The organism is Cupriavidus basilensis OR16 (assembly GCF_000243095.1).
In the GTDB taxonomy this organism is placed as follows: domain Bacteria; phylum Pseudomonadota; class Gammaproteobacteria; order Burkholderiales; family Burkholderiaceae; genus Cupriavidus; species Cupriavidus basilensis_D.
The window spans coordinates 1-56300 of record NZ_AHJE01000102.1 but is presented as its reverse complement, the minus strand read 5'-3'; the positions used below and the strand labels follow the sequence as shown (position 1 = coordinate 56300).

Here is a 56300-nt window from a genome sequence, read left to right as displayed (position 1 = left end):
CGAGACACGCATTTTCCGCGTCACTACCCAGTACCCAGTACTCACGACTTACCGCTTACTACCTACCACCCACCACCTACCACTTACCCATCACCTCACATTTTTCAAACAAAGGATGCAAACCATGACTTCGACCAACGCCAATGCACACCCGGCCCTTCCCCTGATCGGCCGCATTCTCATCGCCGCCATCTTCCTCGTCAGCGCTATTGGCAAATTGATGGCACCTGCCGCTACCATCGGCTATATCGGCTCGCTCGGTCTGCCTGTGCCGGCGCTGGGCTACTTCGGCGCACTGGTGCTCGAACTCGCCGGCAGCGTGCTGCTCATCGCCGGCTACCGGACGCGACTGGTGGCCACGCTGCTTGCGGTCTACGCCGTGTTGACCGCGCTGATCTTCCACCATGCGCTGGGCGACCAGAACCAGATGTTCCACTTCCTCAAGAACCTGGCCATGGCAGGCGGCCTGGTGCAGGTGATGTACTACGGCGCCGGCGCGTTCAGCTTCGATGGCCGCCGCACGCAAGTGACGCGGGCTGTAGCGGCGCAGTAACGACAAGGTCCTGCAACCCGGGATAGCCGAGGCACCGCCTCGCTACCCGGGTTTCGGCGTTTCCACGCTCGTGGCGCCGCATCGGAAGCTGGAAAATCCTGGCGCATGACTTCGTGAACGCGCCGTGGATTCATGGCACCTCCTGGATAGCATCCGGACATCTCCGCGCAATTAGCGCTGCCATCGTAGCGCCGTCGATCGCATTGTCTCTGACGTGCCGATAGCGCAAGCCCGGATGCCCCTCCCTTCCCACAAATACCAATCCCCCACCTTGGCGGTGGTGCTTTCCGCTGACGGTAGTGGACCGTGCCGGCCGCTATCCGCTGTACTACCAATCCGGGAACATCCGGAGCAACGACGGGCGGCACGAGTGGATGCCTACGGCACAACCGCCGGCTGCCACGCTGAGGCGCAGCAGCGGCGGATGGATGCGTTCCGGCGCTGCCATCACGTGCGGAGGCCGCACGAAGCGTTGCGCCAGAGCACCCCCTGGGAGCTGCTATTCGGAGTCAGTGCGCGCCTATCCGAGTCGGTTGCCGAAGATGGAGTCCGCGCGCCACGTCGAGCCTCACCAGGTGACCAGCAGCGGCTTGATCCACAGGGCCGGGAAGATCATCTACGTGGGACTTGCGCCACGGCGTAACCGTTGGACTGGACGCGATTGGAGAGGGATTGGAGAGGGATGGTGGCGTGTCGATATGGCGCGTCGACTTTTCCGGCCCGATGGCATTGGGCCAGATCGACGAACGCCAGACCAGAATGGCTATCTGAGCCTCAGGGTGTTACCCATGTGATTGACTCGTACCTGCTTGCAGGAGGCTGGCGTGGTGGGGTCGCTTAGCCCGGTGGTCCCGTCGTCAGGCCTCGGGTTCATCAACGCGGCGCCACCGCGCCCACGGCGAAAGCGGGACGCAACCGACATGCAGCGTGCCGGCGTGTCTGACAACGGGTCCTCCGCCCAGCCTACTCAAGCGTCGCACGCGCCAGGAATGGCGCCAGCTGTGCGCGGGCCATCTCCGGCGTCACGACGTCTGCCGGCGCCAGCTTTTGGTAGCTGTAGCTCTCCGGGTCATCGTAGATCCGCTCCGCGATCAGCCTGGGCCTGGCCTCGCTGGTATAGGTAAAGATCTGGAACAGGTGATGTGTCATGAGGTAGTGCGCCGCGGGATCCGCGTCGATATCATGGTCCCCGAGCATCGCGCCGGGAACGACGTGCGTCCAGACGGCCTCGGTGGTAACGCCATAGTCTTCGACGCCCATATTCATGGTCCGCGCGCCCATGACGTTGGTCCGGGTTTCAAACGCTTCGCGATAGAAGCCTTCGACGGCGGCCTTGCCCGTGAAGACCCGCATCTCCCGCCGGTCTCCCACGCGATACATGGGCTCTTCCACGGTGAGTTCGGGCACGATGATCTGGTTCCAATGGCCGGAGACTTCCAGCAGGAGGTGGCGCAGGTAGTTCTTGAGGATTGCCCGGTGCAGAGGATTCTCCGTGTCGTGCAGGAACCTCTCCACCTGCCTGGGCCATTGCGTGACGTCGAACTTCGGCGAGACATTCATCAGGGTCAGGGCGTCTGCCGTGCGCAGGTCGGTGCGGCCCTTGATCAGGGTGGTATGTTGCATCGTTTGGTCTCCAGGTAGCTTAGAGGCCGGGCGGCAGGCGCCCGTGCTGACAGCCGCGGCGCGAGGCAGGGCGCTTGCGCCGCGAGCGCCTCAGGGAATGAGCTCAGGGAATGAGAATGGCTGTGCCGGCGCGGCGGCGTTCGGCGATGTCCTCATGCGCGCGCGACGCGTCGGCGAGGGGGTAGCGCGCAAGCTCGGTCTCGCCGAAGACACCCGTACGCAGCGCTTCGAACACCGCGGCGACGGCTTCGTCGCGCGCCTGGCCTTGCAGGTGTTGGGCCATCGGCCCTCCGGCGACGCGCACTTGCCGAGCCGCGAGGGCGGCCTGGTCGATCTCGGGCGCGCCCGAGGCGGCACCGATGTTCACGATCGTTCCGCCATCCCGCACCGCCGCCACCGAAGCCGCGAAGGTGGCCTGGCCCACGAATTCATAGACGACGTCCACGCCGGCAGGGGCGATATCGCGGATCTGCGCACCGAGATCCGGATCATCCGAGGCCAGTGCATGATCGACATCCGCGCGCAGCGTGTCTTGCTTGGCAACGCCGCCGGTGCCGATCACCGTGGCGCCGAGCGCGCGTGCCCAGCGCGAGAGGAGCCGGCCCACCGCGCTGGTCGCGCCCTGGACAAGGATGGTCTCGCCACGCTTGATCTGATGGAACCCGTGAAGGGCGGACCATGCCGTCAGGCCTTTGGTCAGGACTGCCGCCGCCTGCTCGGCCGACACATCCCGTGGCAGCTGGACGAGGGCTTGGGCGTCGATGGTCCGCTCTTGTGCATAGCTTCCCGGGGACAGGAAGTAGGCGACGCGATCGCCCACGGCGAAACCGCGTACGCCTTCGCCCAGGGCCTCGACAACGCCAGCGCCTTCGACGCCTGGGATGGAAGGCAACGGCACCGGGAAGATGCCCTTGCGGAAGATAGTGTCGATGAAGTTCACGCCAATGGCCTCGTGGCGCAGGCGAACCTCGCCGTGGCCGGGTTGCGCAATGGTTTGCTGTTCCACCTCGAGGACCTCGGGGCCGCCGTGGGCGTGGAATCGGATGACGGTGCTCATGTCTTGTACTCCTGTGAATGGGTTGTAGTGCTGGTCTTCAGATTACGGCCAGCAGTCCGCCGTCGACGAGCAAGGCGGTGCCGGTCACATAACTGGACAGATCGGAGCCCAGCCACGCCACCGCGTCACCGATCTCCGAGGGCTTGCCGAGCCGGCGCAACGGAGTGCGCCGGCGAAAACCCTCTGCCGCCTCGGCGATACCGGGGCTTGTGCGCAGCAGGTGTGTATCGATGGTCCCTGGGGCAACGGCGTTGACGCGAATGCCGTCCGGCCCCAGGGCATCGGCCAGGGACTTGGCCATCAGCACGACCCCGCCCTTGCTGGTGGAGTAGCCCACCGTGATGCCTGCGCCGGCGATCCCGCCCATGCTGGCCATGAGCACGATGCTTCCTGCCCTGCCGCTCGCCTTCATCCGCCGGGCGGCGGCCTGCGCGCTGAAGAGCGTGCCGTCCAGGTTCACCCGCATCAGGCGATGGAAGTCCTCCTCGGTGACGTCGAATCCGTCGGCTTTTGCCGTGATGCCGGCGTTGGCCACCATCACGTCGATGCCGCCAAATGCTTCTGCCGCCTCGACCAGCGCGTCGACGTCGGCGCGCTGGCTGACGTCAGCCCGATGGAACCGTGCGGGCACGCCAATATCCGAGATCTCGGCGAGGGTGGAGCGCCCGCCCTCGCGCGGCTCGGCGTTCAGGTCCGAGACAATGATCGCCTTGGCGCCATGGCGGGCAGCCTGGACGGCAACCGCCTTGCCGATGCCACTGGCCGCGCCGGTCACAACCACGACCTTGCCAGCGAGGATGTTGGTGTTCATGCGGGCTCTCCAGAGCCGACGGGCCATGCGCCCAGTTGCTGAAGCACCGAGAACAGATTGGCGACACCCCAATGCTCGGTGATCTTGCCGTCTTGCACCCGCATGGCGTCGACCGTCTCGAACCGCACCGCGCGGTTCGTCGGCGCAATACCCAGGAAGTCGCCCTTGTGCGTGCCATGGTAGGTCTTGTAGGTGGTGACCACATCGCCGACCGCGCGCTGCCAGTGGATTTCGGCGTGGAAGTCGGGGAATGCCTCCCGCAGCTTGCGATACAGGCCCAACGCGCCGGCCTTGTCCGGGGTGCAATTCGGTTGCGGGGTGTGGTCCAGGAAGTCGTCCGAGAACAGGGCGTCGAACAGGGCCCAGTCACCGCCACCCTGGACTTCCGTGGTATTGCGACGCACTACGGCCTTGGCGATCTCGCCGATGTCTTGTTGTTGCATGATTTGCTCCGTTCGAAGGGGGGGCTCTGCTGCGGGCGGTGTGCCGTATTCAGGCGCGAAGCTTGGCCGCCGTCTTCGCGACCAGTTCTCCCTGGTGGCGGGCGCCAGCGAGGTCGATCTCGCTCGGCTGGCGCGAGCCGTCGCCACCGGCGACGGTGGTCGCGCCATACGGGGCACCGCCGACAATCTCGGACATGCTCATCTGGCCCTGATGGCTATACGGCAATCCCACGATCGTCATGCCGAAGTGCAGCAGGTTGGTGATGATGGAGAAAAGCGTGGTTTCCTGGCCGCCGTGCTGTGTCGCACTCGACGAAAAGGCCGCGCCGACTTTGCCGTTGAGCGCGCCGCGTACCCAGAGGCCACCAGCTTGATCAAGGAACGACGCCATCTGCGAGGACATGCGGCCGAAGCGCGTGCCGGTGCCGACGACGATCGCATCGTAGTGCTCGAGTTCTGCAACCGTGGCGACCGCGGCGGATTGATCAAGCTTGAAGTAAGCGCTTTTTGCGATGTCTTCCGGCACGGTCTCGGGCACGCGCTTGACGTCGACGAGAGCGCCCGCTGCGCGCGCGCCTTCGGCAATGGCATTCGCCATTCTTTCGATGTGGCCGTACGACGAGTAATACAGAACAAGAACCTTGGTCATTTGAACTCTCCTGGTGGCGCGGCTCAGCGAGCCGTATGAGCTGAATCGTAGCTGCCACCCATCCATCTCGGTAGCCTATTAATTTCGATAATATCTATCTAATAAGTAGATGGTTCCATGCCTGCCGCGATGTGCCGTCGGCGTTCGATTGCGGCGGCGGCGCTGAAGGCAAGCCGCGAAATGAGAACGCGGCTGATCGCTTCGAGGAACTGTGGGAACTGGGGGAATTGGCGCGCACTCACTGCGCCAAAACCTCCTCCATCGCCTTCCTGAACAGCTCCGGCTTCCCGAAATACCGCCCCGTACGCAGCCTAGAGATCTTGCCGCCCTGCTCGATCGCCAGCGCCGGGTAGCCATGGCCGCCGATCTCCTCGAGTAGCGCCTGCGTCTGCGCGAAATGGTCAGGCAGCGTCGCGCTCGCCTGATCAAGGGCGTTTGCGAACGAAGCTGCATCGAGCCCCAGTTCCTCTGCGATCTGGATCAGTTCGCTGCGCTCGGCGATCGGGCGGCCTTCGCGGTAGTACGCAACCTGAAGACGTTCGAGCATCTTCAACCCGGCACCGCCGACGGATTCGGCGGCCAGCATCGCCGCGGTGGGCGGGCCGGAATCCAGCCTGACGTCATAGTCGAACTGCGTGCCCTGCTGGTAGGTCTCGCTGAATGGTTGCCCGCTCAGGGCGGTGATGCGCTCCTCGTGAGGGCGAACGAAATCCCGCCATTCGGCGGACATGTTCTGCGCTCGTTCTCCTGCCAGCATGCCGCCGCTGTGCGGCACCACCCTCAGGCCGGCCTCGTCGGCGGCCAACACGAGCGGTGCAAGACCGTAGCACCATCCGCAAAACGGGTCATACACGTAATGCAGGGTCGCTTGCTTGTCCATTTTTGTGTTCTCCAGGTTCTTTGCGGCAGCCGCCCGTTGGGGCGTGCTGCGCGCTCGTGATCAGATGGCCTCGCCCACTGCCGCCTGCAACGCCTTTTCCATGATCGAAGGCGGCTGCGCCCCGGCGATGGCGGCGCTGCCGATCCGGATCGTCGGCACGGAGCGGACGCCCTCGCGCTGCGCCTTCGCCTGCGCCGCCACGACCTCCGCTTCGCCGTCGGTGCCCGACAGGTGGTTCCGCACGGCCTGTGCATCGAATCCAGCCGATACGGCCAGCGGCACGAGTACATCGATCAGGCCGATGTGCTCCCCGCGGGAAAAGTACGCAGCGAATATGGCCTCGAACAACGCCTCCACCATGGCTGTGTCGCCGATCTGTTGGGCGAAAGCCATCAGCCGGTGCGCAAGCCGGGTATTGGGCGTGACCGTGATCAGGTCATAGTTGAAATCCAGCCCGGCGCGCCTCCCCATCATCGCCACCTCTGCGTCCATGGCCTGCGAACGCGCCCAGTTGCCGAACTTCGCGGTACGGTAGGCCTTGCGGTCGGCGCCTTCCACCGGCATGTCCGGGTTGAGTTCGTAGGGCACATAAGACATCGCGGGGGCGACCTCGGCCGGCACGCGCTCGATGGCGGCCTTCAGGTTGCGATGGCCGATCCAGCACCACGGGCAAATAAAGTCATAGGTGATCTGGGTGTCGACGGGTTTCATGACGGCTCCTTGCGTGAGTGATGCAGCGAGCGTAGACGGCGGGCCGCATCAGCGGAATGGCATGCCAGCACAAACCTGCGTTGCCGGCGGCGCAACGCCAGGTTCGCGGGCGAGTGCGCCCACTCCGTTGCCGCCCACGCAAAACTGCTTTGCCCCCGCCATGCATTCTCCGCGGGCCCCGACGCTTCTACGATGCAGTCCATCCACTCGCACTCTGGAGCGACACATGAGCACCAACGAGGCATCCTCCGTCGGCCCGCGCAAGGCCCTGGTCATCGGCGGTTCGCTGGGCGGCCTGTTCACGGCCACCGCGCTGCGCGCCGTGGGCTGGCAGGTCGACGTGTTCGAACGTTCGGCATCGGAGCTCGACAGCCGTGGTGGCGGCATTGTGTTGCAGCCGGAGGTGCTGCGGGCGTTCTCGTTCGCCGGCATCGCCGCGCACGGAGCGCTGGGTGTGCGCTCGCACGACCGGCTGTTCCTGGACCACGGCGGCGACGTGCTCCACCGCCAGCGCATGCCGCAGACACAGACCTCATGGAGCACGCTGTATGCCACCCTGCTCGATCATTTCCCGGCAGCGCACTATCACCGCGGCGCAGCGCTCACCGCGATCGCGCAGGACGAGCACGGCGTTCGCGCCACCTTCGCCGATGGACGCCAGGCGTGCGGTGCATTGCTGGTCGGTGCCGACGGCGCTGGCTCCACGGTGCGCAGTATCGTGCTGCCCGGTGTCGCCCCCAGCTATGCGGGCTATGTCGTCTGGCGTGGACTTGTCGACGAAGACCGTCTGCCCGAAGCGGCCAGGCCGCTGCTGCACGAGAACTTCGTGTTCCAGCAAGACAGCGACTCGATGATGCTGCAGTACATGGTGCCCGGTGCCGACGGTGCGACGGCGCCCGGACGGCGCCGCTTCAACTGGCTGTGGTACCTGAAGGCCGACCCCGGCGTGGCGCTCGATGCCGTGCTCACCGATCGCAACGGAAAACGCCGCAGCCATTCGATCCCGCCGGGCATGTTGTCGGCCGAGCAGGAGAGCTGGTTTCGCCAGACCGCAACCGCGCGCGCCAACCCCGCGTTCCGCGCGCTGATCGACAACACCGATCAGATCTTCGTCCAGGCCATCCAGGACCTGCAGGTGCCGCGCATGGTGTTCGGCCGCGTACTGCTGACCGGCGATGCCGCCTTCATTCCCCGTCCCCATACCGCCGGCAGCACCGCCAAGGCTGCGGCCAATGCGGTGGCGCTGGCCACGGCGCTCGACGGCACGGCCGACCCGGATCAGGCGCTACAGATCTGGCAGCAGGGCGAACACGCGCAAGGCGAGAAGATGACCCAGTGGGGTATCCGCATGGGTAACCGCATCATGGGGATCGCGCAGCACTAAGGCCGGGAGCCGCCCTGCACAGAAGTGGCGCAGCCGGTACACGCCGCGCCGATCAGGGTAAGTCCCCCCCTTGCCCGCTCTTGGCCATTCCACTCAGCCGCCCTACAATTTATCAAACGATCACTAATCGATCGATCAATAGCAGAGGCAACCATGACCATCCGCAAGCTCGCGCACTTCTCGATCCGCACCACGGACCTCGAGCAATCCTGCGCCTTCTACGAACGCATTCTCGGCTTCAAGCGAGGCTACCGCCCTCCTTTTGATTTCCCCGGCGCATGGCTGTACATGGGCGGGGACGAAGGCGACTTCGGCACGGTCCACATCATCGGTGTCGACCCCGACAACCCCGGCGGGTTGTCCGCTTACCTTGGCGACCGCGCCCCCGCGGCGACGGGCACCGGCACCCTCGACCACATCGCGTTCCTGGCCACCGGCGTGGCGCAGATGTGGGCAAAGCTGGGCGCCGAGGGCATCCCGTGGCGCGACCGCACCGTCCCCAGCCTGGGCTTGCACCAGGTGTTCATCGAGGATCCTTCCGGCGTCACCATCGAACTGAACTACCCCGCCGCCGAGGTCGCGGGCCTTGAAATCCCGGGCAACGGCGCGCGCGCCCCCCTCCCGGCAGTGGCAGGAGACTGATCATGACAACCCTTTCGACACGGCCAAAGGCCATCATCGTGGGCGGCTCGCTGGGGGGGCTGTTCGCTGCCAACCTGCTCGCCCGCGGCGGGTGGGAGGTGGAGGTATGCGAGCGTGTTCCCGAAGCCCTTGCCGGGCGCGGCGCGGGCATCGTCACGCATCCGGAATTGTTCGAGGCCCTGGCCGCCGCCGGGGTCGAGGTGGACGACGCCATCGGCGTGCAGGTGAAGTCCCGGCTGACGCTGGGCCAGGACGGCAGCGTCCTGTCGCAGCGAGAGCTGCCGCAAACGCTGACGGCATGGGGCAAGATGTACCACGTGCTGCGGTCCGCCTTCACCGGGGGCACCTACCGCACGGGCGCCAATGTGGTATCGGTGCGCAGCGAGCCCGGCCACGCCGAGGTAACGCTGGACGACGGCTCGATCCATCACGCCGATCTTGTCATCGCCGCGGACGGCTTCCGCTCCGCGTTGCGCGAGCGCCTGTTGCCCGAGGCCCGGCTCCAGTACGCAGGGTACATCGCCTGGCGCGGCCTGGTGGACGAAGCGAACCTGAGCGAAGCCACGCGCGACATGCTGTTCGAGAAATTCGCCTTCTGCCTGCCGCCGCGCGAGCAGATCCTCGGCTACCCGGTGGCGGGCCAGGGCAACAGTACCCGGGCCGGCGAGCGCCGCTACAACTTCGTGTGGTACCGCGCCACCAGCGAGGACGTGGACCTGCCCGACCTGCTGACCGACGCCAGCGGCAAGCGCTGGTCCGGCGGCATCCCGCCGGGGCTGATCCGCCCCGACGTGCTGGCGAGTATGGAGAATGCCGCGCTGGCCAACCTTGCGCCCCAGTTTGCCGAGGTCGTCACCAAGGCCGCGCAACCGCTGTTCCAGCCCATCTTCGACCTCGAGGTGCCCCGCATGGCCTTCGGCCGGGTGGCGCTGCTCGGCGACGCTGCCTTCGTGGCGCGCCCGCATTGCGGCATGGGCGTGACCAAGGCCAGCGGGCGACCCCATACGCGCGGTCAAGGCCCTGCAAGCGCATGACGGCGTCAGTGCCGCCCTGGAGAGCTACAGCGCCGAGCGCGTGCAGGTGGGCGCCGCCATCGTCGAGCATGCGCGACACCTCGGCGCCTATATGCAAGCGCAACTCAAGAACGAGACCGACCGCCAGATGGCCGAACGTTATCGCACGCCGGAAGCCGTGATGCGCGAGACGGCGGTGTCGACGCGCTTCTGAGCGCGCCGCAGCCCCCCGCCCCGCGCAAAACCAATCGCCCCCAACGGAGACAATCTTGGAACATACCGCCCCCACCTTTGCCGCAGCCGCCGCGAAAGCGCCGCGCCCGCTGCGCCACCACCGAATCCCTTGCTCGCCAATCCGGCATTCCAGTCCCTGGTGCGCGCGCGGCGCAGGTTCGCGTGGGCCCTGACCGCCATCATGCTGGCGGTGTACTTCGGCTACATCCTCACGCTCGCCTTCCGGCCTGCGCTGCTGGGCCGCCAACTGACACTGGGCCAGCCCATGAGCGTGGGCATTCCCGTGGGCTTCGGCATGTTCGCGGTGACCTTCCTGCTGGTGGCGGTGTACGTGCATCGCACCAACACCGTGTACGACCAGCGCATCAGCGACCTCAAGCAAGGGGCAGAAAAATGAAGCAACCCGCCATTGCCGCCATTGCCGCCATTGCCGCAGCCCTGCTGCTTACCGCTCTGCCCGCGTTCGCGGCGCCGAGTTCGGTAGGCCAGGGCATCAATGTCATCGCCATCGCCATGTTTCTGGTGTTCGTCGCCGCCACGCTCGTGGTCACGCGCTGGGCTGCCAAGAGCAATCACAGCGTGGCCGACCACTATGCCGCTGGCGGCAAGATCACCGCTTTGCAGAACGGCTGGGCCATTGCCGGCGACTACATGTCGGCGGCCTCCCTGCTGGGCATCTCCGCGCTGGTCTTCACCAGCGGCTACGACGGCCTGATCTACTCCATCGGCTTCCTGGCCAGTTGGCCGATCATCCTGTTCCTGATCGCCGAGCCGCTGCGCAACCTCGGCCGCTTCACGCTGGCGGACGTGGTCTCCTACCGGCTGCAGCAGCGCCCCATCCGCGCGTTCTCCGCGTCCAGTTCCATCGTCATCGTGCTGCTGTACCTGGTGTCGCAGATGGTGGGGGCCGGCAAGCTGGTGGAGCTGCTGTTTGGCTTCAGCTACACGGCGGCGGTCGTGCTGGTCGGCGTGCTGATGGTGGTCTATGTGTTCTTCGGCGGCATGCTGGCCACCACCTGGATCCAGATCATCAAGGCGGTGCTGCTGCTCGCCGGTGCTGCCTTCATGGCGTTCATGGTCATGAGCCGCTTCGGCTTCAGCCTGAACGCGCTGTTCGCGCAGGCCATCGAGGCCCACGGCAAGCACGCGGCCATCATGAGCCCGGGCGGCCTGGTCTCCGATCCCGTCTCGGCGGTATCGCTCGGCCTGGCGCTGATCTTCGGTACCGCCGGCCTGCCGCATATCCTGATGCGCTTCTTCACCGTCGGCGACGTCAAGGCGGCACGCAAGAGCATCCTCTATGCCACTGGCATCGTCGGCATCGGCTACGCGCTGATCATCGTCATCGGCTTTGGCACCATCGCGCTGGTGGCCAGCGAGCCGGCCTACCACACGCCTGCCGGCGCGGTGATCGGCGGCGTCAACATGGTGGCCGTGCACCTGGCCCATGCCGTCGGCGGCAACGTCTTCCTCGGCTTCATCTGCGCGGTGGCGTTCTCGACCATCCTGGCCGTGGTGGCGGGGCTCACGCTGGCCGGTTCCTCGGCCATCTCGCACGATCTCTATGCCAAGGTCCTGCGCCAGGGCAACGCCACCGACAAGGAGGAGATGCGTGTCTCCCGGATGACCACGCTCGTGCTGGGCGTACTGTCCATCCTGTTGGGCATCCTGTTCGAGAAGCAGACCATTGCCTTTATCGTCAGCCTGACCTTTTCCATTGCCGCCAGCTCGAATTTCCCGGTGTTGCTGCTGTCGATCTACTGGCGCGGGCTGACTACGCGGGGCGCCGTGGCCGGCGGCTCGCTTGGGCTGCTGACCGCGGTGGTGCTGACGGTGCTCAGCCCGACCGTGTGGGTGCAGGTGCTCGGCCATGCGAGTGCCATCTACCCGTACGAGTATCCAGCGCTGTTCTCCATGCTGGTGGCCTTTGCCGGCATCTACGTGTTCTCGGTCACCGACCGGTCGGCGCGCGGTGCGCGCGAACGCGGCGCCTTCAACAATCAGCTGGTCGATTGCGAGCTCGGGCTGGTCAAGCCGCAGTAGTACCCGTGCCCGGTGCTGCCGGCCGCACTGCCGGCAGCCCTGCCGCGCGTCACAATTTATCACCCGATTGGTACAATGCCGCAAACGCCCCGCACGGGGCGTGCCTGCCACAGGTGAACGAATGAAACGAGACGCAACGCCGCCCGGGAACGATGCACCGGCCAAGACCGGAAAACGGCTGCTCCCCGAAGAGCGGGAGCAGCAGATCGTGCAGAAGGCCATCGAACACTTCACGCGTAACGGCTTCTCCGGCAGCACCCGCGATCTCGCCAAGCAGATCGGCGTCACCCAACCCTTGCTGTACCGCTACTTCGCCAGCAAGGAGGCGCTGATCGATCGCGTCTACAGCGAAGTGTTCCAGTGGCGGCCCGACTGGGAGCGCCAGATCGCCGATCGTGCCACGCCGCTGACCGAACGGCTGTATGCGTTCTACCTCGACTACGCCTCGGTGATCCTGCGCGAGGAATGGATCCGGGTCTTCATCTTTGCCGGCCTCACGCGCGAAGGCATCAACAACAAGTACCTCAACAAGCTGCGCAGCAACGTCTTCCTGCCCGTGCTGGCCGAGGTGCGTGCTGAGTACGGCATCCCGGAGCCGCGCAACGCCGCGGAGCTGGAGGCCGAGGTCGAGATGATCTGGGGCCTGCACGCGGCCATCTTCTATCTCGGCGTGCGCAAATGGGTCTACGGCCTCAAGGTGCCCTCGGACGTCAGCGCCGTGATCCGCCGCAAGGTAGACATGTTTCTCCACGGCGCGCCTGCCGTCATGCGTTCCCTGCGCGCGCCCGACAAGCCGGCAACGGAGTCCCTGCGAGGATAAACGCCGCCCTTACCGCTGGAGTCTTACCCATGGACAAGCTGCTGGCTTTGAAGCTGTTCGTCGAGACGGTCGACGCCAAGGGGTTCTCCTCGGCTGCGCGCCGGGTCAACCTGGCCACGTCATCCGTGACCCGCATGATGGACGGCCTGGAGGAGGAGCTGGGCACCGTGCTGCTGAACCGGTCGACCCGGCAGGTGACGGTGTCCGAAGCCGGCGCTGCCTACTACCAGCGGGCGCGCAAGATCCTCGATGCGGTGGCGGAAGCTGACGCGCTGATCGCCGACCGCGGCGATACGCCGGTGGGCCAGCTGCGCGTGTCGCTGCCGGTGGCGTTCGGGCGCCGCTGCATCGCGCCGTTCCTCGGCAGCCTGATTGCGCAGTACCCGAAGCTGGAACTGGAGGTAACGCTGACCGACGAGATTGTCGACCTGCTCGGCGAACGCATCGATCTATCCGTGCGCCTGGGCAGTGCCGCGTCGCTCGACGAAGTGGTGGCGCGTCGGATCGGTACGTTCCGGCGCAGGGTGGTGGCAAGCCCGGGCTATCTGCAGCAGCGCGGCATCCCCACCGCGCCAGCAGAGCTGGCCGGGCACGCGTGCCTGCGCTTCACCTACGGCGCGGGCCAGCAGTTGTGGACCTTGCGGCGCGGCACCGAGGAAATCCAGGTGCCCGTTCCGGGCACCTTCAAGAGCAACAACGCCGAAGTGCTGCGCGAACTGGCGCTGGCCGACGCCGGCATCGCCCTGCTGCCCGATTGGCTGGTCGACGAGGATATACAGAGCGGGCGCCTGACCGCCATCCTGGACGACTGGACCGTCAACCCCAACCGCGCCAGCTCGGCCATCACCGCGCTCTACCTGCCCAACCAGCGCGGCTCGCGGCGCATCGCCGCCTTCCTCGAGTTTCTCTCGCGGATTCCTGGTCCGACCGGCGGGGGCGAAGCGGGCGGCTGACGCCCCGTCCCCCGTCCAGTCCCCGCCCCCCGCCCCTTGCCGCCAGCGCAACGCAACGTTGCGCGGCGACCCGATTCTCCACCGATGGGTTGGCGTCTACTCTTCAGGTCATCTCTTCCCGAGACAGCCAGCGCGGCGCAAAGGCAAGCCTGCTGCCGCCGACCGACCCATCGCACCTGACGGAGAACCACCGTGACCCACCATCTCTTCACCCCCATTCGCCTCGGCAACCATACCCTGGCGCATCGCGTTGCGATGGCGCCGCTGACGCGCTCGCGTGCTGGCCAGCCCGGCAACGTGCCCACCGACTTGAATGTCGAGTACTACCGGCAGCGTGCCGGCGCGGCGCTGATCATCAGCGAAGCCACGCAGATCTCGCAGCAGGGCCAGGGCTACGCCTGGACGCCGGGCATCCATAGTCCAGCGCAAATCCAGGGATGGCAGGCCGTCAGCGACGCCGTGCATGACCAGGGCGGCATCATCTTCCTGCAGCTGTGGCACGTCGGCCGCGTTTCGCACCCGGTGTTCCAGCCCGGCGGCGCGCTGCCGGTGGCGCCCAGCGCCCTGCCCGTCCCCGGCAAGACCTTCATCATCGACGCGCAGGGCAACGGCGCCTGGGGCGACGTACCCGTGCCCCAGGCGCTGACCCTCGACGGCATCCGCGCCATCGTGTCCGACTACCGGGATGCCGCCCGCAACGCCATGGCCGCGGGCATGGACGGCGTGGAGATCCACGCCGGCAACGGCTACCTGCTCGACCAGTTCATCAACTCCAACAGCAACCAGCGCGACGACGCCTACGGCGGCAGCATCGAGAACCGGGCACGGCTGCTGCTTGAGGTGGTGGACGCGATCGCGGCGGAGGTCGGGCCCGCGCGCGTTGCCGTGCGGCTGACGCCCATGGGGCGCTTCATGGGCATGGGGGATGCATCGCCTGAAGAGACCTTCGGCTACATCGGTGCGCCAGCTCGATACCCGGGGCCTGGCCTACCTGCACCTGGTCGAGCCGGCCATGGTCGGCACCGTCAAGGAGGAGCACGCCGATCCCCGCTGGGACGCGATCATCCAGCAACTGCGCGCGGCCTTCCACGGCGTGCTGATGCTGGCGGGCGGCTACGGGCGCGACAGCGCCGAGCACGCGCTCGCCAGCGGCCGCGCCGACATCATCGCCTTCGGCCGCCCGTTCATCTTCGGCCGCCCGTTCATCGCCAATCCCGATCTGCCCGCCCGGCTGCGCGGCGGCCTGCCGTTGAACACGCCCGATGCCTCGTCCTTCTTCGGCGGCGGTGCCGGGGGCTACACCGACTATCCGGTGGCGGCGTGAATGCGGGTGGACGGCAGGCGGCCGGCGTGCTCGGCCAGGCCGGCCGCCTGCCGCTGCGCGGCGTAGCGCCATCGCGCCACCTGCTCATACTTTGGTCTGAGCGCCGCAGACCACTCGTCTGATTGTTGCCGGCCAGCACGACTCCTACCATGCGAGCTGGGCAGTGCCGTCCCGCCGCTGCCAAGGTCCCGATGCATGGGATGCGAGCCGCGGGCCCCATCGATACAAGGATTCCCGCCATGAACCGGCATTTCCTCCCGGCAGGCCAGGCATGAAACGACGGCCCGTCCTTTTCGCGGCAGCTGGGGCGGCCGCCGTTGCCCTGGTAGCTGCCGCCTGCATCATGTGGGAGCCGGCCATCGCGCCGATCGCCGCGCCGGCGCCCTCGTCCTTCGACCGGGCGCTGACGCTGGAGGGCGCCCGCGTGGTCGCGCTCGGCGACTGCGCGGTATGCCATACGGCCAGGGGCGGCCAGCCCTTTGCCGGCGGCCTGCCACTGGTCACGCCGTTTGGCACGATCTACTCCACCAACATCACGCCCGATGCGCAAACCGGCATCGGCAGCTGGTCGCTGGAGGCCTTCGCGCGCGCCATGCGGCGCGGCATCGCACGCGACGGCCACCAGCTCTATCCGGCGTTTCCGTACATCCACTTCACCAATCCGCCCGCCAACGCATTGATCTTCCCGCTCAACTTCCGGCCTCTGGTCGCCTTCTGGAACGTGCTGTTCCTGCGGCCCGGCGAAACGCAACACGATCCCGCGCAGGATGAAGCCTGGAACCGCGGCCGCCTGCTGGTGGACGGACTTGGCCACTGCGCCGCCTGCCACTCGCCGCTCAATGCGATCGGCGGGGAAAAACTGGGCCGCGCCTTCGACGGCGGCGAGGTGGACAACTGGGAAGCGCCGCCGCTGAACCGCCTGGCGGGCGGGCCCGTGCCCTGGACCAAGGCGCAGCTAGCGACCTACCTGCGCACCGGCGTCTCCGGCGCGCATGGCGCGGCAGCCGGCCCAATGCTGCCGGTCACGCTCGAGTTGGCCACCGTGCCCGAGGCGGACGTCGATGCCATCGCGACCTATCTGATGTCGCTGCACAAGCCGGCACCCGCGCCCACCGTGATGCCGGTCTCGGCGGCCGTGGCAAACCCTTCCGCCATCGCGCGCGGCGCGGCGCTCTTCAGCGGGGCGTGCGCCGCCTGCCATGGCACCGGTGCGCCGATGCAGAGCGTGGGTGCCCGCCCCAGCCTCGCCAGCAGTTCCGCGCTCCAAGCCGGCACGCCGCGCAATGCCATCCAGATGATGTTGCAAGGCGTGGCGTGGAACGGCGAGGACGCCATGCACTACATGCCAGCATTCGCACAGGCCTTCGACGACCAGCAGCTTGCCGACCTGGCGGCCTACCTGCGTGCCACCTACGCCCGGCAGCCACCGTGGGCCGGTGTGCAGGACACCGTCGCTACACTCAGGAAAGGGAACGAATCGAGATGATCAAGCTCACCGTCAACGGCGCCAGCCACGAGTTGGACATCGATCCGTCCACGCCGCTTCTCTATGCCCTGCGCGGCGAGCTGCACCTGCACGGCGCCAAGTTCGGCTGCGGCCTGGGCCAGTGCGGCGCCTGCACCGTCATCGTCGGCGACCGCCCGGTGTTTTCGTGCCTGATGCCGGTGGCATCGATTGGCAGGCGGCCGGTGCGCACCATCGAAAGCCTGGGTGCCGCCGACAGGCCGGGCCCCTTGCAGAAGGCGTTCATTGACCACCAGGCGGCGCAGTGCGGCTACTGCATCGCCGGCATGATCATGCGTGCGCAAGCCCTGCTGGAGGTCAACGCCCATCCCACCGACGCCGAGCTGCGCGCGCACATGGAGCCCAACCTGTGCCGGTGCGGCACCCATATGCGCATCCTGGCGGCCATCCGCGCCGTGGCCGGCACGCCCGGCGCCGCGCGCCCGGGCGGGGTCAAGGCCGAGGGCAACAAGGAGGGGGCACGATGAGCAGCCATGACGACCACATCGACCTGGGCCGCCGCGCCTTCCTGGTCTCGGGCTCGCTGGTGGTGGGCTTCACGCTGCTGCCGGGCCGCGAGGCCATGGCGCAGACCGTGCTGGCCGACGAGGGCGCGGCCGTGCAGATCGCGCGGCAATACCAGGCGCTGGCGGGCAGCCTGAAGACCAACCCCTATCTCGACGCCTGGATCAAGATCGCGCCCAATAACCAGGTCACGGTGTACACCGGCAAGGTCGAGCTGGGCACCGGCGTGCGCACCGCGCTGCTCCAGGTGGCGGCGGAAGAACTGCAGATGGCGCCCGCGCTGATCACCTTCCTGAGCGCCGATACCGGCCGCTCGCCGGACGAAGGGCTGACTGCCGGCAGCCACACCATGGCCGATAGCGGTAGCGCCCTGCTCAACGCCGCGGCCCAGGTGCGCGGGCTGCTGACGGGCGCCGCCGCGCGGCAGTTGCGTGTCGATGCGGCGTCGCTGACGATCGCCAATGCACGCATCACGGCCCCCGACGGGCGCTCGCTGTCGTTCGGCGAACTGTTGCCCGTGGTTGACCTGCACCGCACGGCAACACCCGCCTCGCCGCTGCGCGACCCGAAGTCGTTCTCCGTGATCGGCACGTCGATGCCGCGGCTGGACATTCCCGGCAAAGTCAGCGGCAAGCCGAGCTACGTCCAGGACCTGGCCATGCCGGGCATGGTGCATGCGCGCGTGGTGCTGCCGCCTGCCTATGACGCCACCCTGCTGTCGGTCGACGACACCGCGGTCAAGTCCATGCCCGGCGTGATCGCCGTCGTGCGCGACGGCAGCTTGCTCGCCGTGGTGGCCAGGGGGGAATGGCAGGCGGTACTGGCTCAGCGCGTGCTCGGCGCCGCTTGCCGCTGGAGCAAGGGACGTGCGCTGCCCCGCCCCGCCGACGTGATCGCGCAGCTCAAGCAGATCTCCACGCAGCACATCGAGATCGCCAACACGCGGGGCGCTGTGGCGGCGGGCGCCAGGACGCTGGCCGCCACCTATTCCAAGCACTACCTGATGCACGGATCGATCGGCCCCTCGTGCGCCGTGGCGCAGATGCAGGATGGCGTGCTGACCGTATGGACCCACTCCCAGGGCGTCTACCCGCTGCGCGACGGCCTGGCCGAGATGCTGTCGATGCCCAAGGACAAGCTGCGCTGCATCCACATGGAAGGATCGGGCTGCTACGGGCACAACGGCGCGGACGACGCCGCGGCGCACGCGGCCTATCTGGCCCGCGCCCTGCCCGCACAGCCAGTGCGCGTGCAATGGATGCGCGACCAGGAGAACCTGTGGGACCACTACACGCCAGCCATGGTCACCGAGGTCAAGGCCTCGCTCGATGCCGGCGGCCATATCGTCGACTGGGACTACGCGCTGTGGAGCAGCTCGCATAACGAGCGCGTGGTCAACGCGGGCCGGCTGCTGCCAGCCACCCAGTTGGCCAGGCCCTTCGCGCCCGCGCCCTCGGTCCCGATGCTGCAACCTGAGGGCGGCGGCGACCGCAACGCGATTCCGCTCTACAGGCTCCCGGCCTCGCACATCGTCAATCACTTCTCGCCGACCATGCCGCTGCGGACCTCGGCGATGCGCTCGCTGGGCGCGCACATGAACGTCTTCGCGATCGAGAGCTTCATGGACGAGTTGGCTGCCGCGGCCAACACCGACCCCGTGGCGTTCCGGCTGCGGCATATGGAAGACCAGCGCGCGCGCGACGTCATCCAGCTCGCCGCAACCAGATTCGGCTGGCCCAGGCGCGGCCGCAAGCCCGGCCGCGGCGTCGGCTTCGCGTTCGCCAGGTACAAGAACCTGATGGGCTACGTGGCGATCGCGCTGGAGATTTCGGTGGTGCGCGACACGGGCCTGGTGCGTCTCGAGCATGCCGAGGTGGCCGTCGATTGCGGGCAGATCGTCAGTCCGGATGGCGTGCGCAACCAGATCGAGGGCGGCATCCTGCAGTCCGCGAGCTGGACGCTGTACGAGGCGTTGCGCTTCGACACCGGCGGCATCGGCAGCTTCGACTGGAGTGCCTATCCAATCATGCGCTTCTCCGCCGTGCCCGCCACCATCAACGTGCACCTGATCGACCGCCCCGGCACGCCGTTCCTGGGCGTGGCCGAAGCGGCGATGGGGCCCACCGCGGGCGCCATCGGCAATGCCCTGTTCGATGCCACCGGCAAGCGCCTGCGCGACATGCCGCTGGGCGGCGAGCGGCTGCGCAGGGAAATCGCGCCGTAGCGCGTAGCGTGCCATGGCCCGGGCGCTGAGCGCGGCCCGGCCCCCGAACCTCAACGCCATGACCATCATGCCCACCATGCCCACGACCAGACCCAACCGCGCCATCGTCATCGGCGGCTCGCTCGGCGGGCTCTTTACCGCCATCTGCCTGCGCGCCATCGGCTGGGATGTCGACGTCTTCGAGCGCTCGCCGCAGCAGCTCGACAGCCGCGGCGGCGGGCTCGTGCTGCAGCCCGGCGTGCTCGACGCGCTGGCCTTCGCCGGGGTCGCGCATCCGCCAGGGTTCGGCGTGCCGTCGAAGGACCGCATCTTCCTGGACCGCGAGGGTGCCGTTCGCCGCGTCTACATGCCGCAGACGCAGATCGCCTGGAACGGGCTATATGCCCTGATGAAAGGCGCACTCGATCCGGACACGATCCATGCCGGCGAGGAACTAGTCGCGCTGGCCCGCGAGGCCGATCATGTCACGGCGAGCTTTGCCTCCGGCCGCACCGAGCGCGCGGATCTGCTGGTCGGCGCCGACGGGCCATTGTCCACGGTGCGCCAGACGTTGCTGCCCGGCGATGCACCCGCCTACGCCGGCTACGTCGCCTGGCGTGGCGTGTTGCCCGAGACAGCGCTGGGCGAGCAGGCCAGGTCGCTGCTGGTCGATGCCTTCGCCTTCCAGAACGGGCCGCGACACCAGATGCTGACCTACCTGATTCCTGGCGAGGACGGATCGGCCCGGCGCAACGAACGGCGCCTGAACTGGGTCTGGTACCGCGCCCTGCCCGCCGGAGAACCGCTGGCGGCGGTGCTGCTGGATCGCCATGGCCGCCAGCACACGCATTCGCTGCCCCCGGGCGCGGTCAAGGATGCCGATGCCAGGGCGCTGCAGCACGAGGCGGCGGACAGACTCGCGCCCGTGTTCGCGAGTCTGGTCACATCGACCCCCGATCCCTTCCTGCAACTGATCCAGGACTACTCGGCGCCGCGCATGCGTTTTGGCCGCGCTGTGCTGCTAGGCGACGCCGCCTTCGTGGCACGTCCACATACGGGCGCAGGCGCGGGCAAGGCGGCAGCCAATGCCGTGGCCCTGGCACGCGCGCTGCAGACCGGCGAGGGCATCGACGACGCGCTCGCGCTATGGGATCGAAGCCAGTGGGCCGCCGATACGCGCCTGGCCCAGTGGGGCATCACGCTGGGCAGGCGCATCATGGGCGGCATGCCGGCTGGCTGACCGGCACGGCAGCACGGCTCAGCGGGCCGGCACCGGGGCAATGGATTCGTGCGGCGTGGCCGTGCGCTGCGCGGCCTTGTGCACCATGGTATAGGCGTAGTCCACGCCCATGCCGTAGGCGCCCGAGTGCTCCTTGACCAGCTTCATCACCGCGTCATAGCTGTCGCGGTGGGCCCAGTCGCGCTGCCATTCCAGCAGCACCTGCTGCCAGGTCACCGGCACCACGCCGGCCTGCACCATGCGCTGCATGGCGTAGTCGTGCGCTTCCTTGCTGGTGCCGCCGGAAGCATCGGCCACCATGTAGATCTCGTAGTCGCTGTCATGCATCGCGCAGAGCGCGAAGGTGGTGTTGCAGACCTCGGTCCACAGGCCGGCCACGATGATCTTCTTGCGGCCGTTGGCGGCCAGCGCATCGCGTACCTTCTGGTCATCCCAAGAGTTCATCGAGGTGCGTTCCAGCGTCGGCTGGCCGGGGAACACGTCCAGCAGTTCCGGGTAGGTGAAACCAGAGAACGATTCGCTCTCCACCGTGGTGATGGTGGTGGGGATGTTGAAGATCCTGGCAGCCTTGGCCAGGCCCACCACGTTGTTCTTCATGGCCTGGCGGTCCATCGACTGCACGCCGAAGGCCATTTGCGGCTGGTGGTCGATGAAGATCAGCTGGCTGTTTTGCGGGGTCAGCACTTCAAGTTTCGAATTGGACATGGTATCGGCTATCTCGTTGAAATTGGTTGAACTTTACGTGGCAGGATTATTGTTTTCGCGCCGCCATGTACTGAACTATACGAGAGCTCCCCATGTGGGAATTGGCCAATTCATGGATATTTCATTCAAATATTTTGATGATTGATTTTGTACGAAAAAACGGAGATGGTCTTGCAGGTAATGGCCATCTTTTCATCCGCAGCGCGTGCCTCCTACGGTGGTATAGCGCTGCCAATTCAATGCAGTAGCACTGCCTGCACAGATGGACAACTGCGCGCGGCTTTGGGCGCGTCATAAGATGTCTACACGGCCTGCGTCGTGTGACCGGGTCTGACTTGACCACAACCACGTCTCTCGCAGTGAAACCGGAACGGCGAATCTTGCGCTCGAAAGGATCGTTACTGCTTTCGAGGTGAACGTCGTAGAAGTGGCTGGCCTTTGACACGGCTGCGATAGAGCAGCGCTGGCCGGCTGGCACCCTCGGATCGGGCTGGAGGCGGGCGCCTCAAATTCCTCGCTTCGGTGACAGAGAAATTATGGGAGAACGAAATGGCAACCTACGTGGAACTGTAGGCCCAAAGGGAGGCTCTCGAAGCGCAGATAGCCGAGGTGCGCGCCGACCGGCAAGACCTGGCCAGGACGTGGCAGGGCACCAGCATGGCTTGGAACAGGACCGGAACGCTACTTGATTCGCAGGTTCTCGTCCAAGTTCCAAGGCCCCGCCGACACTTTCCAGTCGACCACCTCATGACGAGGCAGTGGGGATCCTTGATGCATGCCCCTCGCACTGTCAGCACGCACGGTGAAGGGGGAGCGTTTCCTGACCTGAACCGCTTGCTAGATTAGAGGTGGCTACGTTGTTCCAGCCGCACACTCTTTTGTGATCGGGAAGTGATTTCCCAGCGCCGGAAGAATATACAGGCAGCCGATGCTAACCTAAAGATTGGGAAGCCGTCCCGGGCCGGGGTTTCCGGGGAGTTGAGCAGTTCTTCCCGCCCTTTCGATAGCAACTTCCCAATCTTTGATCGACCGGCACACTATTTCCCTATGCGCCGGGATCCAGCGCCTACCCCAGATACTTGAACAGATTCATCCCTTGAATCTGCATAAACGATTGCTGCGCCGCCTGCAGCGAAGTCTGGCGCTGGTAGTACTCGGTCATGGCCGAGTAGTAATCCAGGTCTTGCAGGCCCGACAGCGTCTGGGTGTAGTTCAACCCGCGGTTGGTGCCAATGGTATCGAGCGCATCGAGCTCATTCATGCGCGAGCCGACGGAGGTCTGCACCGTGCTGACGTTGTCCAGCGAGTTGGCCATCTGGCGGTTTGCCGTGGACAGTGCGTTGGCCAGCGTGGCGCGGTCGTTGTCGGTGACCTGCGGCTGCTTCAAGGCGTTGATGACGCTCTGCAGGTTGGCGAAGATGTCCGTGCCGGCTTGCTTCGCGGGTTGCAGGTTGACGACATCGCCATCCTTGGGCGTGCCCTTGATCGACAGCGAGAGCCCGCCGACCGAGATGCCTGCGCCATCCACATAATCCACCGGGGCACCGACGGCGGCCGGCGGCGCTGCGCTCTGGTCCATCACTTGGTACTGCATCTTGCCGGTGACGGCATTGGTGGCGAAATTGAGCGAGAGGCTGTGGCCGTACAGCGCGTTGGTCGGATCTGTCACCGAGATCGCGCTGAATTCCGCGGTGCCGGTATTGGCGCTGGGCGAGGAGGCGACGTACGTGGCGGTGGACTGCACGCTCATGAAGATCGCGTTGCCATTGTCGTTGGTGGGCATCTGGCGGGCCACGTCGACCTGCAACAGTTGCTGGCCGGTATCGCCCCCGTAGACCACCGCGCCGCTGCCGTTCTTCGCGAACGGCGGCGTGGACGACTGATAGCCCGCGAACAGGAACTGGCCGTTGCCGTTGTCGGCGTTGGAGAGGCCGAGCAGCTGGTTGTATGCGTCTTGCAGCGAAGAGGCGACCGAGGTGCGGTCGGCATCGCTCATGGTGCCGTTGCCGGCTTGCACCACCAGCGTCTGGATGTTCTGGACGGTGGTGACCACGCTGTTGAGCGAGCCCAGTTCCAGCGACAGGTTGGTGTTGGCTTGCTTGCGGGAAGTGGCGTACTGGTCGTTGACGGCGCTGGACTGCGAGACCACCAGCGCCCGAGTGGCGCCCACCGGGTCGTCGGACGGGGTCAGGATACGGCGGCCGGTGCCGAGCTGTTGCTGCACGTGCAGCAACGAGCCTTGCTGGCTGTTCATGGAAGCCAGGCCGAGTTGGTAGAGCGTGGAGCTTGCAACGCGCATGTCAGTTCCTTTAGATGATCCGGGTCTTCAGAAGCGATCAGCGGCCGATACCGATGATGGTGTCGAACAGCGTGGTGGCGGTCTGGATGACCTTGGCGTTCGCCTGGTAGAGCTGCTGGAAGCGCAGCATGGAGACGGTTTCCTCATCCATGTTCACGCCCGAGATGCTCTGCTGCGCCGTCGTCACCTGGGTAGTGACGCTGTCCTGCGACGTCGACGCGATCTGGACTGACTTTGCGCGGCTGCCGACATCGTTGACCAGCTGCGCGAAGGCGTCGTTGTAGCTCGACACGCCGCCGATGGTCTTGGTGGTTTGCAGCTTGGCCAGCGTCAGCGCGTTGCCGTTATCGGATACGCCGTTCAGGTTGGGGGCCAGCGTGAAGCTGTCGCCGTTCTTGGGGGCGCCGTCGAAACTGACCGTAACGCCGTTGAACGAGTAGTCCGTCGCCGTGCCATTGGGGGTCGGGCCGCTGGTGGGGACTACCGCAGCGCCGCTCGCATCGGTGAAGACATAGTTGACGCCGTTGTAAGTAGCCGTGATCGCGGTGGCGGGCAGGCTGAAGCCTTGCGCCACGTTGCTCACCTTGGCCGTGCCCGTACCGGTGTTGGTGGTGCCTGCGCTGGCGCGCAGCGGGCCCGCGGCAGCAATCTTGGCGGGATCGCTGATGGCCATGTCCATTGCCGCCGCCACGTTGCGGGTCGGCTGGATCTGGTAGGAATCATTGGCTGACATCGCCGTGGGGATCTTGACATTCACGCCGTCCGCCGACAGCGTCAGCGGATAGGTGGCGGCGGCGCCCGCCTGCGTAGCCACGACCTTGTTGTCGGACATGCGCGTGAGCGAGTAGTTGGTGCCGTCGTAGGTCAGCGTGTAGTCGCTGGTGGTCAGCAGGGACGTGTTGCTGATGCTGGTCGACACCAGCGAGGTACCGGTATTGGAGCTCTTGGGCAGCGTGACGGGGGTGCCGAGCTTGAACAGGTTGCCGCCGATCTGGCCGGTCAGGTCCACGCCGAGCTTATGCTGGTCGTTGAAGGTCTGGGCCAGCGTCACCGACAGCCGTCCGATGGCATTCTGCGCGGAATCCAGCGACTCCGTCCGGAACTTGAGCAAACCGCCGAGGGAGCCGCCCGTGAGGGTGCTTTCGTCCATCTCGGTCACGTTGCCGTTGGCTTGCGTGTATGCGACCGTGGTGCGCGACGGGTCGGCCGACGATTGCACAGCCTTCAGGTCATAGGAGTTCGAGCCCATCACCAGGGGCTGGCCGTTGCCGACGAACACGTTATAGGTATTGTCTTGCGGCACTACCTTGACGCCTACCAACTGGGTCAGCTGCGAGACCAGCTGGTCACGCTGGTCAAGCAGGTCGTTGGGCGGCTGACCGCCGCCGGCCGCGGTGGCGCGCGTGATCTGATCGTTAAGCTTGGCAAGCTGCTGGGAGTAGGCGTTGATCTGCGTGACCGAGCTCTGCACCTGGGTATTGACGCCGTCGCGCAACTGCTGGAAATAGGAATTGGCGGCGCGCATCTGGCCGGTGAGCGATTGCCCGGCATTGATCATGTTCTGGCGCGCGGCCGGATCGGCCGGCGTGTCCGATACACCTTGCACGGCGGCGAAGAACTTCTGCATCAGCGGTGCGATGCCACCCTTCTGGTCGGCCAGCAGGTTGTCGATCTGGCTGATCTGGTCGGAGTACGTCGAGAGTTGGGCGCTGGCGGACTGCGCATTGCGCAGCTGGCCGGTCAGGAACTCGTCATAGGCGCGAACCACCGAGGTCGTGTTGGAGCCCTGGCCATAGAAGCCGCTGCTGGTGTACTGGCCACCCGCGGACGCGATGAGGGTGTTCTGCCGTGTATAGCCAGGCGTGGCGGCGTTACTGATATTGTGGCCAACCGTCGTCAACGCGTTCTGCGCCGTGTTCAGGCCGGAAAGTCCGATATTGAAGAGAGACATGCTCTAACCCCGCATCTGGTGGCTGCCGTGTGCCTGACCTGGCGATCCGTGCACCGTGGCCGCTTCTCGCGGGACCTTCGATGCCGGTTCGCCGCTGCCGGACATGAACGGCGGTGAATGATGTAAGTAACGGCAGAAGTACAAGGAGACTTTAGTGCGCGACGCCGACAATTTACGTCCGGCGGGCGTGCTCCCCGCCCGGATGCGGCATGCGCTCAGACAGGCACTTTTCGCATGATCCGGACCAGCTTCTCGCCATAGGCCGGATCCGTTGCGTAACCGGCCCGCTGCAGGCCCCGCGCCGCATCGTCCGGCGTGGCCGCGGCCAATACCTCGGCGTAGCGCGGGTTGTTGCTCAGCAAGCGGCCGTAGTCGGCAAAGGCTTCATCGTACGAGCCGTAGGCGCGGAAGCGCGCGCGCACCTTCTGCGGCTGGCCATCGACATATTCGGTGGTGGTGATTTCCGCGACCTGGCCCTTCCAGTTGGCGCCCGCCTTGATGCCGAAGACATTGAAGGTGGTGCTGCCGTCCGGGTAGGCAATCTCGCGCCGGCCCCAGCCGGATTCGAGCGCCGCCTGGCCCAGGATCAGCTTGGCCGGCACGCCGGTGGCGCGGGCCGCGGATTGCGCCGGCCCCGCCATGCGGGAAACGAAGGCGCTGATGTGGGCGGGCGTGTCTTCCGGCAGCACGGCGTTGCCGCCCTGCCAGGCGCCCGTGTCCTGCGACTGGTATTGGCGCAAGCCCGCCGTGGGGTTCCAGCTGGTGCCGGCCACGACGCTGCCCGCACGCGGGATGTCCGCGTCACCGTTGCGCATGTACAGCTTGCTTGCAAGCCCGGGGGCCGCATCGTCCATGCCCGCCTGCACGGCGGCCTGTTCGCGGCCGCGCCGGCGAGCTCGGGCGGCAGGCCCGCGCCGCTGGCACGCGCGAGCTGGCGCACCATCACGTCGGCCAGGCCGATGCCGCGCGAGGACATCTGCTGGGACAGCTGCTGGTCCATCATCGACATGTACAGCTTGGTCTGCTCGTTGTCGAACAGGCCATCCTGCGGCGTGGCGTCGCGCATGCTCTTGAGCACCATCTGCGTGAACACCGCCTCGAACTGGCGCGCGGCGGTACGCAGGGTTTCCGGGGTGGCCCCGTTACGCGCACTTTGCTTGAGGCCCTCGAAGCCCTGCGTATCCAGGGCAAAGCGTTGCGAGAGTTCGGCCTGTGCGGCCACGCGGCTGGCTGACATGATCAGATGATCTCGAGGTCGGCGCGCAGCGCGCCGGCGGCACGCATGGCTTCAAGAATGGTCTGCAGGTCGGCAGGCGTCGCGCCCAGCGCGTTCAGGCCCTTGACCACCGCGGCCAGCGAGGCGCCGGCCTTGACCATCTGCAGCGCGCCGCCCTCTTGCTTCATATTGATCTGCGACACCGGCGCCACCACCGTCTGGCCACCACTGAAGGGTGCCGGCTGGCTGATCACCGGTTGGGTGTTGATCACCACCGACAGATTGCCATGCGCCACCGCGCAGTCGTCCACGGTGACAGCCTGGTTCATCACGATCGAGCCGGTACGCGCGTTCAGGATGACCTTGGCCGCGGCCTTGGCGCGCGTGACTTCGATATTTTCGATACGGGCCATGAAGCCCACCCGCGCGCTCGGGGCCGCGGGCGTGCGCACCTGTACCACCCGGCCGTCCAGCGCGCTGGCTACGCCGCCGCCCATCGCGCGATTGATCGCCTCGACAACGCGCTCGGCCGTGCCGTAGTCGGTTTCGCGCAGCTCCAGGTTCAGGATGCCGCCTTCGGGCTGGAACGCCGGCACCGCGCGTTCCACGATACCACCGTTGGCGATGCGGCCCACCGCCAGCTGGTTGACCTGCACCTTGCTGCCGTTGGCCGACGCGCCCGCGCCGCCCACCAGCATGTTGCCTTGCGCGATCGCGTAGACCTGGCCGTCGGCGCCCTTGAGGGCGTCATCAGCAAGGTGCCGCCCCTCAGGCTCTTGGCGTTACCCATCGAGGACACCACCACGTCGAGCTGGCTGCCGGGCCGCGCGAACGGCGGCAGCGTGGCCGTGACCATCACCGCCGCCACGTTCTTGAGCTGCATGTTCTTGCCGGCCGGCAGGGTGATGCCGAGCTGCGAGAGCATGTTGGTCAGGCTCTGCGTGGTGAACGGCGTCTGCATGGTCTGGTCGCCGGTGTTATCCAGCCCCACCACCAGGCCGTAGCCCACCAGCGGGTTGTCGCGCACGCCCTGGAAATTGGCCAGGTTCTTCAGCCGTTCGCGTGCGACGCGCCCGCTAGCAGGCCCAGCGTCAGCGCCAGGAAGAGAGCGCGGACGAAGCGGCAGCGCAAGGCGGGGAACGAAGACAGGGACATGACGCGGTCGGTGATCAATACGGTGAAACATTAAGGATTAAGGAAGAAACGCTGCAGCCAGCCCATGTTCTGCGTTTCGTCGATATAGCCCTTGGCGGTGTACTCGATGCGTGCGTCCGCCACCTGCGTGGACGGCACCGCGTTGTCGCCGGTGATCGTGCGCGGATTGACCACCCCGGAGAAGCGGATGTATTCCGCGCCCTGGTTGATCGCCATCTGCTTCTCGCCGGAGACGATGAGGTTGCCGTTGGCCAGCACCTCCAGCACGGTCACGGTGATGGTGCCGTTGAACGTGTTGGTGGCGCTGGCGCCGCCGCTGGCCTTGAGCGCATTGGCGCCGCTCATGGTCGCGTTCTGGGCGCTGCTGAACAGCCCGCCAAGCGCCCGCGGCACGGCATCGAAGGCCAGCGCGCTGTTGGACGTGCGGCTGGCGTTGGTGCCGGAGTTCTTGCTGGCGTTGACGTTCTCGCTGATCACGATGGTGAGGATGTCGCCCACATTGCGCGGCCGGCGATCCTCGAACAACGGATTGCCCGCGTACGACGACTGGTAGATCGATCCGCTCGCCGGCGCCAGCGCGCGCGGCTCTGCCCGCGCGGAGGTGGGCAGCTGGACCAGCGGCTCGCGCGGCATCATCGCGCAACCTGTCGCGAAGCAGCAAAGGGCAAGCGCGCCCAGGCGAGTCAGCGAGGCAATCATGGTCATCCCAGCTGGGTGAGTCGCTGCAGCATCTGGTCGGACGTCTGCACGGCCTTGCTGTTGATTTCGTAGGCGCGCTGGGTCTGGATCATGCTGACCAGCTCCTCGACCACGTTGACGTTGGACGCTTCGACGTAGTTTTGCTGCAGCGTGCCGGAGCCGTTCAAGCCAGGCACCGTGGTGTTCGGCGCCCCCGACGCATCGGTCTGCACGTACAGGTTCTCGCCGAGGCTCTCCAGGCCGGCCGGGTTCGCGAAAGTAGCCAGCTGCAGCTGGCCGACCTGCACGTTGGCTGTCGAACCGGGTTGCGTCACCGAGACCACGCCGTCACGCGCGACCGTCAGCGACGTGTAGTTGGCCGGCAGGGTAATGGCGGGCTGGATCACGAAGCCGCTTGACGTCACCAACTGGCCGTTCTGGTCAGTCTGGAACGAGCCATCGCGCGTATAGGCGGTGGTGCCGTCGGGCATCGTGACCTGGAAGAAGCCCTGGCCGATCACGGCCACGTCCTTGCTATTGCCGGTCTGCTGCGGATTGCCCTGGGTATGGATGCGCTCGGTCGCCACGGGGCGCACGCCGGTGCCCAGTTGCAGGCCCGACGGCAAGGTGGTCTGGTCAGACGACAACGCACCGGGCTGGCGGATGGTCTGGTACATCAGTTCCTCGAACACGGCACGCCCACGCTTGAAGCCGTTGGTGGAGACGTTGGCCAGGTTGTTCGAGATCACGTCCATCTGCGTCTGCTGCGCATCGAGGCCGGTCTTGGCAATCCAGAGAGAGCGGATCATGTTTGTCCTCACAAGGCTGCCGCGAGCCGCGGCAGCGCATCAATTCAAAGTTCAGTTATTCGAAAGCAGTTGATTGGCGCGCTGATCGTTGGTGTCAGCGCCCTGGATCATCTTCATCTGCATCTCGAAGCGGCGGGCGTTGGCGATCATGTCGACCATCGCCTCGACCGGGTTGACGTTGCTGCCTTCGATCGCGCCGGAAATGACGCGGATGTTGGCATCAACCTGCAGCGGCTGCGCGCCAGGGCGCAGCCGGAACAGGCCGTCGTCGCCTCGGGCGATCGAATCGGGCGGCGGATTCACCAGCCGCAGCTTGCCCACCTGGGCCAGGCCCGCGGAGGTCTCGCCGGGGCCGCGCGCGGTGATCGTGCCATCGCTGCCGATCGTCACCGCCGAGCCCGGCGGCACGGAGATCGGGCCGCCATCGCCCATCACCTGCAAGCCGGTGCTGGTGACCAGCTGCCCGTCCGCCGACACCTGCAGCGAACCGGCGCGCGTATAGGCTTCCGTGCCGTCTGGCGCCTGGACCGTCAGCCAGCCATTGCCCTGCAGCGCCACGTCCAGCGGACGCTCGGTGTACGTCAGCGGGCCGGCCTTGAAGTCGGCGCCAGGGGTGGAAGCCAGCGTGAAGGCACGCGTTGGCGAGGCTTGCCCCACCACCGGTACCGCGCGGAACATATTGACCTGCGCGCGAAAGCCCGGCGTGGACGTATTGGCCAGGTTGTTGGACACCGCGGCCTGCTGGTCGAGCGTCTGCTTGGCCCCCGACAGGGCGGTATAGATCATGCGGTCCATGGCGTCCCCTTAGCTGCGGCTCGTCTTGCCAACGCCGCGCATTACAGGTTGACCAGCGTCTGCATGACCGTGTCCTGCGCCTTGATGGTCTGCGCATTGGCCTGGTAGTTGCGCTGCGCCACGATCAGGCTGACCAGCTGGCCGGACAGATCCACGTTGGACGCCTCCACCGCATTGGACTTGAGCGTGCCAAGGCTGCCGCCGGCCGCGCCGACCACGGCCTGGCCTGACGCGCCGGTCGCGGACCACACGTTGTTGCCCTCCGGCTTGAGCCCCTGCACGTTGCCGAAGCCGGCCATCACGACCTGGCCCAGATTCTGGGTCTGCTGGTTCGAGTAGCTGCCAAGGATGGTGCCATCCGGCTGGATCGCGAAGCCGAGCAGGCTGCCCGCGGTATAGCCGTTCTGCACAGGCGGCTTGGTATCGTTGGCGCCGGCGAACTGCGTCGTGCCGGTCAGGTCCATCGCGATAGCCAGGGGGGCCGCGCCATTGGCAGCGGGAATATTGATCGCGGTGGAGGCGCCGGCGGCCGGCACCTGCAGCGTGCCCTTCGAGTCGAACTTGAGCGTGATCGGCGCGCCAACCACGTTGCCCGCCGCATCGGTCAGGTTCATCGTCCAGTCGGTGCCGCCGCCACCCGCTGCCGGGAACGTGCCCGCGCCGGGCGTGCCCGTGGAGAAGTACGCGGTCAGCTGCTTGGCGTTGCCCAGCGAGTCATAGACCGTGACGCCCGAGCTGTAGTTGAACATGCTGGACGTGGGCAGCGCCGCCGGGGTGCTGGCGAACGGCGTGGTCGGTACCGTGCTGCCGGAATTCAGGTTGAAGGAGATGCCGAGGGTGGTCGTCGCCTTGGCGGCCATCGTCGTATTCGGCACCACCAGCGGCTGCGGCTGCACAGCGCCGCCGCCCGTCGTGCCAGCCGGGTAGCCGGTCAGCTTCAGGCCTTGGGCGTTGGTGAGGCTGCCGTCCTGCTGGCGCTGGAACTGGCCATTGCGCGAGTAGAAGACCGAGCCCGAGGAGTCGGTCAGGCGGAAGAATCCATTGCCATTGGTAATGGCCACATCGAGCGCATTGCCGCTCGATTCGATATTGCCCTGGTTGAACGACTGCACCACCGAATTCACGGTCGTGCCCAGGCCAATCTTGGTGCCGGCGTACACGTCGGCGAACTGCGCGGTCGATTGCTTGTAGCCGACCGTGTTGGCGTTGGCGATGTTGTTGCCGATGACGTCCAGATTCGATGCGGCGGCGTTAATGCCGCTTACCCCTTGACCGAAACCCATGATTTTCTCCTAATTACCTGAAATCCTGCCGGCGCTTCTCGCGAGGCTACGTGATTAAAGAATGCGGCGAACGCCGTCGACCGGTGCGGTGCGACCGCCGCCGATGTCGACCAGCACGCCTGTGGAGTCACCACTGATGCTGTTTACCTTGCCGTAGACCAGCGCGACCGGCGCCACATCCTTGCCGTTGGCGGTGGCGGTGACCTTGAAGCTGTAATCGCCGTCCGCAACCGCGACGCCTGCGTCGTTCTTGCCGTCCCAGGCAACGTCGTGCACGCCGGCGGTCTGGCCATTCATGTTGATGTTGCGCACCACGTTGCCGTCCTTGTCGAGCACCTGGACGGTGACCGCGTCGGCGGTCGACGGCAGGTCGACGCCGATCTGGCCCGGCACGCCGCCAGCGACCGTCGTGGCGTTGCCCGGCACCATCACGGTGTGGCCGATCAGCGCCGCCGAATCCATCGCGCGGCTGGCACTGACCTGCGAGAGCAGCGAGTTCAGCGTGGTGTTCAAGGTCTGCATGCCGCTAACCTGGCTGATCTGCGCGAGCTGCGAAGTCAGCTGCGAGTTATCCATCGGGTTGAGCGGATCCTGGTTGTTCATCTGCGTGACCAGCATCGTCAGGAAGCTGTTTTGCAGGTCAGCAGCGGAGGCGCTGCCGCTTTGCAGGGTATTGTTGATCCCGGCGGCGCTGGTGCCGCCAGTGGCAGAAGTCGTGGTCATTGCATATCCCGGTTTTACTGACCGATGGTCAGTGTCTTGAGCATCATGTTCTTGGCGGTGTTGAGGACTTCCACGTTGGCCTGGTAGGAACGCGAGGCCGAGATCATGTTGACCATCTCCTCCACCGGGTTGACGTTTGGCATCGTGACGTAGCCGTCGGCGTTGGCCAGCGGATGCGTGGGGTTGTGCACCATGCGCGGGGGTGACGGATCTTCCATCACGCCCTCCACCTGCACGCCGCCCACGTCGTTCTGGCCCGGCGTGGCGGCCAGGCCGAACACCACTTGCTTGGCGCGGTAAGGCTGGCCGTTGGGGCCGACGGCACTGTCGGCATTGGCCAGGTTGGACGCGGTCACGTTCATGCGCTGCGACTGCGCCGCCATGGCCGAACCGGCGACTTCGAAGATGTTCATTGCTGGCATGGCGTGCTCACTGCTGGATGGCCGACAGCATGGTCTTGATCTTGGCGCTCATCACGGTCAGCCCGGACTCGAAGTGCACCGCGTTGTCGGCAAAGGCGACGCGCTCGGTGTCCATCTCGACGGTATTGCCATCGATGCTCGACTGCATCGGGATGCGGTAGTCGAGTTGCATCTTGTCGGCGAACGACGATGCCACGCCCGGCAGGTGCCGCGCCGAGGTAGTGGACAGCGACACGCCTTCGGCCTGCTTTCCGCGCTCGACGCTTTGCGCCAGCGTGCTGGAAAAATCAAAGTCGCGCGCCTTGTAGCCAGGTGTGTCGGCGTGGGCGATATTGGAGGCAATCACCGATTGCCTTTGGGTCCGCAAGCTCAGCGCTTCTTGTTGGAAGCGCAACGCCGCATCGAGTCTGTCAATCATGTCTGTGTCTCGCTGGAGGGGGAGAGCAACGAAGGTCGACCTTCTTCAGGTGTGCCATCTTAGGGGCGCCCCGTCGTGCCAATCGCACGAATAGGGCCAAGAAAACCGCGCATTTCGACTCGAGCAAGAACGCGGGGCTGCCTACAATGGGACCCGTTGACACGCACGTGACGCCCGCTTTCGCGGTGTGGCCCACGTCGCATCCTTGCTTGGACGTACACATGAACCCTCGTTTCCGGGCCGCCGCGGCGCGCGCCCTGCTCTGCGTGCTGGCCGCTGGCGGCACGCTGCCCGGCAGCGCCGGCGCGGCGCCGCCCTCGCCATTTCCCGAAGACCCGGTGCGCGCCGCGGTCGAGCGGTTCCTTGAGCAGCAGACCGCCGGCCTGCCCGGCAAGGCCAGCATCCAGGTGGTGCCGCCCTCGGGCGGGCGCGCGCCGGATTGCCCGCTGCCCGAGCCGTTCCTGCCGCCTGGCACGTCCCCCTGGGGCCGGGTCTCGGTCGGCGTGCGCTGCGCCGGCGAGCGCCCCTGGACCCGTTATGTGCAAGCGCGCGTGTCGGTGGTGGCGGACTACTATGTGGCCGGGCGCAACCTCATGCCCGGCGAGGCCATTGTTGCGGCCGACCTCGAAGTCCGCCAGGGCGACCTGGCATCGCTGCCACGCGCGGTGGTGACGGATCCCGCACAGGTGGCCGGGGCCGTTGCGGCCAACCGCATCGCCGCAGGTTCGCCGATGCGGATGGATCTGCTGAAGAAGGCCATCGCCGTACGCCAAGGTCAGAACGTGACCGTGGTGGTGGAAGGCGACTCGTTCCAGCTCAGCAGCGAAGGCAAGGTCATGGCCGAAGCCGCGGTGGGCAACAACGTCCAGGTGCGGCTCAAGAACGGTCAGGTGGTCAATGCGCTGGTGCGCAACGGCGATACGGTGGTGCTTGCGCAATAACGGATCGGGGCGGCGACGCCTTGGGGTTGCGTAGCCGTCTCATGGGCCTCCCCATGAGACAATAACGCGCGCTCCCGGGCTGGAAAAACGGCATTGCGGCGCCGCAATTCGCCCTAAAGTTTCGCCCGATGCATCCGATAAGCCAAAGGTACCCAGCAAGGAATCATCGTGAAGATCAATCAGACCACCTCGTCGAGGCCGAGCGACGCCAACGGCGCCGTGCGCAGCGTGGCCGGCGCCCCCGGATCGGCCGCCGCCCCGGAAACGTCCAGCGTGCGCGTCAGCAGCCCGCTGTCTGCCCAGGTGCGCGAGATCGGCGCGCGCATGGCGGAAGACCATGACGGCGATATCGATACCGCCAAGGTCGAGGAAATCCGCCAGGCCATCTCCGAAGGCCGCATCAAGATCGACCCAAGCAAGATCGCCGACGGCCTGCTCGCGTCCCTGCGCGAACTCAGCGGCGGCGCCTGACTTAGCCAACCTCACCCTAAGATAGGCAAGCCATGAGCCAGTCCCTGATCCAGAACCTGCGCCGCGAGACCGAGCTGGCGCAGGAATTCGCCGCCGTGCTAGGCGAAGAACGAAGCCTGATCAAGGCCGGCGATTACCAGGCCCTGGCCGGGCTGCTGGCACGCAAGGTCGAACTGGCGGAACTGCTTGGCACCCTGACGCGCACGCGTGAAGCGCAGATGGGCGCGATGGGGATTCGCACCGGCGCGGGCGGGCAGTTGTTCGGCCGGCAGATCGATCCGTCCGTGGAGGCTGCATGGCGCACGCTGGTGTTTGCCGCCCGCACTGCAAGCGATGCCAATGCGCTGAATGCCGCGGTGGTGGATGCGCATCTCGAGTTCACCGAGGAAGCGATTCTGGCGTTGCGCCAGCGGGGTGATAACACCACGCTGTACGGGCCGGATGGGCGTACACAGACTGGACCGCAAGGGGTTAGTCTGGCAAGTGGCTGAGATTTGGTAGTTTGTGGCATCTCGCTCCCGCGAGTGCCCGCCCTCTCCCCCCGGGCCCCTCGTACGCTGCGCGCGGGAGGGGAGCAAACCAGGGCGAGCGATAGAGGCAGACCAGCGATTCGTTGTCGCCTCCGCGCAGTAGCGATGAAACTGCGGCTGCCGTTGAAACTGCAGTTGAAGCTGAAGCTGAAGTTGTGGTTGAGGCTGGCACCAACGCCCCATCAACGAAAGCTGACAGTCACCTCATTCGACTGCCCAATCAACACCGGCATCAGCGCCCCCTTCCCCGGCACCTGAAAAGCAAACACAAAGCCTTTGGCGGCATCGTCCCCGCTAAACGCGTCGGTCAGCCCCTCAGCCCCAGAAAGCAACACACATCGCTGTGCATTGCAAAGGTAAGCCTGCAATTCATTTGGCGGCGTACGCGAGAAACTATAGCGCCACCGCACCGTGGTAATCGCCCCTTGCGCCTGCGGTAAATAGCCGGTAGGCGAGATCGGGGCAGAGACGGTGCGAAAGCCCTTGCCATGCAGCGCCGGCCCGTTCACCGAGGCCGACCAGCTATGCAGCGACTGCCCGACGGGCCAGGCCAGTGCCGGGCAGCACGCCACAGCCAGCGTGGCCACGCCGAGGCGATGAAACCAGCCGCTCACAGCAACCCGCGCAACTGCGAACGCAGCCGCGTAATCGCCTGGCTACGGATCTGGCAGACACGCGACTCAGTGACTTCCAGCACCGCGCCGATTTCCCGCAGGTTCAGCTCCTGGTCATAGCATAGCGACAGCACCAGCTTCTCCCGCTCGGGCAGGCGCTCGATGGCGCGGATCAGCGCTTCGCGCATGCCGCTTTCCATCAGCACTGTCAGCGGGTTGCCGTCATCGCTCACGCTCAGGTGCCGGTCCAGGAAGTCTTCTTCGCCGGAGCGCTCGAAGTCTTCGTAGTGCAGCAACTGGCAGCCATAGACCTCGTTGAGCAGCGTCTGGTATTCGTCGAGCGGCAGCTCCAGCTCCTGCGCCACTTCGGAATCGAGCGGCGCGCGGCCCAGTGTTTGTTCCAGGCCGCGCACGGTGCGCTCGATCCGTCGCGTGAACTGGCGCAGGCTGCGCGATTGCCAGTCGTTGGCGCGAACCTCGTCGAGCATGGCGCCGCGGATGCGCTGGCTGGCATAGGTCTCGAAACGCGCACCGTGCGTGTCTTCGTAGCGCTTGGCGGCGTCGAGCAGGCCGATCATGCCGGCCTGGATCAAGTCGTCGAGCTGCACGCTGGCAGGCAGCTTGGCCGCCAGTTGCAAGGCAATACGACGCACCAGCGACGCATGCGCCGTCACGGTGTCCGTCTGTTCGAGCTTTCCCTGAATCGTATACATGGTGGAATTCTCGTGAGTCCTGGCTTGCAGGTCCCGGCGCTTACGCCAGGGCCGTGGCCGTCGGCGCCATCGGTGCCGACAGGGTTGAACGGAGATCGGCGGACATTGGCCAGCTGGCAATGCCCGTGGCAATTCGGCGTAGTGCGGCGGTAGCGGGCGCGGCCGGGAAGGCCTCGACCACGCAACGGCCCAATGCGGTACTGCGCTCAACCAGCGGATCGTTGGGCAGGCTGCCCGCGGGACTTGCCTCCACGCCAAGGTACTGGCTGGCGGTGCGGGCCAGGTTGCCCAGCACCGCATTGGCGGCGGCGTCCCCGGCGGCGGCATTGATCACCAGGTGGAAACGCCGGCAGGCGTACAGGTGATTGAGCTGCTTGATACAAGCGTAAGCCGCCTTGATCGAGGCCGGCTCCGCGCGTAGCACCACGATGAGGTTGTGCGCCGCGCCGGCCATTTGCGACAGGCCGCCATCGGCATCGGCGCGGGCATCGCTGAGCACGGTGCGAAAAGGCTTCAGCAACTGCAGGTCGCCATTGGCCTGGGGGCTGCCCGGCAGTACGGCGATGGTGCCGGCGGGACGCTTGCCGAGCGCGGCGTCGAGCGTCACCGCGCCGCCAAGCACGGCGGCCAGGGTGCCTTCCGGCATGGCGCCGCAAGCCGGTGGCGCGGGCGCCAAAGCGGTCTTCGTCGATGAGCAGCACGCGTTCGCCTTGCAGGGCGAGCGCGTTGGCCAGGCCCAGCGCCACCGTGGTGGCGCCGGCGCCGGCATCGCTTGCGACCACGGCAACGCGGCGCGTAGCGCGGGGCGCCAGCATGCGCCGCAGGCTTTCCGCCTGGTCGGAGGCGAGTGAAGTCACGTCTTATTCTCCCTGCGCCAGCGTGTCGAACACGCGGCTAGCGCTCATGCTCGCCTCGAGCAGGCCACCTGCGTCGCCCAGATGGAACGGCTCCGGCGGGGTCTCCTGGACAGCGGGCTGCGTGGCACGGCCGCGGGCCGGATAGTTCTCCAGCACGTCGAGCAAGGCCAGCAGACGGCCGATGCCTTCGACCAGCACGGCGGCGCCGGAAGCCTGGCGAGCCGGCGCGCGGCCGGTCAGCCGTGCCAGGAATGCGGCGACCGAGTCGTCGCAGGCCTGCTCGAGACGCATCGCATGGCGCAGCGTGCGCAGTTGCGCCTCGCCGGCTTCGGCCCAGCGGGCCCACAGCAGGTAGTGAACGGCGAGCGTCTGGCCGTTCTCGCGGTCGACCACGCGCGACACCAGCAACCCTGCCTCGGTACCGCCCTCGGCGCCGCGGGTGCCGCGTGCCTGGCCTTCGAGCACGCGTACCGGGCTTTGCGCGATCCACTGCACAGCGTCGCGGCCGCGATAGTCCATGTCTTGCACGGCGTGGAAGGTCAGCGTCTCGGCTAGCGCATCGAGCTTGACGGCCGCGCCGCCGCTAGCCACGCGGGTGGTTTTGCGCGCGGTGGCCAACCAGCGCTCGCCAGCTTGCTGCCAGCGCGCCAGCACGGGGGGCGGCCGGCATGGCGTCGAGTACGTTGACCACGGGTGCGGGCGGCGGCGATGGGCGGCGCACAGCGTGGCCGCATCGGCTTCCCATCCGCCCTGGCCGGCTTGCAGCGCCGGGCCGGTCCGGCCTGCGGGTGCTGCGGCGGCCGCACCGGCAGCCCATCGCGGTCCGCCAGGAACAGCGTGTGCTGCCAGCGCGCGAGGTCGCGGCAGGCGGCCTCGCGCACTTGCTGCGCCATCAGGCGCGGCGAGGGTGCGCTCTCGGCGCGTTGCTGCCACAGCGAGCGGACCAGTTCGAAGCTATAGCTACCGGCGTTCAGTTGCTCCACGCAATCGCCCACCGCGTTGGCGCTGTCGGTCAGCGAGCGCAGCATGCCGTCGGCGCCGCCGGGGCTGGCCGCGCGTGTGCCATCGCTGTCGTCCTGCGCGGGCATGGCGCGCCGCGCGGCTTCCGCGTCGGCAAACACCGAGCCGCGGCGCGGCGTCTGGAAGGCGCGCTCGACCAAGGCCGCCCCGTTGGCGAGTTCAAGGTGCTCGGGCACGCGCTGGCCGGTGGAGGCGTAATACACCGGCAGGCGGTGGCGGATCACCACGTCGAGCACGGAGCCCAGGTGCGTGGCCTCGTCCAGCTTGCTGACAATGCAGCCATCGATGCCACCGTCGGGCGTGGCATCGTGGCGGTAGGCATGGACGACTTCGTTGAGCGTGTCGCCGTGGCTGGCGCCGTTGAGCAGCAGGATGCGCTGCACCGGCGCCTGCACACCGGCCAGCATGGCGATCTGCTCGGACAGGTTGCGGTCGCGCTGGCTCATGCCCACTGTGTCGATGATCACCAGGTGCTTCTCGGTCAGCGCCGCCAGCGCGAAGCGCAGGTCGGCAGCATCCTTGACCGCGTGCACCGGCACGCCAAGGATGTCGCCGTAGATGCGCAGTTGCTCGTGCGCGCCAATCCGGAACGTATCGGTGGTCAGCAGAGCCAGGCGTTCCGGGCCATGCTTGAGCACGAAGCGCGCAGCCAGCTTGGCGGTGGTGGTGGTCTTGCCTACGCCGGTCGGGCCGACCAGCGCCAATACGCCACCCTGGGCGAACAGCGCATCTTCGTCGTTCAGCACCGGCACCTTGCGCGCGAGTTCCTGGCGGATCCAGGTCATGGCGGCCGGCCGGTCATGACCCAGCGGCAGGTGGCCCAGCAGCGAACGGGCGAGCTGTCCGGAAAAGCCAGCGGTCACTAACCAGGTGAACAGCGAATCGCGCAGCGGGTCTCCACCCATGGACGGCAGGCTGTGCGTGCCCACGCCGGAGAACTGGCGCTCCATCATGGCGCGCATGGTCTGCAGCTCGCCACGCAGGTCGCCAAGGGCGCCGTCGACAGCCACCACCGCTGGCGGCGGCGTGAAGACCGGTGCGCTGCTGGAGATCGCGCCGAGATCGGTGTCGCGCATGGCGACGATCTCCACGCCACCTTCGACGGTACGGTTGGACAGCACCACGGCGTCCGGTCCCATCGCCTCGCGCACCTGCCGCAGGGCCTCGCGGCCATTGGCCGCCACGAATTTAGCTACGCTCATTTTGCGAAACCCCTCACGCTGCGCCACCGATCATGGCGGTGATCCTGATATTTCGGTTGTCCGGTACCTCGGCATGCGAGAGCACCTTGAGTTGCGGCATGGTCCGGCGCAGGAAGCGCGCCAGCAGCGGGCGCAGCGGATGCGGCACCAGCAGCACCGGATCCAGGCCCAGATGCTCTTGCCTTTGCACCGCCGCGTGGGTCTGCTGCAGCAGCGCGTCGGCCAGGCCCGGCTCGATGCCACCGCCGTTAGTGAGCGCTTGCGACAGCACGCGTTCCAGCCCGGCATCGAGCCCGATGACCTGGAGGTCCGCGCCGTTGGGGAACCACTGCTGGGTGATGGCGCGGCCCAGCGCCACGCGCACCAGCGACGTGAGCTCGTTGGGGTCGCTGACCTTCGGCGCATGCTCGGCCACCACGTCCAGCACGGTGCGCATGTCGCGGATCGGCACGCTTTCGTCCAGCAGGTTCTGCAGGATCTTCTGCAGCGCAGTGAGCGTGATGACCTTGGGGACCAGGTCTTCGGTGAGCTTGGGGGATTCCTTGGCGATGCGGTCGAGCAGCGCCTGCACTTCCTGGCGGCCAAGCAACTCGGCCGCATGCATGTGGATCAGGTGGTTGAGGTGAGTGGCCACTACCGTGCTGGCATCCACCACCGTATAGCCGTAGGTCTGCGCCTGTTCCTTGAGGCCACCCTCGATCCACACCGCAGGCAGGCCGAAGGCCGGATCCTGGCTGGGGGTGCCGGGCAGCGCGCCGGACACCTGGCCGGGGTTGATCGCCATCCACTGCCCGGGCGCGGCTTCCCCGCGGCCGATCTCCACGCCTTTGAGCGTGATGCGGTAGGCGTTGGGCTTGAGTTCCAGGTTGTCGCGGATATGCACCACCGGCACCAGGAAGCCGATCTCCTGCGCCACCTTCTTGCGGATGCTCTTGATGCGGCCGAGCAGCTCGCCATTCTGCGCGCGGTCCACCAGCGGGATCAGGCGATAGCCCACTTCCATGCCGAGCGGATCGACCAGGGTGACGTCGTCCCAGCTGGCTTCGGTCGATTCGGGCGCCACCGTGGGGGTGCGCTCCTCGCGCTTCTGTTCTTGCGCCTGCGCCACGTCGCGCCGCGCCACATAGCGGCCGAACCACACCAGCGCGCCGGCGAAGGCCAGGAAGGCGAAGTGCGGCATGCCCGGGATGATGCCCATCATGCCGATGATGGCGCCGGTCAGGTAGAGCACGCGCGGATTGGAGAACAGCTGGCCGGTCAGCTGCTGGCCCACGTCCTGCTCGTTGGAGACCCGCGAGACGATCACGCCGGCCGCGGTGGAGATCACCAGCGCCGGGATCTGCGCCACCAGGCCGTCGCCGATGGTCAGCAGGGTGTAGTTGCGCACCGCGGTGGCGAAGTCCAGGTCGTGCTGCACCATGCCCACCACCATGCCGGCGCCGACGTTGATGAACATGATCATCAGGCCCGCCACGGCATCGCCGCGCACGAACTTGCTGGCGCCGTCCATGGCGCCGTAGAAATCCGATTCCTGCGAGACCTCGGCGCGGCGCTTCTTGGCGCCTTCTTCGTTGATCAGGCCGGCGTTGAGATCGGCGTCGATCGCCATCTGCTTGCCGGGCATGGCGTCGAGCATGAAGCGCGCGCCAACTTCGGCGATACGCCCCGCGCCCTTGGTGATGACCATGAAGTTGATCACCACCAGGATCGCGAACACCACGATGCCCACGGCGAAGTTGCCGCCCACCAGGAAGTGGCCGAAAGCCTCGATCACCTTGCCCGCGGCATCCGGCCCGGTGTGCCCTTCCATCAGCACGACCCGGGTCGAGGCCACGTTGAGCGACAGGCGCAGCAGCGTGGTGAACAGCAGCACGGCCGGGAAGGCGGCGAAGTCCAGCGCCTTCTGGGTGTACATGCCTACCAGCAGCACCATATGATCGACAGGGCGATGTTGAAGGTAAACAGCAGGTCAAGAATGAAGGGCGGCAGCGGCAGGATCATCATGCCGAGGATCATGATGATCAGCAGCGGGCCGGCCAGGGCCTTCATCTGCCCGCCTGTCTGGCCCCCCGGCAGTTTGAACAGCGAGGTCAATGCGTTCATGCTTGGCTTTCCGGTACGGCTAACTCGTCAGGCACCAGCAGATCGGAAGGCGCCGCCGGGTGCGGGCCGTTGCTGTGGTGCCAGTGCTTCAGTTGATAGACCCAGGCCAGGACTTCGGCCACGGAGGTGTACAGGCCGGCAGGGATTTCCCTGCCCAGTTCCACGTGACGATGCAGCGCGCGCGCCAGCGGCGGCGCGCACAGCAACGGCACGCCGTTCTCGACGGCAATCTCGCGAATGCGCGCGGCAATCGCGTCACTGCCCTTGGCGACCACGCGCGGCGCGCTCATGCGGCCTTCTTCGTAGCGCAGCGCCACGGCGAAGTGGGTCGGGTTGGTGACCACCACATCCGCCTTGGGCACCTCGGACATCATGCGGCGCTTGGCCATGGCGCGCTGCTGCTGGCGGATGCGCGCCTTGATGTGCGGGTCGCCTTCGCTGTCCTTGTGCTCCTGCTTGACCTCTTCCTTGGTCATGCGCAGCTTCTTGTAGAAGGTCCAGTACTGCCAGGGCACGTCGAGCACCACCACCAGCACCAGCGAACCCGCCACCATCGCGGAGCAGCTCAGCACCATCTCCAGCATGTGCAGCAGTGCTTCGTGGATCGGCGCGCTCATCAGCGCGATGGCTTCGGGCAACCGCCGCCACAGCACCCAGCCGGCGACGCTGCCAACCAGCAGCGCCTTTGCAATGGCCTTGGCCAGCTCCACCAGCGACTGCGAGGAGAACAGCCTGCCCAGCCCCTTGAGCGGCGAGAGGCGGGAGAAATCGGGGGCGAAGGACTTGGCGGAGAACATCCAGCCACCCAGCAGCATGGGCCCGACCAGCGCTGCCGCGCCAAAGAACAGCAGCAGCGGCAGGAAGGCCAGCAGGCCCTCCCAGACCGCCACGCCAAAGCGCGACATCATGCGAGACGTGTCGAAGGCAATCGCCGGCTCAAAGGCCAGGCTGGCGTGCAACACGGCATCGAGCTTGTTGGCAAGCGTGCCGCCCAGCGTCCCCAGGCCCACTACGCCACTCATCAGCATGATCAGCGTGGCGAGCTCGCGCGAACGCACGACCTGCCCCTCTTCGCGCGCCTTTTCCAGGCGCCGCGCTGAGGCAGGTTCGGTTTTCTCGAGATCGCTTTCTTCGGACATGGCCGCTCCGTTACGAAGCGGCATGCGGCCGTTCGTCAGGATCGATTATCGGAGCGGAAACCGGCGGGCATTAACCGGAATAGGACTGGGATTGTGGCGCTGTTTGCGCGATGGCGCTGCTTGGGCGGGTCGCGCGGCGCGCGGGGGGAGGGGCGGCATGCGCGATGCGCTGCCCTCGCCTGGGCGGCGGGGGCGTTCCGGCTGTGCCGCCCGGCAAGGGGTGCACACGGGACGGCGCGGCGCCGCTAGCGGCGCCGCATCCGCCCCTGGCGATCAAAAGCCCAGGCTGGCGAGCAGGTCGTCGACCTGTGACTGGTCGGAGACCACGTCGGCCTTGCCTTCCGGATTGACCTGCGGGCCATTCATCAGCGTGGCCGGCGCTTCCACGCGGCGATCGGCCGGGACATTGTCGATCAGCACCTGCAGCAGTTCCTGCTCCAGGGAGTGGATCATGTCCATCATCTTCTTGATGACCTGGCCGGTCAGGTCCTGGAAGTCCTGCGCCATCATGATGTCGAGCAGGTGGCTGCCAGTGGCGCGGGCCTGCTGCGGCACATCCGTCAGGAAGGCGCGGGTGTCGAGCACGAGCTCGCGCGCGTCTCCCAGCTCCACCGGCTTTTCGAACCAGGCTTCCCAGCGCTTGTCGAGCGCTTCGGCCTGTTTCTCCATGCCGGACTGGATCGGCTGCGCCAGCTCCACCGCGGTCAGCGTGCGCTCGGCAGCCTGTTCGGTCATGGAGGCGATATAGCTAAGGCGGTCGCGCGCGTCGGGAATGGCCTGTGCGGCGCGCTCGATTTCCTTGTCGAGCCCCAATTCGCGCATGTTGTCGCGCAGCATCCGTGTCAGGGCGCCAATGCGCTGGAACAACTGCTCGGCGGATTCGTTGCTTAGAGTCGGAGTCGTCGACATGTCACCCACCTTATGCCCCTTCCTTCGCCAGCTTCTCGAAGATCTTGGTAATCTTCTCATCGAGCGTCGCTGCCGTGAACGGCTTGACCACATAGCCGTTCGCACCGGCTTGTGCCGCGGCGATGATGTTTTCCTTCTTGGCCTCGGCCGTCACCATCAGTACCGGCAACTTGGCGAGCGCCCCTTCGGCGCGGATCGCCTGCAGCATGCTCAGGCCGTCCATGTTCGGCATGTTCCAGTCGGAAATGACGAACTGGAAACTGCCGTCCTTGACTTTCTCCAGGCCCGCGGCGCCGTCTTCGGCTTCCTCGACGTTGGCAAAGCCCAGTTCCTTAAGCAGGTTGCGGATGATGCGACGCATGGTGGGGAAGTCATCGACCACCAGGATCTTCATGTTCTTGTCCACTCTAACGGCTCCAATACAGTTGTGGAAAGTTGCTTCAATACTTACGCCAGCCCCGCCGGTATGCGGCCGGGCTGGCGCTTGTGCCCTGTCAAACGCGCTGCGCGCGGGTCCCGAAGGTGGCCAGGCGTGCCATCACGCGCTGGCTCATCGCGTGCAGCGGTACTACCTCATGCACCCCACCGGCGGCAATCGCCTCCTTGGGCATGCCGAACACGATGCAGGAGCTTTCGTCCTGCGCCAGGTTGTAGGCGCCGGCCTCGCGCATGCGCAGCATGCCTTGCGCACCATCCTTGCCCATGCCGGTCAGCATGACGCCAATGGCGTTCTTGCCGGCATGCTTGGCCGCGGAGTCGAACAGCACCTCGACCGACGGCCGGTGCCGGTTGACCGCCGGCTCCTGCGACAGGTGGGCCACATAGTTGGCCCCACTGCGCGCGAGCAGCAGATGCGAGTCGCCCGGGGCGATATAGGCATAGCCGGGCAGCACGCGCTCGCCGTGCTCGGCTTCCTTGACCGTGATCCGGCACAGGCCGTCCAGGCGCTGCGCGAATGAACGCGTGAAGCCGGCCGGCATATGCTGGACGATCATCACCGCGGGACAATCAGGCGGCATCGGCATCAGGAACTCCTTGATGGCCTCGGTGCCGCCGGTGGACGCCCCGACGATGATCAGCTTTTCCGTGGACAGCAACGGGCTGCGCAGCATCGGAGTAGCCGGCGTTGCCGCTGCCCCGCTGGCGGGTACGTTGCTGCGAATGCGCGCACGCGACGCGGCGCGGATCTTGTCGGCGATGGTATCGGTGTAATCCATCAGGCCGTCGCGGATGCCGAGCTTGGGCTTGGTGACGAAATCCACCGCGCCGAGTTCCAGCGCGCGCATCGTGATTTCCGAGCCGCGCTCGGTCAGCGACGACACCATCAGCACCGGCATCGGACGCAGGCGCATGAGCCGCTCAAGGAAATCCAGCCCGTCCATGCGCGGCATTTCCACGTCGAGCGTGAGCACATCCGGGTTCAGGCGCTTGATCAGATCGCGCGCCACCAGCGGGTCGGGGGCGGTACCCACCACCTCCATATCGCTCTGGCTGTTGATGATCTCCGTCATCAGGCTGCGTATCAGCGCGGAGTCATCCACGCACAATACCTTGATCTTGGCCGCAGTCATGTCTGGAAAAAGTCCTTGTCGTATCAGGAGACGGCAGCCGAAGGCGCACGCCGTGAAAACAGCTCCGCGCCGCCCTTTGCGGGCGTCGTCGCGGAACTGGCGATGGCGCTTGCCAGGGCGCGTTCGTTTCGCTCGACCACCACCTGGTCGTCCTGGCGCGTGAGCCGGCGTACCAGCGCCAGCCCGGTAAGCGGGAAATAGCTGACCCGGCGCGCATGCGGGCCACGCAGGTCCTGCGCGGCCAGGCGGATGCCCTCGGTCTTCAGGTAACGGATCACGAACTCCGCATTGCGGTCGCCGATGTTGAGCGTGGTCATGTTGGCCAGCACCGCGCCGCCGCCAAACACCTTGGCTTCGAGCCGCTCGCGGCGTGCGCCCATCTTCAGCAGTTCATTGACCAGCACCTCCAGCGCGTAGCAGCCGTAGCGCATCGACGCGGACAGCAGCCGGTCGGCGCCTACCCCATCGTCATCCGGCAACATGAAGTGGTTCATGCCCCCTACCCCGGCCGTCTCGTCGCGGATGCACGCCGCTACGCACGAGCCGAGCACGGTGGTCAGCACCACGTCTTCGCGGGTCACGTAATACTCGTTGGGCAGCAGCTTGATGGCTTGCTTGCCGAATTCGCGGTCAAAGTAGCTGCGGGTAGCGATCGCCTCGGGCAATTGCGGAGTGCGCATCACGATCCTCCCAGCCGGGCCGATGGCGGCGCCAGCTCATAGACCGTCTGCCCGCGCAGCTGGAAGGCGCGCGTCACGTAGGAGAAATTTTCCGAGTGGCCCGCGAACAGCAGCCCGTGCGGCTTGAGCAACGGCACGAAGCGCTCGAGGATCTTGCCCTGGGTCGGCTTGTCGAAATAGATCATCACGTTGCGGCAGAAGATCGCGTCGAACTTCTCGCGGATCCCCCAGTCCGGCGCCAGCAGGTTAAGCGGCTCGAAACTGATGGTGCCTGCCAGGTCCGGCTTGACCTTGACCGCGCCGGCGCGCTGGCCGGTGCCCTTGAGGAAAAAACGCTTGAGCCGCTCGGGCGAGAGCTTGTTCACCTGCTCGGCCGTATAGACACCAGAGCGGGCCTTGGCCAGCACCTGGGTGTCGATATCGGTGGCCAGCACCGTGGCCGCGCGCTCGCCAAGCGCTTCGGCCAGCGTGATGGCGATCGAGTAGGGCTCCTCGCCGGTAGACGCGGCCGAGCACCATACCGAGTAAGGCCGGCCGGTCTTCTTGGCGTGCTCCGCCAGCAGGGGAAAGTGATGTGCCTCGCGGAAGAACGACGTCAGGTTGGTGGTGAGCGCATTGGTAAAGAACTCCCACTCGTCCGAGCCTTCATCGGCGTCCAGCATGGCCAGGTAGGTGCCGAAATCGACCAGTTGCAGCGTGCGCAGCCGCCGCGCCAGCCGGCTGTACACCATCTCTCGCTTGTGGCTGCCAAGCGAGATGCCCGCGCGGCGATGAATCATCGCGCGGATTTTCTCGAAGTCCCGCTCGGTCAGCAGGAAGTCACGCGGCTCGTCTCGCCGCGGGGAAGCGGGCTGCGCTGATTGCGGGCCGGCGGCAAAAGCGGTTGGGCGAAGCTGCGTCATGTGTTGCGAGGGCTTTTGGCCGTGGTCTTGCTGGGGCTTGCTTTGGCGAACTCAGGCGGATCCGGTCGGGATCAGGCGAGTTCGGCTTCGACCAGTTCCATTTCGGCACTGGTCATCAGCTTCTCGATGTCGATCAGGATCAGCATGCGGCCGTCGACAGTGCCGAGGCCGGTCAGGTGATCGTTGGAGACCGACACGCCGAACTCCGGCGCCGGCTTGATGGCTTCGCCAGTCAGGGTCAGCACGTCCGATACGCCATCCACCACGATGCCGACCACACGGCCGGCGATATTGAGGATGATGACCACGGTCTGGTGGTCGTAGCGCACGTTGCCCAAGCGGAACTTCAGGCGCAGGTCCACGATCGGCACGATCACGCCGCGCAGATTGGTCACGCCCTTGATGAAGTCAGGCGCATTCGCCAGGCGGGTCACCGCGTCGTAGCCGCGGATCTCCTGCACCTTGAGAATGTCGATGCCATATTCTTCGCTTCCCAGCGTGAAAACCAGGAACTCCTGCCCCGAAGCCTCGCTCCCGGGGGTATCGATGTGTCCGATGCCGGCCATGATGTCTTGTTCTCCTGAGCGTTAAGCAAGCGCCGGGTCTTGGCGGCGCACTCCGGTGCGCTGTAGCGCGCCGACGTCCACGATCAGTGCCACGCTGCCGTCGCCAAGGATGGTGGCGGCGGAAATGCAAGGCACCTTGCGGTAGTTGGTTTCGAGATTCTTCAGCACGACCTGGTGCTGGCCAATCAACTGGTCCACCAGCAGCGCGAAGCGCTTGCCTTCGGCCTGCAGGATCACGGCGATGCCCTGGGTCGGTTCGTGCACCGCTTCGTCCACGTTGAACACCCGGTGCAGCTCCAGCAGCGGCAGGTACTCGCCGCGCACATGCATCACGCGATCGTTGTTGGCTGCCGTGTGCACGTCTTCCGGCTTGGGCTGCAGCGACTCCATCACGCAGTTCAGCGGCAGGATGAAGGTCTCGGCGCCTACCTTGACGGACATGCCATCGAGGATCGCCAGCGTCAGCGGCAGCACGATGCGGGTGGTGGTGCCCAGGCCGGGACGCGAGGTGACCTCGACGTGGCCACCCATTTCCTGGATGTTCCGCTTCACCACGTCCATGCCCACGCCGCGGCCGGACAGGTCGGTCACCGCTTCGGCGGTGGAGAAGCCCGGCGCGAAGATCAACTGCCAGACTTCCTCGTCGCTGATGCTTTCCGACACCGGCAGGCCGTTCTGCAGCGCCTTGGCGAGAATCTTGTCGCGGCGCAGGCCGCCGCCGTCGTCGCTCACTTCAATGACGATGTTGCCACCGTGGTGCTGGGCCGACAGGATCAGCTGGCCGGTGGGTTCCTTGCCTGCGGCAACGCGCAAGTCCGGTGTCTCGATGCCGTGGTCCAGGCTGTTGCGCACCAGATGGGTGAGCGGGTCGATGATGCGTTCGATCAGGCTCTTGTCGAGCTCGGTGGCCTTGCCGAAGGTGACCAGGTCGATCTGCTTGCCCAATTTGCCGGCCAGGTCGCGCACCAGGCGCGGGAAGCGCGAGAACACGTAGTCCATCGGCATCATGCGGATCGACATCACCGCTTCCTGCAAGTCGCGCGCATTGCGCTCGAGCTGGCCCATGCCGGAGAACAGGCGGTCGAACAGCACCGGATCGAGCGCCGACGCGGTCTGCGCCAGCATCGATTGCGTGATGACCAGTTCGCCCACCAGGTTGATGATCTGGTCCACCTTTTCGGTGGGGACCCGGATCGAGCCGGACTCCTGCGCGTGCGCGGCCGCGGCGGGCTGCGCCTTGGCCTTCTCCTTTGCGGGAGCGGGCGCGGCCGGGGCTGCAGCCGCCGGCGCGGCGGCGACCGGCGCAGGCGCCGGGGCCGCCGCTACCGGCGCAGCCGCTCCATCTGGAGCGGGCCCGTCCACCGCCTCGACGACGATCTGGTCGCCGTCGACGACGAAGCAGCAAACCGCGATGATGTCATCGGCGCTGCACTGGCTCGACAGCCACACGGTGAGGTCGCCGCCCTCTTCCTTCTGGCCGGTGATCTCGCCCAGGTTGGCGAGCTCTTCGCGCAACAAGGCCTGGTCCGATGGCGACACCTTGACTAGCGTCACCTTCAGGCCGCCGCCGGCGGGCGCAGGCGCGCACGCCGCAGCTACCGCGGCAGGCGCCGGGGCCGGCGCCGCTGCCGGCGTGCCGCCCGCGGCCTCGAGCGCCAGTTGCTGAAGAACGGCGCAGATACGCGCCAGCGTTTCCGGATCGGGTTCCGTACCGCTACGGTAGGCGTTGAGCTGATCTTGCAACACGTCCTTGGTTTCCAGAAAAGTGTCGATGATGGTCCGGGACAACGCCAGTTCCCGCCGCCGCGTGCGGTCAAGCAGGTTTTCCAGCAGGTGCGTGGTTTCGGTCAGGGCCGCGAAGCCGAACGTGGCCGCACCGCCCTTGATAGAGTGCGCCGCGCGAAAAATCGCATTGAGCTCTTCCGCATCGGGGGATTCGAGATCCAGCCCGAGCAGCAGTTGCTCCATTTCCACGAGGAGCTCTTCCGCCTCCTCGAAAAAGGTCTGGTAGAACTGCGTGATATCGATATCGACAGACATAACCGTCCTGGCTCACTGAATTTTGCTGCGAAGCCCGCTGCCGGCATGGCAGGCGGTCTTCATTGAACACTGCCCGGCTTTGCCGGGGCCGCGGCGGCGTTGCCCGGCGCAGCCGCGGCCGGGGCGGCCGAAGCGGCCGGCGCGACTGGGGTTGCGGGGGCGGAGGCGGCCGCCAGGCCTGCCTGCACTTCCTGGCCGGCTTCACCGGCCTTTGCTGCTATCGAAACCTCGGCGGCGCTGGCATTCTCAGCCTCGATCCGGGACTGCGCGCGCTGGTTCAGCACCACGATGCTGATGCGGCGATTCACCGGCGCGAGATCGTCCTTCTTGTCGAGCGGCATGGTCGCGGCCAGGCCAATCACGCGCAGCACCTTGCCCTCGTTCATGCCACCGGCAATCAGCTCGCGCCGGGAGGCATTGGAGCGGTCCGAGGACAGCTCCCAGTTGCTGTATGTGCGTTCGCCATTGGAATAGTTGGCGGAGTCGGTATGGCCCGACAGGCTGACCTTGTTGGGCAATTCGTTGAGCACCGGGCCGATCTCGCGCAGGATGGTGCGCATATACGGCTCGACCGCGGCGCTGCCGGTGCGGAACATCGGTCGGTTCTGCGTATCGAGGATCTGGATACGCAAACCTTCGCTGGTGATATCGAGCAGCAACTGCGGGCGGAACTGGCGCAGCACCGGGTTGTTCTCGATGATCTGCTCGAGACGCTTCTTGAGCGCGCGCAGGCGCTCGCCCTCCTGGCGCTCCCTGGCCTTTTCCGTGGCGTCCTCGGGGGTCTTCCTGACTTCCGCATCCTGGCGGGTCACGTCCGTGCCGCCGCCCGGGATCACGCTGGAAGACAGGCTGCTCTTGTTGCCCCCCGCAATGGCCACTTTCAGCGGCGTGCGGAAATATTCCGCCAACTGCACCAGGTCCTTGGGCTGCGCAGCCTTCAACAGCCAAAGCACCAGGAACAGCGCCATCATTGCGGTCATGAAGTCGGCGTAGGCAATCTTCCACGATCCGCCATGATGCCCGGCGCTGCTCTTCTTGATGCGTTTGACGACAATGGGGTGCGCACCGTGCTCACTGCTCATCGCTGTCGCTCCTCTTCGTCAGGTGATGCTCTTGACTTCGCGAACGTGGTCGTCCAGTTCGAGGAAGGATGGCCGCTCGGTCGAGTACAACACCTTGCGGCCGAATTCCACCGCCACCAGAGGCGCGTAGCCATTGAGCGAAGCCAGCAGCGTGACCTTGATGCACTCATACATCTTCACGGTCTCGTCCACCTGGTGCTCGACCCGCGCCGCCAGCGGCGAGACAAAGCCGTAGGCGAGCAAGATGCCGAGGAAGGTGCCGACCATGGCGTGCGCGATCAGCGCGCCGAGCTCCGCCGGCGGCAGGTCCGCCGAGGCCAGCGCGTGCACCACGCCCATCACCGCGGCCACAATGCCGAAGGCGGGCAGGCCGTCGCCGATACGGGTCAGCGCATGCGCCGGCACCTCGGCCTCGTGGCGGAAGGTCTCGATCTCGTGATCCATCAAGGTCTCGATCTCGAAGGCGTTCATATTGCCGTTGACCATCATGCGCAGGTAGTCCGTGAGGAACTCCATCATCCCCGGGTCGGCGAGAATGCGCGGATACTGGCTGAACACGCTGCTGGCCGCCGGATCCGCGATTTCCTTCTCGAGGAACAGGATGCCTTCGCGGCGGGCCTTGGACAGCAGGACGTAGAGCAGCGCCATGACCTCCATGTAGAGCGCCTTGCTGTACTTGCTGCTGCGAAACAGCGTAGGCAGCACGCGCATGGTGGCCTTGATGGCCTTGCCATTATTGGAGCTGATGAAGGCGCCGATTGCGGCTCCACCAATGATGACAAGCTCTGCCGGTTGATAAAGCGCGCCCATATGGCCGCCGGTCATGGCGTATCCACCAAGCACCGCCACTATCACGACAACAAAGCCAATTACAACTAGCACGATTGATTCCCCGTCAGAAAAACACACGTCAGGCATGCACAAGGGTCACCCCTCCAAGGCAGACGGATTAACCGCCTGCCTTGGCTGGGCTCACCTGTCACGCAGGCTGCCATCGAATCTGAGACCTTGGGACGTTCGGACCTTAAAGCCGTGGGTCCTGAAGTCTGGTCCGTCTTATGACTTAACGACTCAAGACGGCAAGACTTGAAGACTTAGTGACCTATCGACCCAAGGATTTCAGTCAGGCGACAGCTTGCGCTGGTGCGATGTCCTTCGAGAGCTTCTTGGCCTTGCCAGCACGCGAGGGCGGACGGCACAGGCTGCATACGAAATTCGCATGCGGCTCGTACGCGTGCGCAACGAAGCGCCCGCCGCAGCAGGTGCAGCTGGAAAGCTGCAGCATGTTGCTCTCGAAAAACCGTACTAACGTCCAGGCACGGGTGAAACTTAAGACAATTTCGCTTTCGAGCAGCGATACGTGCTCAAGATAGAGCCGATAGGCTGCCACCACGCCGCGGATGCCAACTGTCTCGCCCTGCTGGACCATGAACTGATAGGCCGAGAAGAACAGCGAGGAATGGATGTTGGGCAACCAGGTGGTGAACCAGTCGGTCGAGAAGGGGAGCATGCCCTTGGGCGGCGAGGCGCCGCGCAGCTCCTTGTAGAGGCGGATCAGGCGATCGCGCGAGAGCGTGGTCTCGGCTTCGAGCACCTGCAGGCGCGCACCCAGGCCGATCAGCTCAATGGCGAGCTGGGTCTGGTTGGCATCCTGCAAGACACTCTTGCGATTGGGGACGGGAGTGGCCGTGGTACTCCGGGCTGATGGGGCCTGCAGGAGCGCGGTCAATTGAGCGACTCCACGGGCTGCCGTGCGAGCAGGATCGCAGCATGGATCTGCTGCATATCATGGCTCTTGGCCGTATGGGTGAGTGTAGACAGCAAGGCGTGGTCGTCGAACCGAAAACGGCATAGGACCATGTTTGATGCTGCCAGTTTGACAAGCTGGGCCGGCGTCAACTTGGCGAGAATGTCGGCAATTTCCTTGCTGACGCCAAGCCGGAACATGGCTTCCAGATGGTTTTCGCGCACCAGGCGTTGCGCGAGCAGCAGATAGGCGAGATTGACCTCCCTGATCTCCTGGAGAACTTCACTGCTTTCCAATTTTTCCCCGCTACCAAAAACCCTTCGACCGCTTGTCCGGCGCTTACCCGCAGCCGAAGGCTGAAGGCGACCAGATCGTTTGAGTGCGTGTTCGACGGGTACTGCATACAACTAAGGAACTGCGCTTGGTCAGACTTTTCTGAAACGTTACAGATGTTACAGAGTGTAAGTGCGACTGACAGAGTTATATCGGCAATTAGACCAGACTGCCAATCCCCTCTTACGTTGGGATAGAGCTATGTCGCATGAAACATACATGGGATTCGAAGTTTGTAACAAGTCACCTCCTTGTCATGTGATTTGCATCAAAACTGTTACGCGTATGTAACAGAGGAAAAGATCTAAAATTGCTTTTGGATCACTTCGCCAGGGAGCGCACTAGTCGCATTCCTCTATTGACGAGCCGGCGTCAGAGCACTAGGACCCGGCGCAGCCATGCAGCCACCCGTGCGAACAGGTCGTCTGGCTCTTCGCGGAACAGATGCGGGCAGGTTTGCTCCACCTGCTCCATCACGCGTGCGGCTTCCTCGGCACTCACCGTGCCGTAGTCCATCGATAGCCCCAGCAATGCACGCAGCTCGCCCAGCCGCGAGCGTGCCGTGCCCGCCGTGCGCTCTGTCTGCACCATGTACATGACGTCGTAGACCCGGCGGCGCAGGCTCTCGGCCACGCGCCACGCCGGTGTCTGCATCTGCTCCTCGAGCGTGCGGATATCCACCGCCGAGGTGGCCAGCTGGGATGCCAGGGGATCGATGAAAGCCAGGTCGGCCCCGGCGTCCTCCAGGATCTGACGGGACCAGTCACGGGCGTGCGCAAGGCGCTCCTGGGGGGTCCATTCGTGGCGGACCGCCAGGCCGTAGCCATAGCGCTGCGCGTCGCGCATCAGCGTTGCCATGGCGTTGGGCAGCTGCTTGTTGAACACGCGCTTGGCCCAGGCGTACTCCCCGCCCGAAAGCAGCCGCGTGACGGCACGCTCAGTCAGCGGGCCGTCATGGTGCAGCAGGCGCGCACGCAGGAAGTCATCAAAGCCCGGCGGCGTGAACTCGTTGTCCAGCCCCGTGGAGACATTGACGAAGTGCTCGAACTCGGCGCGTAGTTTGGCCGCAGCTTCTTCGGGCAGCGCCAGGGTGATTTCGGTATTCATGATGTGCAGTTCTGGCTATGACGCTTACGGCGGGAGTCCCTCGCTTGCATGCCGTCAGAAGGCGCTCCAGTCGCCGCTGTCGGAGGTCGCTAGCGCTGCGGGACGGGGCGCGCGTGCCACGGCGGGCGCAGGGGCTTCGCGCTCGGCCGTTTCTGCCGGTGCTGCCTCGGCGTGGCCGGCCTCGTCGTCGCGGGCGGCGGGTGCCGACGGCTCCTTGCGCTTGGGCTTGGACGCCGCGATCACCTTGGGCCGCGGCGCTTCCACGCGGGAGCCGGCAAAGGCATCCGTTCCAGCCAGGCGGTAGCCTGCCACCGAGGTTTGCAGGCGCGTAGCCTGGTCTTCCAGCGAACCGGCAGCCGCAGCGGCCTCCTCGACCAGCGCCGCGTTTTGCTGCGTCACCTCGTCCATTTGCGCCACGGCCCTATTGACCTGCTCGATGCCCGAGCTCTGCTCGGCGGAGGCCGCGCTGATCTCGCCCATGATGTCCGTCACGCGCTTGACCGCCTGCACGATCTCGCCCATGGTGTGCCCGGCCTGGCCCACCAGCGCCGAGCCGTTGTCCACCCGTGCCACCGTGTCGCCGATCAGGCCCTTGATTTCCTTGGCCGCGTTCGCGCTGCGCTGCGCCAGGCTGCGCACCTCGCCCGCCACCACCGCGAAGCCGCGCCCTTGCTCGCCAGCACGCGCGGCTTCCACTGCCGCGTTCAGTGCCAGGATATTGGTCTGGAACGCAATGCCTTCGATCACACCGATAATGTCGACGATCTTCTTGGATGCATCGTTAATCTCATCCATGGTCTTCACCACGCGGCCCACCACTTCGCCACCCTTGAGCGCGGTCTCGGAGGCGTTGGCCGCCAGGCCGCTGGCCTGGCGCGCGTTGTCCGCGTTCTGGCGCACCGTGCTGGTCAGCTCTTCCATGCTGGACGCGGTTTCCTCCAGCGACGCCGCCTGCTGTTCGGTACGTTGCGACAGGTCGCTGTTGCCCGCAGCGATCTCACGCGAGGCAGAGGCGATCGATTCGGCGGAATCCTTGAAGTCGCGCACCATGGCCGAGAGTTGCTGCTGCATCAGCTTCATGGCGTGCAGCAGGCTGTCCTTGTCGCCCGCACGCAGCTTCACGTCGGCAGAGAAGTCGCCCTCGGAGATACGCGAGGCGATGGCCGCCGCATAGGCCGGCTCGCCGCCCAGCTGGCGCGACAGCGTACGGGCCAGGAAGGCGCCCAGCAGCACGGAGACGGCCAGGCCGCCCAGCACCAGGCCCAGCATCCACAGGCGCGTGCTCTCGTAGACACCGCGTGCTTCATCCATATTGGCCAGTGCGCGATTGTCGCGGCGCGTGACCATCTTTGCCATCACGTCTTCGAGCGCGCGGCTATCCTTGACCAGATCGGCGCTTTCGGTGAAGACCTGGCTCTCGAACTGCGAGGTATCGAGCGGCTGCTTGCCGACGAGCGCTACATACTTGGCCAGGCGTTCCCGGTAGGCCGGCAGCAGGGTATCGAATTGCTTGACGAGCGCCATTCCCTCGGGCTGGCCGAACGCCGGGCGCGCGCGCTTCATGCTCTCGTCCAGACGGACCAGCGATTTATCGATCTCTTCCTTCTCGCCGGCACGCTCGCCCATGGTCGATGCCGACAGCAGCGCAATCTGGGCGCGGCTGGAATAGAGCAGGTCGATGTTGCCGCTCTGCACCGCCTTGAGCGCCTGCAGGTCGTCGTTGTAAATCCGGCTGGTCCAGTCCGTCATGCGTCCCATATTGACGACGCCCAGCAGACCCATCACCGAGCCGATAAGCGACACGACCAGAAAGCCAACGACCAGCTTGGTCGTGACGCGGAGCTGATTGAACCATTGCATGCAGACTACCTCTTTTTTCTGAATGACTTGACCGGGGGCCTCATCTGTCCGCTGCTGGCGAGTTGCCGGCGGTGCGCACGACAGGCGCTACTTCTCTTTCTTCTAGAACACGCTTTCGGGCTGATTGCCTCAGCACTGCCTTTTCACTTTCCCTGCTCAGGCACGCGCCAGTTGCCGCGCGCCGCGCTGCGCGTCGTCCTGGCGGGCGCGCACTGGCCGTGCTTCGGGACGCAAGCTGACGCGGAAGGTCGCCACCGCATCGCGCAGGCGACCGGCCTGATCTTCCAGCGAGCCGGCCGCGGCAGCGGCCTGCTCCACCAGTGCCGCGTTCTGTTGCGTTACCTCGTCCATTTGCGCCACGGCCTTGTTGACCTGCTCGATGCCAGAGCTCTGCTCGGCGGACGCCGAGCTGATCTCGCCCATGATGTCCGTCACGCGCTTGACCGCTTGCACGATCTCGCCCATGGTCAGCCCGGCCTGGCCCACCAGCGCCGAGCCGTTGTCCACCCGCGCCACCGTGTCGCCGATCAGGCCCTTGATTTCCTTGGCTGCGTTCGCGCTGCGCTGTGCCAGCCCGCGTACCTCGCCCGCCACCACCGCGAAGCCCCTGCCTTGTTCGCCGGCGCGCGCGGCTTCCACCGCCGCGTTCAGTGCCAGGATATTGGTCTGGAACGCAATGCCTTCGATCACGCCGATAATGTCGACGATCTTCTTCGAAGCGCCGTTGATGTCGTCCATGGTCTGCACCACACGGCCCACCACTTCGCCGCCCTTGACGGCGATCTCGGAAGCGTTCGCCGCCAGGCCGCTGGCCTGTCGGGCGTTGTCCGCGTTCTGGCGCACCGTG

The 56300-nt window shown here is 66.0% G+C and carries 52 protein-coding genes and 6 pseudogenes; 18 read left to right on the top strand and 40 right to left on the bottom strand.

Annotation, left to right across the window (positions count from 1 at the left end):
* Window positions 1-115 precede the first annotated feature (115 nt).
* Window positions 116-553 (top strand): DoxX family protein, encoded by a 438-nt coding sequence (locus OR16_RS31355; RefSeq protein ID WP_006162683.1) that lies wholly within the window; start codon window positions 116-118, stop codon window positions 551-553.
* A gap of 963 nt (window positions 554-1516) precedes the next feature.
* On the opposite strand, the gene OR16_RS31350 is transcribed toward OR16_RS31355, so the two are convergent.
* The 7 genes from OR16_RS31350 to OR16_RS31320 all read right to left on the bottom strand — a co-directional run bounded on the left by OR16_RS31350 (window position 1517) and on the right by OR16_RS31320 (window position 6727).
* On the bottom strand, window positions 1517-2176 hold the full coding sequence (locus tag OR16_RS31350; protein ID WP_006162682.1) for a hypothetical protein: 660 nt from the start codon (window positions 2174-2176) through the stop codon (window positions 1517-1519).
* A 103-nt stretch (window positions 2177-2279) separates the two neighbouring features.
* Window positions 2280-3233, bottom strand: coding sequence for a quinone oxidoreductase family protein (locus OR16_RS31345; protein WP_006162681.1), 954 nt, complete (start codon window positions 3231-3233; stop codon window positions 2280-2282).
* A 37-nt stretch (window positions 3234-3270) separates the two neighbouring features.
* Window positions 3271-4044: an SDR family NAD(P)-dependent oxidoreductase gene (locus OR16_RS31340; protein WP_006162680.1), complete on the bottom strand. Its 774-nt coding sequence runs from the start codon at window positions 4042-4044 to the stop codon at window positions 3271-3273.
* The gene (locus tag OR16_RS31335) at window positions 4041-4487 is read right to left on the bottom strand and encodes an ester cyclase (protein ID WP_006162679.1); all 447 of its coding nucleotides are present in this window, start codon (window positions 4485-4487) and stop codon (window positions 4041-4043) included. The genes OR16_RS31340 and OR16_RS31335 overlap by 4 nt, the downstream gene beginning before the upstream one ends.
* A 49-nt stretch (window positions 4488-4536) precedes the next feature.
* Window positions 4537-5136, bottom strand: a complete 600-nt coding sequence (wrbA, locus tag OR16_RS31330; protein ID WP_006162678.1) for an NAD(P)H:quinone oxidoreductase — start codon at window positions 5134-5136, stop codon at window positions 4537-4539.
* Between the two features lie 238 nt (window positions 5137-5374).
* A complete protein-coding gene (locus tag OR16_RS31325; protein WP_006162677.1) occupies window positions 5375-6016 on the bottom strand; it encodes a DsbA family protein in 642 nt (213 codons plus the stop codon).
* 60 nt (window positions 6017-6076) lie between these two features.
* A complete protein-coding gene (locus OR16_RS31320) occupies window positions 6077-6727 on the bottom strand; it encodes a DsbA family oxidoreductase (protein ID WP_006162676.1) in 651 nt (216 codons plus the stop codon).
* 226 nt (window positions 6728-6953) lie between these two features.
* On the opposite strand from OR16_RS31320, the gene OR16_RS31315 reads away from it, so the two are divergent.
* The 12 genes and pseudogenes from OR16_RS31315 to OR16_RS31260 all read left to right on the top strand — a co-directional run bounded on the left by OR16_RS31315 (window position 6954) and on the right by OR16_RS31260 (window position 20612).
* Window positions 6954-8111, top strand: a complete 1158-nt coding sequence (locus tag OR16_RS31315; protein ID WP_006162675.1) for an FAD binding domain-containing protein — start codon at window positions 6954-6956, stop codon at window positions 8109-8111.
* Between the two features lie 153 nt (window positions 8112-8264).
* Window positions 8265-8753, top strand: a complete 489-nt coding sequence (locus tag OR16_RS31310) for a VOC family protein (protein ID WP_006162674.1) — start codon at window positions 8265-8267, stop codon at window positions 8751-8753.
* Window positions 8754-8755: 2 nt separating this feature from the next.
* Window positions 8756-9980: pseudogene (locus OR16_RS31305) on the top strand (FAD binding domain-containing protein).
* Window positions 9981-10109: 129 nt separating this feature from the next.
* The gene (locus tag OR16_RS31300; protein ID WP_006162673.1) at window positions 10110-10397 is read left to right on the top strand and encodes a DUF485 domain-containing protein; all 288 of its coding nucleotides are present in this window, start codon (window positions 10110-10112) and stop codon (window positions 10395-10397) included.
* On the top strand, window positions 10394-12043 hold the full coding sequence (actP, locus tag OR16_RS31295) for a cation/acetate symporter ActP (protein WP_006162672.1): 1650 nt from the start codon (window positions 10394-10396) through the stop codon (window positions 12041-12043). Before OR16_RS31300 ends, actP begins: the two co-directional genes overlap by 4 nt.
* 121 nt (window positions 12044-12164) lie before the next feature.
* The gene (locus OR16_RS31290) at window positions 12165-12863 is read left to right on the top strand and encodes a TetR/AcrR family transcriptional regulator (RefSeq protein ID WP_006162671.1); all 699 of its coding nucleotides are present in this window, start codon (window positions 12165-12167) and stop codon (window positions 12861-12863) included.
* Window positions 12864-12892: 29 nt separating this feature from the next.
* Window positions 12893-13816 (top strand): LysR family transcriptional regulator, encoded by a 924-nt coding sequence (locus OR16_RS31285; RefSeq protein WP_006162670.1) that lies wholly within the window; start codon window positions 12893-12895, stop codon window positions 13814-13816.
* A gap of 192 nt (window positions 13817-14008) precedes the next feature.
* Window positions 14009-15140, top strand: a pseudogene (locus OR16_RS31280) (alkene reductase).
* A gap of 271 nt (window positions 15141-15411) precedes the next feature.
* Entirely contained in the window at window positions 15412-16626 is a 1215-nt protein-coding gene (locus tag OR16_RS31275; RefSeq protein ID WP_006162668.1) for a c-type cytochrome, read from the top strand.
* A complete protein-coding gene (locus OR16_RS31270) occupies window positions 16623-17132 on the top strand; it encodes a (2Fe-2S)-binding protein (protein ID WP_006162667.1) in 510 nt (169 codons plus the stop codon). The genes OR16_RS31275 and OR16_RS31270 overlap by 4 nt, the downstream gene beginning before the upstream one ends.
* On the top strand, window positions 17129-19393 hold the full coding sequence (locus OR16_RS31265) for a xanthine dehydrogenase family protein molybdopterin-binding subunit (RefSeq protein ID WP_006162666.1): 2265 nt from the start codon (window positions 17129-17131) through the stop codon (window positions 19391-19393). Before OR16_RS31270 ends, OR16_RS31265 begins: the two co-directional genes overlap by 4 nt.
* Window positions 19394-19451: 58 nt before the next feature.
* Window positions 19452-20612, top strand: a complete 1161-nt coding sequence (locus tag OR16_RS31260) for an FAD binding domain-containing protein (RefSeq protein ID WP_006162665.1) — start codon at window positions 19452-19454, stop codon at window positions 20610-20612.
* A gap of 18 nt (window positions 20613-20630) precedes the next feature.
* On the opposite strand, the gene OR16_RS31255 is transcribed toward OR16_RS31260, so the two are convergent.
* Window positions 20631-21317 (bottom strand): hydrolase, encoded by a 687-nt coding sequence (locus OR16_RS31255; RefSeq protein WP_006162664.1) that lies wholly within the window; start codon window positions 21315-21317, stop codon window positions 20631-20633.
* A 640-nt stretch (window positions 21318-21957) separates the two neighbouring features.
* On the opposite strand from OR16_RS31255, the pseudogene OR16_RS48515 reads away from it, so the two are divergent.
* Window positions 21958-22068, top strand: a pseudogene (locus tag OR16_RS48515) (hypothetical protein); the annotation flags it as partial.
* Between the two features lie 315 nt (window positions 22069-22383).
* Here the strand turns inward: OR16_RS48515 and flgL are convergent.
* From flgL to flgB, 11 genes and pseudogenes are all read right to left on the bottom strand, one after another.
* Window positions 22384-23616, bottom strand: a complete 1233-nt coding sequence (flgL, locus tag OR16_RS31250) for a flagellar hook-associated protein FlgL (RefSeq protein WP_006162663.1) — start codon at window positions 23614-23616, stop codon at window positions 22384-22386.
* Window positions 23617-23653: 37 nt separating this feature from the next.
* The gene (gene flgK, locus OR16_RS31245; RefSeq protein WP_006162662.1) at window positions 23654-25567 is read right to left on the bottom strand and encodes a flagellar hook-associated protein FlgK; all 1914 of its coding nucleotides are present in this window, start codon (window positions 25565-25567) and stop codon (window positions 23654-23656) included.
* Window positions 25568-25782: 215 nt separating this feature from the next.
* Window positions 25783-26804: pseudogene (gene flgJ, locus OR16_RS43170) on the bottom strand (flagellar assembly peptidoglycan hydrolase FlgJ).
* Between the two features lie 2 nt (window positions 26805-26806).
* A pseudogene (locus OR16_RS31235) lies at window positions 26807-27969 on the bottom strand (flagellar basal body P-ring protein FlgI).
* On the bottom strand, window positions 27969-28643 hold the full coding sequence (gene flgH, locus OR16_RS31230) for a flagellar basal body L-ring protein FlgH (protein WP_006162660.1): 675 nt from the start codon (window positions 28641-28643) through the stop codon (window positions 27969-27971). Before flgH ends, OR16_RS31235 begins: the two are co-directional and overlap by 1 nt.
* Complete coding sequence (gene flgG / locus OR16_RS31225; RefSeq protein WP_006162659.1) at window positions 28640-29425, bottom strand: flagellar basal-body rod protein FlgG; 786 nt, start codon at window positions 29423-29425, stop codon at window positions 28640-28642. Before flgG ends, flgH begins: the two co-directional genes overlap by 4 nt.
* A gap of 51 nt (window positions 29426-29476) precedes the next feature.
* Window positions 29477-30220, bottom strand: a complete 744-nt coding sequence (gene flgF / locus OR16_RS31220; RefSeq protein ID WP_006162658.1) for a flagellar basal-body rod protein FlgF — start codon at window positions 30218-30220, stop codon at window positions 29477-29479.
* A gap of 41 nt (window positions 30221-30261) precedes the next feature.
* A complete protein-coding gene (gene flgE / locus OR16_RS31215) occupies window positions 30262-31503 on the bottom strand; it encodes a flagellar hook protein FlgE (RefSeq protein ID WP_006162657.1) in 1242 nt (413 codons plus the stop codon).
* Window positions 31504-31557: 54 nt separating this feature from the next.
* Window positions 31558-32226 carry a flagellar hook assembly protein FlgD gene (locus OR16_RS31210; RefSeq protein ID WP_006162656.1) on the bottom strand — a complete coding sequence of 223 codons (669 nt, stop codon included), beginning with the start codon at window positions 32224-32226 and terminating at the stop codon, window positions 31558-31560.
* A 14-nt stretch (window positions 32227-32240) separates the two neighbouring features.
* A complete protein-coding gene (gene flgC / locus OR16_RS31205; protein WP_006162655.1) occupies window positions 32241-32648 on the bottom strand; it encodes a flagellar basal body rod protein FlgC in 408 nt (135 codons plus the stop codon).
* 7 nt (window positions 32649-32655) lie between these two features.
* Window positions 32656-33066: a flagellar basal body rod protein FlgB gene (flgB, locus tag OR16_RS31200; protein WP_006162654.1), complete on the bottom strand. Its 411-nt coding sequence runs from the start codon at window positions 33064-33066 to the stop codon at window positions 32656-32658.
* 221 nt (window positions 33067-33287) lie between these two features.
* Between flgB and flgA the strand changes: the two genes are divergently transcribed.
* The 3 genes from flgA to OR16_RS31185 all read left to right on the top strand — a co-directional run bounded on the left by flgA (window position 33288) and on the right by OR16_RS31185 (window position 34969).
* Window positions 33288-34007: a flagellar basal body P-ring formation chaperone FlgA gene (gene flgA / locus OR16_RS31195; protein ID WP_006162653.1), complete on the top strand. Its 720-nt coding sequence runs from the start codon at window positions 33288-33290 to the stop codon at window positions 34005-34007.
* A 168-nt stretch (window positions 34008-34175) separates the two neighbouring features.
* Window positions 34176-34478 (top strand): flagellar biosynthesis anti-sigma factor FlgM, encoded by a 303-nt coding sequence (flgM, locus tag OR16_RS31190; RefSeq protein ID WP_006162652.1) that lies wholly within the window; start codon window positions 34176-34178, stop codon window positions 34476-34478.
* A 32-nt stretch (window positions 34479-34510) separates the two neighbouring features.
* On the top strand, window positions 34511-34969 hold the full coding sequence (locus OR16_RS31185) for a flagella synthesis protein FlgN (protein WP_006162651.1): 459 nt from the start codon (window positions 34511-34513) through the stop codon (window positions 34967-34969).
* A gap of 221 nt (window positions 34970-35190) precedes the next feature.
* Here OR16_RS31185 and OR16_RS31180 read toward each other — a convergent pair whose 3' ends face one another.
* The 3 genes from OR16_RS31180 to OR16_RS31170 are packed head-to-tail and all read right to left on the bottom strand — an operon-like array spanning window position 35191 to window position 36981.
* A complete protein-coding gene (locus tag OR16_RS31180; RefSeq protein WP_423739698.1) occupies window positions 35191-35586 on the bottom strand; it encodes a flagellar protein FlhE in 396 nt (131 codons plus the stop codon).
* A gap of 32 nt (window positions 35587-35618) precedes the next feature.
* Window positions 35619-36335 (bottom strand): RNA polymerase sigma factor FliA, encoded by a 717-nt coding sequence (locus OR16_RS31175; RefSeq protein WP_006162649.1) that lies wholly within the window; start codon window positions 36333-36335, stop codon window positions 35619-35621.
* A gap of 40 nt (window positions 36336-36375) precedes the next feature.
* Window positions 36376-36981, bottom strand: a complete 606-nt coding sequence (locus OR16_RS31170; protein ID WP_006162648.1) for a MinD/ParA family ATP-binding protein — start codon at window positions 36979-36981, stop codon at window positions 36376-36378.
* Here OR16_RS31170 and OR16_RS47900 point away from each other — a divergent pair.
* A complete protein-coding gene (locus OR16_RS47900) occupies window positions 36980-37186 on the top strand; it encodes a hypothetical protein (protein WP_006162647.1) in 207 nt (68 codons plus the stop codon). The two genes, OR16_RS31170 and OR16_RS47900, sit on opposite strands and share 2 nt — an antisense overlap.
* Before the next feature lie 9 nt (window positions 37187-37195).
* On the opposite strand, the gene OR16_RS46605 is transcribed toward OR16_RS47900, so the two are convergent.
* The 18 genes and pseudogenes from OR16_RS46605 to OR16_RS31080 form a co-directional block, all read right to left on the bottom strand.
* Window positions 37196-37783 carry a hypothetical protein gene (locus OR16_RS46605; RefSeq protein ID WP_237717293.1) on the bottom strand — a complete coding sequence of 196 codons (588 nt, stop codon included), beginning with the start codon at window positions 37781-37783 and terminating at the stop codon, window positions 37196-37198.
* Complete coding sequence (gene flhF / locus OR16_RS31160) at window positions 37744-39414, bottom strand: flagellar biosynthesis protein FlhF (protein ID WP_237717292.1); 1671 nt, start codon at window positions 39412-39414, stop codon at window positions 37744-37746. Before flhF ends, OR16_RS46605 begins: the two co-directional genes overlap by 40 nt.
* Window positions 39415-39427: 13 nt before the next feature.
* Window positions 39428-41517: pseudogene (gene flhA, locus OR16_RS31155) on the bottom strand (flagellar biosynthesis protein FlhA).
* Window positions 41514-42656, bottom strand: coding sequence for a flagellar biosynthesis protein FlhB (gene flhB, locus OR16_RS31150; protein WP_006162644.1), 1143 nt, complete (start codon window positions 42654-42656; stop codon window positions 41514-41516). Before flhB ends, flhA begins: the two are co-directional and overlap by 4 nt.
* 273 nt (window positions 42657-42929) lie before the next feature.
* Window positions 42930-43565: a protein phosphatase CheZ gene (cheZ, locus tag OR16_RS31145; RefSeq protein ID WP_006162643.1), complete on the bottom strand. Its 636-nt coding sequence runs from the start codon at window positions 43563-43565 to the stop codon at window positions 42930-42932.
* Between the two features lie 10 nt (window positions 43566-43575).
* Window positions 43576-43971 (bottom strand): chemotaxis response regulator CheY, encoded by a 396-nt coding sequence (cheY, locus tag OR16_RS31140; RefSeq protein WP_006162642.1) that lies wholly within the window; start codon window positions 43969-43971, stop codon window positions 43576-43578.
* An 88-nt stretch (window positions 43972-44059) separates the two neighbouring features.
* The gene (locus tag OR16_RS31135; protein WP_006162641.1) at window positions 44060-45136 is read right to left on the bottom strand and encodes a protein-glutamate methylesterase/protein-glutamine glutaminase; all 1077 of its coding nucleotides are present in this window, start codon (window positions 45134-45136) and stop codon (window positions 44060-44062) included.
* Between the two features lie 23 nt (window positions 45137-45159).
* A complete protein-coding gene (gene cheD / locus OR16_RS31130; RefSeq protein WP_006162640.1) occupies window positions 45160-45816 on the bottom strand; it encodes a chemoreceptor glutamine deamidase CheD in 657 nt (218 codons plus the stop codon).
* Complete coding sequence (locus OR16_RS31125; protein ID WP_006162639.1) at window positions 45816-46718, bottom strand: CheR family methyltransferase; 903 nt, start codon at window positions 46716-46718, stop codon at window positions 45816-45818. Before OR16_RS31125 ends, cheD begins: the two co-directional genes overlap by 1 nt.
* 71 nt (window positions 46719-46789) lie before the next feature.
* Window positions 46790-47284 carry a chemotaxis protein CheW gene (gene cheW / locus OR16_RS31120; protein WP_006162638.1) on the bottom strand — a complete coding sequence of 165 codons (495 nt, stop codon included), beginning with the start codon at window positions 47282-47284 and terminating at the stop codon, window positions 46790-46792.
* Window positions 47285-47305: 21 nt separating this feature from the next.
* Window positions 47306-49324 (bottom strand): chemotaxis protein CheA, encoded by a 2019-nt coding sequence (cheA, locus tag OR16_RS31115; protein ID WP_006162637.1) that lies wholly within the window; start codon window positions 49322-49324, stop codon window positions 47306-47308.
* Window positions 49325-49383: 59 nt separating this feature from the next.
* Entirely contained in the window at window positions 49384-50406 is a 1023-nt protein-coding gene (gene motB / locus OR16_RS31110) for a flagellar motor protein MotB (protein WP_006162636.1), read from the bottom strand.
* A gap of 18 nt (window positions 50407-50424) precedes the next feature.
* Window positions 50425-51288, bottom strand: a complete 864-nt coding sequence (motA, locus tag OR16_RS31105) for a flagellar motor stator protein MotA (protein ID WP_006162635.1) — start codon at window positions 51286-51288, stop codon at window positions 50425-50427.
* A 241-nt stretch (window positions 51289-51529) separates the two neighbouring features.
* Window positions 51530-52135 carry a flagellar transcriptional regulator FlhC gene (flhC, locus tag OR16_RS31100; RefSeq protein ID WP_043357029.1) on the bottom strand — a complete coding sequence of 202 codons (606 nt, stop codon included), beginning with the start codon at window positions 52133-52135 and terminating at the stop codon, window positions 51530-51532.
* Window positions 52132-52449: a flagellar transcriptional regulator FlhD gene (gene flhD, locus OR16_RS31095; protein WP_006162633.1), complete on the bottom strand. Its 318-nt coding sequence runs from the start codon at window positions 52447-52449 to the stop codon at window positions 52132-52134. The genes flhC and flhD overlap by 4 nt, the downstream gene beginning before the upstream one ends.
* Before the next feature lie 409 nt (window positions 52450-52858).
* Window positions 52859-53593 carry a DUF4088 family protein gene (locus tag OR16_RS31090; protein WP_006162632.1) on the bottom strand — a complete coding sequence of 245 codons (735 nt, stop codon included), beginning with the start codon at window positions 53591-53593 and terminating at the stop codon, window positions 52859-52861.
* A gap of 54 nt (window positions 53594-53647) precedes the next feature.
* Window positions 53648-55453 carry a methyl-accepting chemotaxis protein gene (locus OR16_RS31085; RefSeq protein WP_006162631.1) on the bottom strand — a complete coding sequence of 602 codons (1806 nt, stop codon included), beginning with the start codon at window positions 55451-55453 and terminating at the stop codon, window positions 53648-53650.
* A 156-nt stretch (window positions 55454-55609) separates the two neighbouring features.
* The coding region (locus tag OR16_RS31080; RefSeq protein ID WP_006162630.1) for a methyl-accepting chemotaxis protein at window positions 55610-56300 on the bottom strand (691 nt) is incomplete at its 5' end.

What these genes read in the sequence shown, in the direction of transcription:
- cheA (WP_006162637.1), bottom strand. Translation starts at nt 49,324, where the DNA reads ATGTCTGTCGATATCGATATCACGCAGTTCTACCAGACCTTTTTCGAG.
- OR16_RS31335 (WP_006162679.1), bottom strand. Translation starts at nt 4,487, where the DNA reads ATGCAACAACAAGACATCGGCGAGATCGCCAAGGCCGTAGTGCGTCGC.
- OR16_RS31350 (WP_006162682.1), bottom strand. Translation starts at nt 2,176, where the DNA reads ATGCAACATACCACCCTGATCAAGGGCCGCACCGACCTGCGCACGGCA.
- OR16_RS31135 (WP_006162641.1), bottom strand. Translation starts at nt 45,136, where the DNA reads ATGACTGCGGCCAAGATCAAGGTATTGTGCGTGGATGACTCCGCGCTG.
- OR16_RS31320 (WP_006162676.1), bottom strand. Translation starts at nt 6,727, where the DNA reads ATGAAACCCGTCGACACCCAGATCACCTATGACTTTATTTGCCCGTGG.
- flgH (WP_006162660.1), bottom strand. Translation starts at nt 28,643, where the DNA reads ATGACCATGATTGCCTCGCTGACTCGCCTGGGCGCGCTTGCCCTTTGC.
- wrbA (WP_006162678.1), bottom strand. Translation starts at nt 5,136, where the DNA reads ATGACCAAGGTTCTTGTTCTGTATTACTCGTCGTACGGCCACATCGAA.
- cheZ (WP_006162643.1), bottom strand. Translation starts at nt 43,565, where the DNA reads ATGTCGACGACTCCGACTCTAAGCAACGAATCCGCCGAGCAGTTGTTC.
- cheW (WP_006162638.1), bottom strand. Translation starts at nt 47,284, where the DNA reads ATGGCCGGCATCGGACACATCGATACCCCCGGGAGCGAGGCTTCGGGG.
- OR16_RS31125 (WP_006162639.1), bottom strand. Translation starts at nt 46,718, where the DNA reads ATGACGCAGCTTCGCCCAACCGCTTTTGCCGCCGGCCCGCAATCAGCG.
- OR16_RS31340 (WP_006162680.1), bottom strand. Translation starts at nt 4,044, where the DNA reads ATGAACACCAACATCCTCGCTGGCAAGGTCGTGGTTGTGACCGGCGCG.
- flgK (WP_006162662.1), bottom strand. Translation starts at nt 25,567, where the DNA reads ATGTCTCTCTTCAATATCGGACTTTCCGGCCTGAACACGGCGCAGAAC.
- OR16_RS31290 (WP_006162671.1), top strand. Translation starts at nt 12,165, where the DNA reads ATGAAACGAGACGCAACGCCGCCCGGGAACGATGCACCGGCCAAGACC.
- OR16_RS31260 (WP_006162665.1), top strand. Translation starts at nt 19,452, where the DNA reads ATGACCATCATGCCCACCATGCCCACGACCAGACCCAACCGCGCCATC.
- cheD (WP_006162640.1), bottom strand. Translation starts at nt 45,816, where the DNA reads ATGCGCACTCCGCAATTGCCCGAGGCGATCGCTACCCGCAGCTACTTT.
- flgB (WP_006162654.1), bottom strand. Translation starts at nt 33,066, where the DNA reads ATGATTGACAGACTCGATGCGGCGTTGCGCTTCCAACAAGAAGCGCTG.
- OR16_RS31255 (WP_006162664.1), bottom strand. Translation starts at nt 21,317, where the DNA reads ATGTCCAATTCGAAACTTGAAGTGCTGACCCCGCAAAACAGCCAGCTG.
- OR16_RS31210 (WP_006162656.1), bottom strand. Translation starts at nt 32,226, where the DNA reads ATGACCACGACTTCTGCCACTGGCGGCACCAGCGCCGCCGGGATCAAC.
- OR16_RS31310 (WP_006162674.1), top strand. Translation starts at nt 8,265, where the DNA reads ATGACCATCCGCAAGCTCGCGCACTTCTCGATCCGCACCACGGACCTC.
- OR16_RS31315 (WP_006162675.1), top strand. Translation starts at nt 6,954, where the DNA reads ATGAGCACCAACGAGGCATCCTCCGTCGGCCCGCGCAAGGCCCTGGTC.
- motB (WP_006162636.1), bottom strand. Translation starts at nt 50,406, where the DNA reads ATGAGCAGTGAGCACGGTGCGCACCCCATTGTCGTCAAACGCATCAAG.
- flgL (WP_006162663.1), bottom strand. Translation starts at nt 23,616, where the DNA reads ATGCGCGTTGCAAGCTCCACGCTCTACCAACTCGGCCTGGCTTCCATG.
- flhF (WP_237717292.1), bottom strand. Translation starts at nt 39,414, where the DNA reads ATGAGCGTAGCTAAATTCGTGGCGGCCAATGGCCGCGAGGCCCTGCGG.
- OR16_RS47900 (WP_006162647.1), top strand. Translation starts at nt 36,980, where the DNA reads ATGGCGCCGCAAGCCGGTGGCGCGGGCGCCAAAGCGGTCTTCGTCGAT.
- OR16_RS31325 (WP_006162677.1), bottom strand. Translation starts at nt 6,016, where the DNA reads ATGGACAAGCAAGCGACCCTGCATTACGTGTATGACCCGTTTTGCGGA.
- OR16_RS31345 (WP_006162681.1), bottom strand. Translation starts at nt 3,233, where the DNA reads ATGAGCACCGTCATCCGATTCCACGCCCACGGCGGCCCCGAGGTCCTC.
- OR16_RS31170 (WP_006162648.1), bottom strand. Translation starts at nt 36,981, where the DNA reads ATGCCGGAAGGCACCCTGGCCGCCGTGCTTGGCGGCGCGGTGACGCTC.
- flgF (WP_006162658.1), bottom strand. Translation starts at nt 30,220, where the DNA reads ATGGACCGCATGATCTATACCGCCCTGTCGGGGGCCAAGCAGACGCTC.
- actP (WP_006162672.1), top strand. Translation starts at nt 10,394, where the DNA reads ATGAAGCAACCCGCCATTGCCGCCATTGCCGCCATTGCCGCAGCCCTG.
- OR16_RS31090 (WP_006162632.1), bottom strand. Translation starts at nt 53,593, where the DNA reads ATGAATACCGAAATCACCCTGGCGCTGCCCGAAGAAGCTGCGGCCAAA.
- OR16_RS31270 (WP_006162667.1), top strand. Translation starts at nt 16,623, where the DNA reads ATGATCAAGCTCACCGTCAACGGCGCCAGCCACGAGTTGGACATCGAT.
- flhB (WP_006162644.1), bottom strand. Translation starts at nt 42,656, where the DNA reads ATGTCCGAAGAAAGCGATCTCGAGAAAACCGAACCTGCCTCAGCGCGG.
- OR16_RS31175 (WP_006162649.1), bottom strand. Translation starts at nt 36,335, where the DNA reads ATGTATACGATTCAGGGAAAGCTCGAACAGACGGACACCGTGACGGCG.
- OR16_RS31265 (WP_006162666.1), top strand. Translation starts at nt 17,129, where the DNA reads ATGAGCAGCCATGACGACCACATCGACCTGGGCCGCCGCGCCTTCCTG.
- OR16_RS31285 (WP_006162670.1), top strand. Translation starts at nt 12,893, where the DNA reads ATGGACAAGCTGCTGGCTTTGAAGCTGTTCGTCGAGACGGTCGACGCC.
- OR16_RS31275 (WP_006162668.1), top strand. Translation starts at nt 15,412, where the DNA reads ATGAAACGACGGCCCGTCCTTTTCGCGGCAGCTGGGGCGGCCGCCGTT.
- flgA (WP_006162653.1), top strand. Translation starts at nt 33,288, where the DNA reads ATGAACCCTCGTTTCCGGGCCGCCGCGGCGCGCGCCCTGCTCTGCGTG.
- flgG (WP_006162659.1), bottom strand. Translation starts at nt 29,425, where the DNA reads ATGATCCGCTCTCTCTGGATTGCCAAGACCGGCCTCGATGCGCAGCAG.
- flgE (WP_006162657.1), bottom strand. Translation starts at nt 31,503, where the DNA reads ATGGGTTTCGGTCAAGGGGTAAGCGGCATTAACGCCGCCGCATCGAAT.
- OR16_RS31085 (WP_006162631.1), bottom strand. Translation starts at nt 55,453, where the DNA reads ATGCAATGGTTCAATCAGCTCCGCGTCACGACCAAGCTGGTCGTTGGC.
- OR16_RS31355 (WP_006162683.1), top strand. Translation starts at nt 116, where the DNA reads ATGCAAACCATGACTTCGACCAACGCCAATGCACACCCGGCCCTTCCC.
- OR16_RS31185 (WP_006162651.1), top strand. Translation starts at nt 34,511, where the DNA reads ATGAGCCAGTCCCTGATCCAGAACCTGCGCCGCGAGACCGAGCTGGCG.
- flgC (WP_006162655.1), bottom strand. Translation starts at nt 32,648, where the DNA reads ATGCCAGCAATGAACATCTTCGAAGTCGCCGGTTCGGCCATGGCGGCG.